Origin of the sequence: Paenibacillus sp. FSL E2-8871 (assembly GCF_038000345.1) — a bacterium.
In the GTDB taxonomy this organism is placed as follows: domain Bacteria; phylum Bacillota; class Bacilli; order Paenibacillales; family Paenibacillaceae; genus Paenibacillus_AQ.
In genome coordinates this window covers 3,805,894-3,863,564 of record NZ_JBBOBV010000001.1, presented here as the reverse complement: position 1 = coordinate 3,863,564, position 57,671 = coordinate 3,805,894, and the positions used below count along the sequence as shown (strand labels likewise).

Here is a 57,671-nt window from a genome sequence, read left to right as displayed (position 1 = left end):
TACTACAGAGGTCCTATCGATTATTAAAAAGGTTGCTGACCAAACGAATTTACTCGGGCTGAATGCAGCAATAGAAGCAGCTCATGCAGGTGAGAAGGGAAGAGGGTTTGAAGTCGTAGCTAAGGAAATTCGGAAATTTTCACGGGAAACCGTTTCTTCAACTCAAAACATAAATGAAACCATGCTACAAATTAAGGGGATTACGAACCAAATGGCTAATTCGATAGAGAAGATAGCGGCGATCGGACAAGAACAGGCTGCATCTGTTCAGCATACTTCTGCATTTATTGAGGAAATAAAAATAATGTCCCAAAAGCTTAACGAGTTTGCGAATAAATTGTAGTAAGAGAATCAGTTCTTTTTTTGTTGAAACAAAAGAATATTTTAAACGTATATTTAAATTCATGGATGGTATAGTAAGATAGTAGTTGAGTAACAAACTTAGGAGGAATAAATTATGTCAACGCCGCACAATGCAGCACAAAATGGTGAAATCGCCAAAACAGTACTAATGCCAGGAGATCCGTTAAGAGCGAAGTATATCGCAGAAACCTATTTGGAGAACCCAACCCAATTTAATACGGTACGGAATATGTTTGGATATACAGGCACTTACAAAGGTAAAGAAGTGTCAGTAATGGGTTCGGGAATGGGAATGCCAAGTATCGGTATTTATTCTTATGAACTATACAAAAATTATGGTGTGGAAAACATCATTCGCATCGGTAGTGCAGGTGCCTACACAGATAAATTGAATTTATTTGATGTGGTACTGGCGGATAGTGCGTGGAGTGAATCTACATACGCCTATGTGCAAAGTGGTGTAGAAGGAGACGTACAGCTGCCAAGTAAAGAATTGAACGAAGTCATTGAAGAAGCGGCTAAACGTATTAACAAGCCACTTTTGACGGCAAGAATTCATTCAAGCGATGTATTCTATCATGAAGATAACGTGCCAGGCCACAATGAATTTTACAATGAACATGGCTGTGTATGTGTAGAAATGGAGAGCTATGCATTGTTCCATAATGCGAAAGTATTAGGTAAACAAGCAGCATGTATTCTTACTATTTCAGATTCATTAGTTACTCATGCAGTAACCACGGCAGAAGAAAGACAAAATTCTTTCAACAGCATGATGGAAGTTGCATTAGAAGCAGCAATTTCTCTTTAAGATTAAGAAGTGAAAGATAAACTAAAACATCTTTATACAGAAATTGTATAGAGGTGTTTTTTTGTGTTTTCATGACTAAAGAGGATATACCCTTAGGTTCGTTATTGACAAGAAGAAAAATCCAGATCATAATAACATATGAGCACTTGTTCATATGTTATTGTGATCTGGAGCTTTTGAATACCACTGCGCGCGCATACAAATACTATCTTGCTGAAGGTAAATAGGAGGTAAATCATGAAGGACAAGAAGAATAATCACAATCATCAGATGGAGCACGTAGACGGGCAACACTCCGATCACGATCACAGCGATCACAATCACTCCCATGCAGGACATGATCATTCCCATGGGCCTCACGGTCATCATCATTTTGATCCTAGCGGAAACAAAAAAGGACTAATGATTGCATTAATAATTACAGTAGGAATTATGTTTTTGGAGTTTTTTGGCGGACTGATCACTAACAGCTTAGCGCTGCTATCGGACAGTGGGCATATGCTAAACGATGCAAGCTCCTTAGCATTAAGTCTAGTGGCGGTCTGGTTTGCAACTAAACCTGCATCTCCCAATAAAACATATGGATTTCATCGGTTTGAAATTCTAGCGGCACTATTGAATGGGGTCACCTTATTTGTAGTTGCTGGTTTTATCATCGTGGAGGCTTATGGCCGATTCTTCGAGCCGCCTACGGTTGCAAGTGGTTCTATGATGCTGATCGCATGTATAGGTCTTTTAGCCAATGTTGCTAGTGCTTGGTCTCTTATGAGAAAAGGAGATGTAAAGAATAACATTAACCTTCGCAGCGCTTATCTTCATGTGCTTGGCGATGCTTTAGGCTCGGTGGGGGCTATTATTGCAGGTTTAGTTATGATGATTTTTGGCTGGTATATTGCTGATCCGATTATAAGCGTAATAGTTGCTCTATTAATTCTTAGAGGCGCTTGGGGAATCATCAAACATACCGTTCATGTTCTTATGGAAGGTACACCGATTACAGTGAATCCTTCTGAGGTGAAGGCAGTTCTTGAGAATATCGAGGGCGTTATAAATGTTCATGATCTTCATATTTGGACAATTACCTCGGGTCTTGATTCACTAAGCTGCCATCTCTTAATCAAAGATCAGGAAGATGATCAACGTATTTTGCAGCAAGCCATTCAGTTAATAGCGGAACGCTTCAAAATCCAGCATACTACTATTCAAATTGAGACATCTGTGATATCCCATGAAGTGATGAAAGTCTAATTATATTTTATATTTTGAATAGATTAGGGGGGCTATAGTATAATAAAACTATATGGAAAGGAGTGATTGGTGCATGGAAGATCATACGCACGAGCACGAATCATGTAGCACGGGTGAACGAAAAAGTCATCACTCTGAGAAGACTAAAAAGAACCTGGTTAGCCGACTCAATAGAATTGAAGGACAAGTAAGAGGGCTAAAGGGATTAATTGAGAAGGACACCTATTGTGATGATGTGCTGCATCAAATCTCTTCGGTCCAATCTGCTTTGAACGGCGTAGGAAAGCTTTTGTTAGAACATCATATGAAGAGCTGTGTCGTAGAACGAATTCAAGATGGTGAAAATGAAGTGTTAGATGAGTTATTAATTACCATCAATAAATTAATTAAATAATTGATAATAGAAAGGATTCGTTGGAATCCTTTTTTATTTAGATTCATATATAGTATAGGGGGGTATACTAATTTTGTTAGAAAATATACTGAAGGAGGACGACCCATATGAACGTAGAGGTATTTACAACACCGACTTGTGAGGATTGCAGAAATTTTAAAAAGTTCTTAAGTGAGCATCATATTCCATTTACTGAATTTAATATTGCAGATCATCCTGACCATGCAGATACGTTATTTAATCGAACTGGAAAAAGATTGGTTCCTACCATTTTCATTAACAATCAGGTATTCTTCGGATTTGTGTTCAATCGTCAAGAAATTGAGAAACAGCTGCTTGTCTAATGTTCAGTTCGGACAATTTCTCTGAGCATGATAAGTTAGCTCACGATTGGGTATATATAGAGTAGGGGACTATACTAAATTACATCTTGAGAGGAGCTATTATGATGTCACATCAAAACTACAAAGCGTGTATTGAAGAATGTTTAAAATGTATGGTGGCTTGTAATCACTGTTACTCATCTTGCTTGGAGGAAGATCATGTTGGAATGATGAAGGAGTGCATTCGCCTGGATCGTGAATGTGCGGAAATATGCGAATTCACTGCACATGCCCTGTCGATGAACAGTAAATATGCCAAGGCCTTATGTTTAGCTTGTGCAGAGGCTTGTGAAGCCTGCGGCAACGAATGTAAAAAGCATGACCATGATCATTGCCAGCAATGTGCAGAAGCATGTTTTGCCTGTGCGAAAATCTGCCGTGAAATGGCCGCTTAACTCAGTAGGACTCTCTTCAGAGAGGACGGATTCATGAAGGAGTTTTCTCAGAAACAGGATTTCTGTTACTGAGAAAACTCCTTTTTAAGTATTTAGAGTATAGCTTGTCGCTTGACATAATATAGGGTAGGGGGGTATACTAATGTCGAGAAGAGGATGATGCAACAATGGAAATCATCACAAAAGTGGAAGAGGTGTTTATATAATGACTACTGCTGCGGCGGGACAATCACAAACTTCATTACAAATCACAGGGATGACTTGTGCTGCTTGTGCAAACCGCATAGAAAAAGGCTTGAACAAGTTAGAAGGTGTAACAGAAGCCAACGTAAACTTTGCAATGGAAAGGGCTACAGTGACTTATGATCCGAACATAGTGGACGTAAGTAAGATGGAAGCAAGTATTCAGAAGCTAGGGTATAGCACGGCTAAAGAAGCTGTAGATTTACAGCTTGTAGGTATGACATGCGCTGCTTGTGCATTGAAAATTGAAAAGACTCTGAATAAACTGCCTGGCGTAAGCACCGCTAGTGTGAACTTTGCGATGGAAACAGCACATGTCGAATATAATCCCGTTGAAGTTTCTGTATCTGACATGCAGAAGCGGGTGGAGAAGCTTGGATACAAGGCTGTTCCCAAACAAGAGCAAGGTGACCCAGCGGAACAGCGACAACAAGATTTATCCAAGCAAAAACGTAAGCTGCTGATCTCCGCGATTCTATCGTTTCCACTGCTGTGGGCGATGGTGAGCCACTTTTCCTTCACTTCGTGGATATGGCTGCCTGATCTTTTTATGAATCCATGGTTCCAATTGATTTTGGCAACACCGGTTCAATTTTATATCGGAAAACAATTTTACATCGGTGCTTATAAAGCGCTACGTAACGGCAGTGCGAACATGGATGTTCTAGTTTCACTTGGGACCTCAGCGGCCTTTTTTTACAGCCTTTACTTAACCATTGTTTGGGCTGTCGATGGTGGGAGCGCGCATCATGGACCAGAAATGTATTATGAAACGAGTGCAGTATTGATTACTCTGGTTCTAATGGGAAAATTGTTCGAATCCTTGGCAAAAGGACGGACATCGGAAGCTATTAAATCCTTGATGGGACTGCAAGCCAAGACAGCTTTAGTTGTCCGCGACGGTGAAGAATTAAGCATTCCGGTAGAGGAAGTTATTACTGGTGATATAGTACTTGTTCGTCCAGGGAATAAAGTACCTGTGGATGGTGAAGTTCTGGAAGGGATCTCTTCGGTAGATGAATCCATGCTGACCGGAGAAAGCCTCCCTGTTGAAAAGAAAGCCGGAGATTCTGTCATTGGAGCGACGATTAATAAAAACGGTATGCTTCGAATTAAGGCAACAAAAGTAGGTAAGGAAACTGCTCTTGCGCAGATTATCAAAGTGGTAGAAGAAGCGCAAGGTTCGAAAGCTCCTATTCAACGGGTTGCTGACGTCATCTCCGGTATCTTTGTTCCTATCGTTGTTGGGATTGCCGTTATTGCATTTTTAGTGTGGTACTTCATCGTAACACCGGGTGATTTTGCAGGAGCTTTGGAAAAAGCAATCGCCATTCTGGTTATCGCTTGCCCTTGTGCTTTGGGTCTGGCTACGCCAACCTCCATTATGGCTGGTTCCGGACGTGCAGCTGAACTGGGAATCCTGTTCAAAGGCGGAGAGCATTTAGAGCAAACACATAAAATTGATACGATTATCTTGGATAAAACAGGTACAGTAACAAAGGGCAAACCTGAGCTTACCGATATTTTGGTCGAAGGCAACGAGACAGAATTTCTTAGACTGGTGGGTGCAGCCGAGAAGAATTCAGAACATCCACTTGCAGAAGCTATTGTCGCAGGCATCTTGGAAAGAAATATTGAATTGCCAGGGACAGAATCTTTTGAAGCTATACCGGGTTTTGGGATCAAGGCTGTCGTGGAAGGCAAAGAGCTGTTAATTGGTACTCGGCGTCTCATGGACAAATACGGTGTAGAGGCAAGTCATGCTTATAACATCATGTCTACTTTAGAAGAATCCGGTAAAACAGCAATGCTTGTTGCTATAAATAAAGGGTACGTAGGTATGGTAGCTGTTGCGGACACCATTAAAGAAACCTCTCAGGCTGCTGTCAGTCGGTTGAAAGGAATGGGAATCCAGGTCATCATGATTACCGGAGATAACGAACGTACGGCAAAGGCGATCGCTGCCCAAGTTGGCATTGATCATGTACGCGCTGAAGTGCTTCCAGAAGGAAAAGCGGAGGAAGTGAAAAAATTACAAGCGCAAGGAAAGATAGTAGCTATGGTTGGCGATGGTATTAATGATGCTCCAGCTCTAGCTACTGCAGATATTGGGATGGCAATCGGTACCGGTACGGATGTGGCTATGGAAGCTGCGGATGTTACTTTAATGCGAGGCGATCTATCCAGTATTCCTGATGCCATCTACATGAGCCGTAAAACGATGACTAATATTAAACAAAATCTATTTTGGGCACTTGGATACAACTCCCTTGGGATTCCAATCGCAGCACTTGGTTTCTTGGCTCCATGGGTAGCGGGTGCAGCAATGGCGCTCAGTTCGGTTTCCGTTGTACTTAACGCGCTTCGTCTACAACGTGTGAAGATCCGTAACTAAATCGCTTGAGGAATGGAGACGGAGATTAGGATATGGGAGAGATAACGAAAATCGCAGTTGCGCCTCCAATTCAAGTGGGAGGAAGCCTGTTCACACCAGAGCAGCTTGCTACAATTGGAGCTATTGTAGGGACAAATGCAAGAATTGAAATGACATCTTTTAAACAGCTATATTTGGAGGTACCTCTGGAACATCGTGAAGAGATTGTGGAACAACTTGAGCGTACGGGCTTGGAAGTATATCCAGCGGGTTTTGTCACGAAAAGCCTGATTGCTTGTAATTTTTGTAAAGGGGCTGAGGAAGCAGGTCTGGCAGTTGCACAGAAATTAAATCAGTCCATCGCAGGGATTGAAACACCTATGCCACTGAAAATTGGTTATGCGGGCTGTGCACTCGGAACAAGCGAGCCTTTGTTGAAAGACATTAGTGTAGTCAAAATGCGTAATACCTATGAGGTTTTTATTGGAGGAGAACCTAAAGGACTTAAGACTTCAATCGCACAATCTCTTAGATCAGGGCTAAGTGAAGATCAACTCATTCCAGTGATTTTGTCATTGATTAACTACTATAAAGCCAACGCCAAAGGCAAAGAGAAATTCAGAAAATTCATTGACCGGACAACGATAGAATTGCTGCAACAAGTTGTTACAGTGTAGGGTAAGGTTATAATTTTAAGAGGGGCTTCCTTTACAGGAGCTCCTCTTTTTTGTGTGATCTAAGAATAATGTACAAAATGCAAAGTTTGTAAAATTAATAAACTATTTAAGTAAATAAAGTGTTAAAATTTATAAAAATAATACCTTTATTATCAAGATAAATAGATGCCATAGGGGATGGCATGGAAGATGCGATGATCATTATATAAATAGAATGAGAGGGAAGTTGACCAAATTATGATCAATCTTAGTTCAGAACGAAAACAGCAAGTTAGCTATATTGGGATTACTGAGGCTGATTTAAATGTATTAAAAAGTAAGGAGAAAGAATTCAAGCAAATCGTAAGCTCCCTTGTAGATGAATTGTATAAGCAGATGATAGAGGAACCTGAGCTACTCCACATCATTGAACAGCACAGTACGCTTGATCGATTGAAGGAAACGCAGCAGTGGTATTTTTTATCCATGGCTTTGGGTGTGATTGATGAAGCATTTATTGAAAGACGACTGCTTATAGGCAAAATTCACTCGCGTATTGGTCTGACAACGAATTGGTATTTGGGCACTTACATATTATATTTGGATCTCGCTACAGCTTATTTTGAACGGATATTACCGACTGATTGGAAACCCGTCATACATGCATTAACTAAGATGTTTAATCTGGATTCACAGTTGGTTCTTGAAGCTTACGAAGTCGATGAAAAAGCAAAAATAGAAAATTTATTGGAAAAGCAAAACCACTTGCTTACAGGTGTTAGTTCTGCGGTTCAAGAATTAGTATCCTTAATGGTTCAACTGAAAGATAGCAGTGAATCCATCGAGGAATTAGCTAGTAAGAATGCTGATTATCAAGAGAAAACACATCAAACTGTGTTATATCTCGACAAAGAGGTAGAGTCTATTCATCAAGTGGGTACAATGATTAGGGAAGTAGCTGATCATACGCACCTTTTGGGCTTAAACGCAGCCATTGAAGCGGCAAGAGCAGGGGAGTACGGTAGAGGCTTTGAAGTCGTCGCGAATGAAGTACGCAAGTTAGCTCGTCGCTCAAAAGATTCAATAGGGACGATTGATGAGAAGCTGAATAATATCAACTCCACACTGTCCAAGGTGAAAAAAGAATCGGAACACAATTCCATGTATTCCAGAGATCAGGTGAAGGGCTCTCAAGAACTGGCTTCCTTCGTGAATCTGATTGAAAAAGTGACCGTTGAGTTAGAAAATTTGAAATAAACAAGAATGTCTTATATTGCGGATCGAGTGTTAAGTATTCATATCTGGTACAAGGAGCGATGAGTGTGCCTGTAGATCATCATGAACAAGATGCAGAAAATTCATCTAGAAAGATTGTGGCAGGTTTATTCATATCGCTGGATGGAGTGGTAGACTCACTTGAAGCCTCACCTAAGAAGTGGGGGAGCAATGAAATGAATGAGACGATTGCTGCCGGTGTTGCACAGGCGGATACGGTACTGCTTGGACCACGTACTTACAAGATGTTAGCCCAGTTCTGGCAGCATCAGAGTGACAATCTACCCATGGCAAGATTCCTGAACCATTCTGACAAATATCTGGTCTCCAGTACGATTACGGAGGACATGCTCGAATGGCAACCTGCAAGCCTGATCAAGGGCAAGCTCTTTGAGGAAATAATGAAGCTAAAGCAACAGCCTGGAAAGAACATTCAGATCCCTGGTAGTCCGAAATTAGTCAGATCCCTATTACAAAATGGATTGTTAGATGAGCTTAGGCTTAATATCTGTCCCGTAGTCGTTGGCTCTGGCATGCGTCTTTTTGACGAGATTACGAATCAAGTCCCACTTCATCTTGTGGACTCAAAAGCTTACAGTAATGGTGTAGTAGGCTTAACGTATCGCATATAATCTTTGAAATGAAACACTCCTTCAGAATATTCTGAGGAGTGTTTTTTTGTTTAACAGTGCGGTTTAGACGTCGGTTTTGGAAACACCGTTTAAGCTGGGAACATAATCGGCAGCTTTATCGATGTTTACCATCTGAGCCGCTTCATTAAAGTTATTGTTATTCTGTGCATTGTTTTTCTTACTTGGTTGATGTTTGCCTGGTTCACCTTTGGGACTGGCGTTATTTTTTGGCATGACATTCACCTCCATATTCTCCCCATAGTATGAGAAGGTAGTTTGAATTTTATGCCAGACGTGGAGGTGATGGGGTGCACGCGTTGTTTATAGATGAAGGAATATCATGCATAAAAGTATATTATTCCCTATTGAAATCATTTAAAATGGTAGAGAATACATGGCTCGAATTACAAATATGTATAATTTTGTTCTTCCGGGAGATTCAAATGAGAGTGAAACCCGTTATTTTTTCATATCAGGGCTACTTTGCAGTTTTTGCTTTCTTATCATTCATTTTGTGGGGATCATCATATCAGCATATGGGCTTGTCTGGCATCAAAGAACGTGTAGCGAGTTTAGAAGGAAAATGTACGTTTAACTCGGAGAAGGGTAAAGGGTTGGAGGTTATTATTTATTTACCGACAACGACTTTTGTGAAGAAGAAAAATAGAGGAGGCGATGACGATGATACGTATCTTGTTGGTTGATGATCATCCTTCAGTTGGAGAAGGAACCAAGAATATGATTGAGCAGGATGCTGATATGGAGGTAACCTTTGTTTTGTCAGCGATGGAAGCTTTCGATATGCTGGAGCAGCAAGGATTTGATGTGATATTATGCGATCTTAATATGCCTACAATTAGCGGACTCGAATTCACCAAAAGAGCCGTTCAGCGTGATCCCAAATCTAAAGTGGTGATTTATACCGGGTATGAAATCAGTGCGCATTATAACCTGTTGATGGAGTCAGGGGTTACAGGATTTATCTCTAAGACAGCTTCCAGAGAACAGCTGTTAAATACCATTCGTTGCGCACTAAGAAATGAGGCTGTCATTCCAGTTTCTTTGCTAAAGCAGCTGCGCAGAAGTGATATCAAGATATCCAATAACCGGGATAATCAGTTCATTCAAGAAGTATCTATTAATCAAAAAGAACAAGAAATACTCCAAGAAGTTGCCAGTGGAAAAAGCAACAAAGACATAGCCAGCAAGCTCTTAATGTCACAAAGGACAGTGGAGTATAATCTGACGAGAATCTTCGAGAAGCTGAGTGTGCATTCGAGATCAGAAGCTATCGTAGAGGGAAAACGGCTGGGACTTGTTAGAACGGAGCAATTTTGAGCTGGACAAATACATAGTCTTGTAAATTTACAAATTCGTAGATATGAAGGAGAGATCTCATAATGATCGACATGGACAAAATATATTTGATTACAGATATCCCCGGTTATTCACCACAAATTAGTCGTCTTTTATCCATGATGAACTACGCCAGACACACAACACTACAAGCCGTTGCAGGTCTAACAGTGGAACAACTAGACTATTTATTGGATTCAGAGAGTAACTCTATTGGATCATTATTATTACATTACGCTGCGGTAGAATATGCGTATCAAGTGGCAACGTTTGAGGGAAGAGATTTGTCTGAGGAAGAATTAACAATATGGGGGCCAGCGTTAAGCTTAGGAGACGAAGGGCGAGCGATGATTAAAGGGAATGATCTTAACTATTATTTAGACCGTTTAAATGAAGTAAGAGAAAGAACGTATGCATTGTTCGCAACCGTTGATGATGACTGGTTATATACAGAAGAGGAATTCTGGCATCACAAACAGGCGAACTACTATTTCATGTGGTTTCATGTATTCGAAGATGAAATTAATCACAGAGGCCAAATTAGATTGATACGAAAAAGAGCGCTAGCTTAAAGAAAGGGGAACATAAATGGAGTTCATAGAGAAGAGTATTAAGCCTTTATTTAACAAGTATCCGTTGCTCTCGAAATTTATCTTAGCAGTGCTAATCTTTGATATCGTCTATTACACAGGTAAAGAAGTTGGGCGAATTGCCTATTATATGACTCACTAAATCTTTATAAAATGTGCCTAACAGAAAAAGGCGAATTCGACTCCATGCTGAGTGAGAATTCGCCTTTTTCTATGACTTGACCTAAAAATAAACGGAGGAGAGTTACGAAGGGGCAATTTGGAACTGTAGGAGCGGTAGCGACCGCCTTTGTCTCCGAATTTCATCCGCTAACAGCGGTACAATTCAGGAAATTTGGAGACAACAGCGGCCGGAAGTCCAAAAGTTCCCCGTAGTTACCACTTCCTCCTTAAATGTATTGTCTCAAGATGTGGAGGTATTCCAGTTCATTATCAGTTCACATAAATTTGTTAGGATAGGCAACATCAAAGGAAGAGATAAAGATCGTGACCCAGGAGAGGAAGAGATCGGAATGAACATATTAGAGGTTAAGAATGTTAAAAAATCGTATACTTTATATGGTAAGGAAAAGGTTCCAGTACTCCATGATGTGAATTTAAGCTTTGAGACAGGTGAATTTGTCTCTATCCTCGGTGAATCCGGTTGCGGCAAGTCCACACTAATGAATATTATTGGTGGAATGGACTCTGATTATGAGGGCGATGTCCTTGTTCGCGGGAAGAACCTAAGCAAGATGACCGAAAAGGAAATGGATGACTATCGTAAGAATAACATCGGCTTCGTATTTCAAAACTTTAATCTGATTCCACACTTATCAGTCTTGGAAAATGTTACGGTTGCGATGCAGATGACGAATACAAGCGAGAAAGAACGTAATAAGCGTGCTATAGAAATTTTGACTGAGGTAGGATTAAAGGATCATCTGAAAAAACGTCCAAATCAACTGTCCGGTGGACAGAAGCAACGGGTATCCATTGCACGCGCATTGTCAAACAATCCAGATATTATACTGGCAGATGAACCTACGGGTGCGCTGGATAAGGATACAGGTGATCAAATCTTAGTTTTGTTGGACAGCATAGCGAAAAGAGGAATCTTGGTCATTACCGTGACCCACTCGCAGAAAGTAGCTGATTACGGTAGCCGTATCGTTAAGCTTGAAGAGGGATTGGTGAAAGACGATATTCATTTGAAGGAACGTTCCATAGCTACCTACGATGGGGGAGATGGTTCGGCCCGAAATCTCAGCTTAATGGCTTCTTTCAAAATGGCCCTTCAAAATATGAAGCTTAACGCCAAACGTAATGTATTGGTAGCATTGGGGGGGGCGATAGGTATTTTAAGTGTACTCTTGATGCTTTCCTTAGGAAATGGGATCACGAGCTATATTAATAATGAAATAAATTCAAGTATGGACCCTTTACTGGTGGATATTACTAAGCCAAATCCAGAAGCCAAGGACATGAAGGGCCCAGAAGCGATGATGTTACCCGGCGTTACGTTTACAAAGGCCGATGTTGAAACGATTCGTAACCTTCCAAATGTAGATCATGTAGAGACCATAACAACCATTACAGGCAAATCTACCACGGTTTTTGGGGAACAAACGAGTAGTCTTACACAATTAACCACCTTAAACGATACGTTTGATAAAGCGACGATTAAAGCAGGGGCTTTACCGAAAGAAAATGAAGTATTATTACCAACGAAAATAGCGAGTCAATTAAGTGGAAATGACCAACCGAATGCTATGGTAGGGAAGTCTATTCATCTGTATATTAATGAAATGGATGCTCAACATAAACCGATAACGTTGGAAAAAGAAATCACGGTCTCTGGTGTTTATGAAGCCACTGATCCAAGAGCGCAAATGTCACCAACAGGATATATTCCAACACAGACACTGGAGCAAATGTATACTGATAAAGGGATTACCATTGGCCCGATTCAGGTTAATGCTTTTGCAACGGATATGAAATATGTAAATGATATTAATAAAGCGGCTGTTGATGCGGGCTTCTCGGGCTCCCAAACGGCAAAAATCATGGAGCGTATCACGACTTATGTGGATATGGCTACGATCGTTCTATCTGGTATTGCAGGGATTTCGCTCATCGTATCAGGGATTATGATATTGGTTGTACTTTACATTAGTGTAGTGGAACGGACGAAAGAAATTGGGATCCTTCGTGCGATTGGAGCAAGAAAGAAAGATATCAAGCGAATATTCTTTTCCGAATCCGCATTATTGGGTATATTTAGTGGTGTCTTCGCAATAATCTTTGCAGCTATCATTAGCTTTGGTTTAAATATACTTCTGGAAAATGCTTTTGGCGTAAAGCTTATTAACTTATCTGGATCTTATATCGTATTCGGATTAGTTGTAAGTACAGGGATTAGTATTGTCGCTGGTTTGATGCCTTCATCGAAGGCTGCCAAGCTCGATCCAATGGAATCTCTGCGATACGAATAAATACAATGTTGGAAAGGAAATTGATGTATGAGCACAATTCTAGTGGTTGATGATGATTCCCATATCCGCAAATTAATACGATTATATCTTGAAAAAGATCAGTTTTCCGTAGTGGAAGCGGAAGATGGTCAAATAGCATTAGACATTCTAGCTCATACAAAAATTGATTTAGCGATTGTGGATGTGATGATGCCTCATATTGATGGTATAGAACTGACAGAAGATATTCGATCTTATATTGATATGCCGATCCTAATGGTTACAGCCAAAGGAGAGTCTAAGGATAAAGTCAGAGGATTTAATGCGGGGTCAGACGATTATTTAGTAAAGCCGTTTGATCCCATTGAATTGGTACTGCGTGTGAAATCTTTATTAAAGAGATATCATGTAACCCCTTCGAATGTTATTCAATTAGGGGGAGTAACGATTGATCTAGGGAATTTAACAGTCGCTAATGCCGATCAAATGGTTGAATTGAAAAAGAAGGAATGTGAACTGTTATTTGCTTTGGCGGGTTCGCCAAGGCAAATATTCACCCGCACTCAGCTAATAGAGAATATATGGGGAATGGATTATGAAGGCGATGAGCGGACGGTTGATGTGCATATCAAACGCTTGAGAGAACGTCTTGAACCCATCCCTCAGTTCATCATTTCTACAGTAAGAGGACTTGGTTATCGTCTGGAGCTAGCCTAGATGGTGAGAAAAAGCCTGCGTCTTCGAATCGTCGTTACGTTCATTGGTATTGTTTTAGTCAGTTTAATTATTTCCTTTTTTCTTTTTATGCAGTTTTCAGAAAAAAATAATACCCCAAACCATATGTTTATTAATATTGCTAAAGATATAGCAAAGGTGACAAATCTGATAGATGATCCGGAAAAAGTAAACGCATTTGCAGATCTGCTTAATCGATTTGGTATAGATATAGCGGTTGTTAATGAGCCAAGTGAGTCTATTTTTTCTTTAGACAAGGAGAAAGTTGCTATCTTATTCAATTCCAACACAACCGATGCGGTCTTTCTATCGGGTAGGGGTGGACTTGCTATCGTAGGGGTTCCTAAGATAGATGATGGAAAAGGTGCTTTCATTATTAAGATTGATTTTTCATCGATTGTAAGAGGCTTGAGAATTACGCTTCTGTTTACACTTTTAGCTGTACTAGTCATCGGAAGCTTGCTTATCTTGTTCATGTCCAGGTATATTGTGAAGCCTATTAAGAAGCTAACTGTTGCAGCAAAGGAAATGGCGTCAGGCAATTTATCTGTCCGATTGACTTATCGTAATAAAGATGAATTTGGTGAACTGATGGAGAGCTTTAATCGTATGGCAAGTGAGCTGCAGAAAATGGACTCAGTTCGTGATGATTTTGTCAGCAATGTTTCTCATGAAATGCAGTCACCGCTTACATCGATTAGAGGATTTACAAGAGCGCTGCAAGACGGTGTCATTCCATTAGAAGAGCAAAAAGAGCATCTGGATATTATCTATGAGGAAACCTTACGCCTATCTAGGCTTAGTGATAATCTGCTCCGATTAGCCTCACTCGATTCGGAACACCATCCGGTTAATCCCACCACATTCCAATTAGACGAACAATTAAGAAGAACGATCGTATTAGCGGAACCACAGTGGGCACGGAAAGATATTATGATTGAATTGGATTTATTGCCTTGCGAGATCACGGTGGATAAAGATTTATTTGATCAGGTCTGGCAGAACTTAATAAATAATGCTATAAAATATACGGGGCAAGACGGTACCATTCATGTTGAAATTGAGATGAACGCGCAATTTGTGAAGGTTTATATTAAAGACTCTGGAAAAGGCATTCCTGAGGAAGCACTTCCGCTTATCTTTGATCGATTCTATATGGTGGAGAAGGCGCGTAGCAGCGCTCTTAAAGGGAATGGACTTGGACTTTCCATTGTGATGAAGATTCTGAAAATACATGATTGTAATATTGATGTGGAGAGTAAAGTTGGAGAAGGAACCCAGTTTGTTGTAACGATTCCTAGAACCTAAACCATATATTAAATAAGTTCATAGAAATAGATAAGGCTGATAGTTCTCGCGAGAGAGCTGACGGTCTTTTTTCATAAATATGATCTGACAGATTTACACGTAATATTAAGTCATATGAATAGTTAACGGACTGAATCAAAATATAAACTCTGAGAACAATTAAAAGAAGCGAGTACATAAAAGTCTTGCATCTAAATGTCTAGTTCATTACAATATAAGTATTCGCTTATATAAGTGTTGGAAGGAGGAGAAGTAGGGATGCAGTCACTGACGGATATTGCAGATGATTTGAAGCTCTTAGGAGATAAGACGCGACTGGCCATGCTTTCACTTTTGAAAGAAAGGGAATGGTGCGTGTGTGAATTCCTTGATATTTTTGATATATCCCAGCCGGCGATCAGTCAGCATCTACGGAAATTGAAGAATCGAGGGATCGTGAAAGAAAGCAAACGAGGGCAGTGGGTGCATTATTCATTAAATGTCGAGGATAAACCGCATCTTAGGGCTGTTCTTCAACAAATGCCCAGCTCAGCCGCGATATTGGCTAGTTTGAATAAAGAAGTTAAAGCACCGTGCTGCGACTAAAATATAGTTGTAGTTTTTTAGACTGTATATAACTATATAGTTATATGGTGATATAGGATTTATTCGTAGATTATAGGAGTGTTGAGAAAGTGGTCATTCTAGCCATACTTATTTTTATGGTAACTTTAATTTTTGTAATCTGGCAGCCTCGAAATTTATCGATTGGATGGTCAGCCTGCGGCGGAGCGATCATTGCTTTACTAGCTGGGGTAGTTAGCTTTAATGATGTCCTGGATGTAACACAGATGGTGTGGAATGCTACTTTGGCGTTTGTTGCAATTATCTTAATTTCCTTAATTTTAGACAGTATTGGATTTTTTGAATGGGCAGCGTTACATATGGCGCGAGCAGCACGGGGGAACGGAACACGAATGTTTGTCTATGTCATCGTTCTTGGTGCGTTGGTTTCTGCCTTTTTTGCAAATGATGGAGCGGCGCTAATACTTACCCCTATTGTACTTGCTATGGTAAGAGCGCTGAATTTTGATGAGAAAAAAGTATTTCCATTCATTATTGCTAGCGGCTTTATTGCGGACACCACCTCATTGCCGCTTGTGGTTAGCAATCTTGTGAATATCGTATCGGCTGACTTTTTTGGAATTACCTTTATGGAGTATGCGGGGAAAATGATTGTACCTACGCTATTCTCATTGATAGCGAGTATCGTGGTGCTTTATTTCTTTTTTCGCAAAAGTATTCCGAAGCGATTTAATGATTCCGAACTAAAAGATCCGCAAGAGGCTATTAAAGATAAGAAGATGTTCCGATTATCATGGATTGTACTGGCTATTCTTTTAATAGGGTATTTCGTTAGTGGATTCTTGAAGATACCGGTATCAGTGGTTGTGGGAATCATTGCAATTTTGTTCATGCTCCTCGCGAGAAGAAGTCCTTCCGTCAAGGTGAAAGAAGTGCTTACAGGAGCACCTTGGGCGATTGTGTTCTTCTCCATTGGAATGTATGTCGTGGTATATGGACTTCGGAATGCGGGTCTAACTGATCTACTCGCTAAGGCGATAGGAATGATTGCTGATCAGGGTCTATTCGCTGCAACTATGGGTATGGGGTTCATTGCTGCATTGATCTCATCATTGATGAATAATCTGCCTACTGTAATGATTGACGCACTCGCAATTGATGCAACGCATACAACCGGAGTTATTAAAGAGGCATTAATATATGCGAATGTTATAGGTTCAGACTTAGGCCCTAAAATCACCCCGATTGGCTCACTAGCAACGCTGTTGTGGCTCCATGTGCTTTCGGCCAAAGGTGTGAAGATATCCTGGGGAACGTATTTTAAGACAGGCATTATATTAACTATCCCAACGTTGTTTATTACACTTTTAGGTCTTTATCTGTGGTTGTTGATTACTTAATTTGAAAAGGGGAAGATCAGGATGAACAAGAAAACGATTTATTTTTTATGTACAGGAAACTCTTGCCGGAGTCAGATGGCTGAGGGCTGGGCGAAGCAATATTTAGGGGGAGAATGGAACGTGTACAGCGCTGGAATTGAAGCCCATGGTCTAAATCCAAAAGCTGTACAAGTTATGAGCGAAGTAGGCATAGATATCACTGGACAGACCTCGGATATGATTGATTCTAATCTGCTGAATAATGCTGATTTAGTCATTACGTTATGTGGGGACGCTGCGGATAAATGTCCAATGACGCCTCCGAAGGTCAAACGGGAACACTGGGGCTTCGATGATCCGGCAAAAGCGCAAGGGACCGATGAAGAGAAGTGGGCAGTGTTCCAGCGTGTGCGTGACCAGATTGAGGAAAGAATCAAACGATTTGCGGAGACCGGCGAATAGTTACCAGGTGAAGCATCCTATTCTTTTAAAAATATAAGAAAGTATAAGTTTCACACTACACCTTATCCTTATATTTCTAGCAAAAACGCTTACCGTCCTTTAGGGACGTCGGAGGCGTTTTTGCTTGTCTTAGGATATTTCACAACGGGCCATTTCACTTTCCTTAAGGCGTTCATTACCTCTGGTCCAACGTTCAGGTTACTTTGAACCAATTCATGGGGAGTGAGAGCCATCCATTGATTCAGAGAAACGTCGGCAAAACGATCGCTTTTGAACATTTCAAGGAACCATAAGGAGTCGTCGCCTGTATTCTGAATATAATGTCCAAACGCAAAAGGAACATATCCTACATCGCCCGCTCTGTAGTTGAAGGTACGTGCTACACCATTTCCAGCGAATACGGTCATGCGTCCTTTTCCGGTAAGATAATACTGCCATTCATCGTTATTTGGATGCCAGTGCAGCTCTCTCATCCCTCCGGGTTCAATTTCTACCAATGCGGCAGCTACGGTTTTGGAGATGGGAAAGTTACTGGAATCGACTATTCTGACGCTCCCGCCGGGAGTTTTCAGCGGAGGTTGAGCCAATAAGGAATGTTTAAAGGTTTGTGGGATCTCTCCGTATGGAGATTCTACCTTTTGACTTTGCAATGAACCCGGAACCTGATCCTGATAAATATAGACCTGTTCGGTGGGAATAGAGTCAAATGCAGCGGCAGGCACCCCAAAGTTAGCCGAAAGAACTTCTTTAGGAGTATGGGCAAACCAATCGGAAATGGACAAGGTGTTTAGATCAGAGAAACTTCCATCGTCGAATACAAGCAGAAACTCACAGCCTTCTTCAAGACCTTGTATAGAGTGGGGAATACCTGGCGGAAAATACCATAGATCACCTGGCCCCACATCTGCTATGAAGTTTCGACCATTTTGATCTACGGCAGTAATTCGAGCTCGACCTAGCAGCATATAAGACCATTCCGCTTGCTGATGCCAGTGGAGTTCACGAACTCCACCGGGGGTTAGGCTCATGTTGACGCCAGCTAGTGTAGTGGCGATGGGGAGGTCTCTGACCGTCACCTCTCTCGACCAGCCACCATGATTAAGCTGCATATGTGCATCGGAGAAAGAGAATTTTAAATTGGGGACGAGACCGGCATCGGTCACGGGAGGGACAAACATGTCGGGATTCTCCAAATCCCGCATTATATCACGTGGTCCTTTATCTAATCCCCCTGCGCCATCGCTTCGAATGGGCTGAGGGATATTTGTCTTTCTTGGCGAATCCTGTCCATCTGCAGTCATCCATCGCACTCCTTTCATGATTCTAAATAACTCAATGAAAATATATGCGGAATCCTGTCTTATATGATGAATAACAAAAGTGGAACAAGTTGACATGAGCAAGGGGATCATTGATTATTACTAATAGAGGCTTTGTTTTAGACGGAGTAGAGAGGGAGAGGGGTTTGAGATGAATCACATTAAGGAGTCCTTACAACGATTAGGGAGAATAAGAGCTTATGTCATAGGTCTGTTGGTAATTATGTTCGCCGCGGGTTCCGCGGTTACACCTACATCGGTGTCGGCGGCTGTTCAGTTAGGGACTCAGGTAATGCCACTGTCATATGGGGGGTATTACGTCCTTTTTCCAGGTAAACTCGCTCCTTATTTTAAATCAGGTAAATTAATGGTGCCGATTCGGGCTTTCTCGAGTGCGATTGGTGCAGATTTGCTCTATGACGCATTAACGAACAGCGTTACGGTTTCACTACTGGATCGCTCTGTAGGGAAGATTAAAGCAGGGCAGCTAGAGGCAGAATTTAATGGGGAGACAGAAGATTCGTTAGGGATCGCCCCAGAGATCAAGGACGGAATCCTGTTTGTTCCAGCATCCCCTATTCTAGAGGGGTTAAAGACATTTCGCTGGGAAACTCAGTTCAATAACGTGAATAAATTGACCCTTGGCATTGGCGCTAGAAAAGGGGAGGAATGGGCAAAGCCTGAGGCGGATCGAGCGCTTGCCCCTTACCCAGTGGAAACAACAGCACATCCATATCCGTTATATCCGTTTAAGCTAACACAGACTCAATCTGGGAAAGAATACAGACTAACCTTAGGCGTGCAAAATACCTCTGGTTTTGTTATCCCTAAAGGGAATGCGGAACTGGAGCTGGTGAGTGTGGACAGTAAAGGGAACTCTTACTACCAAACTTTAAAAGGACCTGACTCTTTAACCTCCAAGGCGGCATTATTATCATTTTCCGTTTCCATTCCTACAGAGGCTGAATACGTCATTTTCAGATCACGTACATTGAGAGCGGAATAAGTATCATAGGTGTTCTAACAAGATATACAGAGAGCAGGTTAAGAAATAGATGACAGGTAACGAAGGGCAGCACTATCGATTCAGTGAAGCACCCATTTGGGAGTTGCAGCGGGCTTATTATGAAGAACAGGGATTAAAGGCTTGGAATAATGATCAGGTTCCGCAGTATATTACGAGTAATCCTATGATTGCGACAGCATATGCGGAAATGATCTTCGGATTCCTGCAAGATCGGGCTGGACAAGGACATCTCTCTGAGACAGTCACTATACTGGAATTGGGAGCGGGAGCGGGTCGGTTAGCGTTCCATATCCTTAAGAAGCTATGCGAAATCATAGATTATGCGGGGACTCCACTTCCTCCTTTTCGTTATGTGATGAGTGATTTACCCGTTAAAAATATAACCAGCTGGCAGAAGCACCCAAGCTTACTTCCATTCGTAGAGCAGGGTATACTGGATTTCGCACGATTTGATGCTGTACAGGATACTGAACTGTATTTAGTACAGGCTAAGCTCAGCATCAAACCTGGTGATTTACAGCAGCCGCTGCTGCTTGTGGCGAATTATTTTTTTGACAGTATCCCGCAGGAATTAATTTATGTGGATGAAGGTAAAATATTTGAATGTGAGGTGTCGATTCAGTATTCAGAGTCTGCAGGATCGGACAACCCCTCTGATGTACTCGGTACAATCATCCCACAGTATCATTATGTTCGAGCGGCTAATTACGAAGTAGAAACCTACCCCTATCACGATGTTATAAAGCTCTATCAGCAGAAGCTGGAGGATTCCCATATTCTGTTTCCTGTTGTGGGGCTTACTTGTTTGGAGCGGCTAGCTAAGTTGTCTATAGAAGGGTTCGTACTCCTTACAGCGGATAAGGGAGATCACCGAATAGAGAATTGGGAATTTGCGGAACCCCCTTTGCTGATTCATCACGGTAGCTTCTCCTTAACGGCGAATTATCATGCAATTCAGTATATGTTGGAGCAAAAAGGAGCACACTCCTTATTTACCACTCATCATTACAAAAACTTGAATATCGGATGCATTCTTATGCTGGACGCGCCGATGAGCTATACGAACACTCGGTTAGGTTACAAGCGGTTTATAGAGCGTTTTGGCCCGGATGATTTCTTCAGTATGAAGGAATGGATGGATCAGCAATTAGATACAATGGGTCTCCAGCAGATTTTGGCTTTTTGGCGCTTAGGTGGGTATGATGCAGAATGGTTTATCCATAGTGCAGAAAAGATTTCGGAGCTGCTGCCGGATGCCAGTGATGAAGAAATGCTGGATCTTCAGCAGGGAATACGATTAATGTGGACAGGTTACTATCCGATGGAACAGAGCTATGACCTATCACTGGATGCTGGGTTACTGCTGTATGAAATGGATAAGTTCGAGGAGGCGTTAGCCTACTTAGAACGGTCTATGCATGCCAATTCGGAAGAACCATTAGCCTCGGTGCTTTATAGTATGGCGATTTGTAATTATGAGCTTGGAGCTGAAGGGGCTGCACTGGATTACGCGCGTAGAGCTTTGGCTGTAGAGCCTGATAATGAAGTAGTGTTGGAACTGATAACGGCTCTGAGCGAGGATTAAATTGTAAGAAGACAGAAGTACAGCACCATTTACACAGGACCATCAATTTGGTATCCTATACAAAATAATTAAACGCGATGACGAGAAGAGTAAATAAAATCATTCCTTCACAGAGAGCCCTGAATGATGAGAACAGGGTAAGGGAGATTTTATCGAAACAAGCCTCTGAGCGGCATATCGGAACCGATCGACGGGGATGGTATGACGGGAGCTCCTGTTATAGAGCTAGAGTATAAGCGCTGCGAAAGCTGCATTGCCGTACTTGATGAGATTAATATGGCGACATATTAATGAACCTGGGGTGGTACCGCGAGAATTTCGTCCCCAAGACCATAAGTCTTGGAGGTGAGGTTCTTTTTATTTTACAGAGGCGGATATCACTTATAAACAGGAGGTAATACCAATGAACAAGGAACCGGAAGTATTAGCAGAGAGTTACATCGACAGATTGATTCAAGAAGAGCTGGAAGCTGGGACTTACAGTAGAGATATTTGCACGAGATTCCCACCGGAGCCTAATGGGTATTTGCATATTGGCAGTGCGTATGCTATTCACACGAACTATACGACGGCGAAAAAGTATGGCGGGAAGTTCCATTTGCGGTTCGATGACACCAATCCTTTAAAAGAGGATCTGGAGTATGTAAATGCTATTTGCGAAGATATGCTATGGATGGGCTACCCGCCAGACCATACTTTCTACGGATCAGACTATTCGGAAAAAATATATAATAGCGCGGTAAAGTTAATTCAAAAAGGAAAAGCCTACGTCTGCGATTTATCACCTGAAGAGGTGTCAGCTTATAGAGGAACGCTTACGGAGCCGGGAAAGAACAGCCCTTATCGGGAGCGTTCTGTGGAAGAGAATTTGAAGTTATTCACGGAGATGAGGAATGGAGCCTATCCGACGGGAGCCAGAGTATTACGGGCTAAAATAGATATGAGCTCACCTAATATCAACTTACGTGATCCAGTGATTTACAGAATCATTCATGCGGAGCATTATAGAACCGGCAAGGATTGGTGCATCTATCCGATGTATGATTTTGCCCATCCTATACAAGATGCGATCGAAGGGATTACGCATTCCCTATGTTCTATTGAGTTTAAGGATCATCGACCACTGTATGAGTGGGTACTGAATGAACTGGATACCCCTGAGGCTCCAAAGCAAAGGGAGTTCGGACGCGTAAATATCACCGGCGTCGTTACTAGTAAACGGTATATTAGACAACTGGTTACAGGACATTATGTGGATGGCTGGGATGATCCAAGACTTCCAACGCTTCGCGGATTGCGGAGAAGAGGTTTTACGCCGGAGAGTATTCGGAATTTTGTGAAGGAAATTGGTTTTGTTAGAAATAGCACCATTGTAGATATTGCCATGTTAGAACATTCGCTTAGACAAGATTTGAAGGCGAAGGCAACTAGCATGATGGCTGTTCTAAAGCCTCTAAAGGTGGTTATTACTAACTACCCTGAGAATCAAAGCGAATGGCTGAAGATTGAGAATAACAGTGAGGATAAGACGCTCGGGGAAAGGGAAGTTCCTTTTTCACGGACGCTTTATATTGAACAAGAGGATTTCATGGAGGAGCCACCCAAAGGTTATCACAGGCTGACTATAGGGAATGAGGTTAGGTTAAAGGGCGCCTACTTCATTAAATGCAATGAGGTGCTCAAGGACGAAGCAACTGGAGAAGTTATAGAGCTTCGCTGCACCTATGATCCGAGAACGAAGAGTGGAAGTGGATTTAATGAACGGAAGGTTAAAGCGACTATCCACTGGGTATCGGCAGAGCACGCGATCAAGGCGGAAGTTCATCTATATGAGCGGTTGCTAAAAGATAACGACGGTCCTAAAGAAGAGGATGAGCGCTGGGACGCGTATCTTAATCCAGATTCCCTAACCATTCTGAAGGATTGTTTGTTGGAGCCTTCCATGGCGAGTGTACTTCCAGAAGATAAATTTCAATTCATCCGGCATGGATTCTTCTGTGTGGATAAGAAATATACCACAGCAGATAAGCTGGTACTGAACCGAATTGTGCCGCTGAAGGATACATGGAAGAAAAATTCGTAATTCACAGCACATCCTTTCTCCACAACTTTTCTTTATGATATAGAGGTCATAATGAAATTGTAGGAGGTAATGTTATGAATTGGTCTTGGTTAATCACATTGATCTGTCCTTTGATGATGTTATTTATGATGTTCGGACTGGGTGGGAAACATGGACACGGGCATGGGTCGAGAAAGCAAGCATCGCCTGATTATCAGGAGCTTCAGAATTAAATGAGCTGAAAATGCAGAATGAACAAATGAGAAGAGATATTCAAAGTCTCACACCATAAGCTTTCGGAGTAATTGGCTTAAACCGGGCGAAGATCGGGTAATTCCTGATGTCGTCCGGTTTTTTTGTTCTTGGTCGTAGGTGGACAAGCATATGAAAATTTCTTATGAAACATATTTACATTTTTCAGAAATGAGCATATACTTTAAATATAAGTTGCACAGAGGAAACTTTCGTGTATATAGACAACTTTTTTTTGGGCAAGAGGAGGAATTGACATGTTGGAACAAACTTTAATAGAAAAACCACATATAGAACAACCGCATATGAGACAACATAAAAACTCCATTTCGGCGCAAGCCGTACTTAATGGGGAGACCAAAGGAATTAAAAGATTACTTCCTTTCTTAGGTCCAGCGTTTATCGCTGCGGTTGCTTATCTGGATCCAGGTAATTTTGCCACCAACATTACGGCAGGTTCAAAATACGGCTATCTTTTATTATGGGTGATTGTAGCCTCGAATTTAATGGCCGTTCTTATTCAGGCGTTATCTGCCAAGCTTGGTATTGCTACAGGAAAGAATCTGCCGGAGATCGCTCATGATCGTTTTCCGAAGAGTGTATCGATCTTCTTATGGATTCAAAGTGAATTGGTGATTATAGCTACGGATCTGGCGGAGTTTATCGGGGCAGCATTGGGGCTTTATCTATTATTTGATATTCCCATGCTGCCGGCAGCACTCATTACTGCGGTCGGTTCATTTGCTATCCTAGAGCTTCAGCGCCGGGGTTACCGTTCCCTTGAGGCCGGAATTGCTGCAATGATTCTTATAGTTGTATTAGCCTTTGCTTTTCAAGTTATTGTAGCTAAACCGGATATGGGTGCTGTTGCTGTAGGCATGTTTACACCTAAGTTTGAAGGGGTGGACAGCATCCTTTTGGCCGCAGGAATTCTAGGCGCAACCGTGATGCCACATGCCATTTATCTACATTCATCACTTACACAGAACCGAATTGTCGGAGTAAATGAAGCGGAAAAGAAACAGATTTTTAAACTGGAATTCATAGATATTATTATTGCGATGATTATTGCAGGTGCAGTGAATCTGGCAATGGTTATTGTCTCGGCCGCATTATTTTTCAAAAATGGTATCGTGGTTGAGGATTTGGATGTTGCGTTTCAGCAATTTAGTCACTTAGCTGGACCCGTAACGGCGATCTCGTTTGGTTTAGGACTACTCATCGCTGGACTATCGAGCTCTTCTGTAGGAACTATGGCTGGTGATGTAGTGATGCAAGGCTTCATCAACAAAAGAATTAACCTGTACTTACGCCGTGCGATTACGATAATTCCACCTTTGGCTATCATTGGCTTTGGTGTAAATCCAACGAAGGCGCTCGTTATCAGTCAGGTGATCTTATCCTTTGGGATTGCCTTTGCTCTGGTACCACTGGTTATGTTTACAAGCAATCGTCAGATTATGGGCGGGTTAGTGAATCGTAAGATGACAGCTGCTCTCGGCTGGCTTATCTCTGGTCTGGTTGTATCGTTAAATTTATTTTTGGTATATCAAATATTTGGATAAGGCAGGACATCTTTATTTGGTGAGTGAAAAAAGGTATACTTGAGCATGTTTATAATTCACGCCAGAGTAAGGAGATCGACAATGTCCATGCAAGAAATATCCGGTTATAAGTCTATAGCCCTTGATATTGCACAAAGAATTGTAAGCGGGGAATTTCCCGTACAGAGTAAGCTATCCGGGCGTTCTCTATTGGCAGGGCAATATCATGTTTCTCCAGAAACGATTCGTAAGGCTATGGGATTATTGAAGGATGAGAATATAGTGTTTGTTTCGCAGGGGAAAGAGATTATTGTCATCTCTGATCAAAAGGCGTATGAGTATATTACCAGGAATAATTATCTGAAATCAGCTTATTCGTTGAAACAGGATCTACAGCAATTATTGCTTGAAAAGAAGAAGCTCGACGGTAAATTTGAGAAGCTACTAACTGGAATTATCGAGGCATCAGACCGGATGAAGAATTTAAAACCGTACCACCCGGAAGAAATTACAATCCATGAAGAATCACATGTGGTTGGTAAAACCATTGGAGCATTACAATTTTGGCAGAATACAGGGGCTACGATTATAGCGCTTCGCCGAGGTGCTGATATAACCATCTCTCCAGGTCCGCATGTCATACTCAGAGAACATGATGTACTTGTAGCAGTTGGTGATGAGAAAATGTACCAAAGAACGGAACAATTTATCAATAAAAATTCAGAAAATCATTTATAATAATAGCTTAAAAAAGGCTATCCAGCGGGGGTTATCACTGGATAGCCTTTTTTTATAATTAACATATTACAATTATTAACAAACAACCTATTGAATGCATATAGGTTGTCAGTTTGGGGATTGTTTGTTATAGTTTAACTTACAGAGTAATTGGAGAGATGATCTGACGATAGATATTAGAAGGAGGAACCTCATGCTGAAATTTGAAAAAGTAGGTAAGAAATACCCGAATGGTTATGAAGCAGTTAAGAATATTAGCTTTGAAATTGAAGCTGGAGAAATACTAGTATTGATCGGTCCGAGCGGTTGCGGAAAGACAACAACGATGAAAATGATAAATCGTCTTGTTCCGCATACTTCAGGCCATATTTATATCCACGGCAAAGATATCACCAAGGAGAACCCCGTAACCCTCCGCAAGAACATCGGTTATGTTATTCAACAAGCTGGTCTATTCCCGCACTACACCATAGAAGATAATGTAGGCTTGATTCCCGACCTAAAGGGCTGGGAAGTGAAGAAGAAAAAAGAACGGGTGCTCGAAATGCTCCGCCTAGTCGGACTTGATCCGGTAATATTTGCCAAACGTTATCCGAAACAATTATCAGGTGGGCAGCAGCAGCGTGTAGGTGTAGCTCGTGCATTGGCAGCTGATCCCGAGATCATATTGATGGATGAACCGTTTGGCGCTTTGGACCCCATTACCCGTGAACAGCTGCAAGATGAGCTGCTACGCATGCAACAAGAAGTGAAGAAGACAATTGTATTTGTAACACATGATATGGATGAAGCACTGAAGCTTGGAGATAAAATCGCTATTCTTAAAGATGGTGAAATCGTTCAACTAGATACACCGTATGAGCTGCTCAGCCGGCCTGCTAATGATTTCGTAGAGTCATTTATCGGCAAAAACCGTATTTACCAAAACCCTGAGTATATCCCCGTAACAGAAGTCATGCGTGACAATCCATCCACATCTCTTCCAAGCCGCACGCTGGGTAAAGCTCTTACCTTTATGCGTCAACGCAAAATGGATACACTACTGGTTGGAAACGAGAAAGGTAAGCTGCTTGGCATAGTCTCCGCTTATGATGTTACCGCTAAAATGGAACAAAGCCTTACTATCGAAGAAATTATGACACTACCTGGGGTGGTGCTGCAGGATACAGCAACAGCAAGAGACGCATTATCATTGATTACGGAAGCTCCTTACGGCATTATTCCGATTGTAACCGCTGAGGGGAACATTGCCGGGATTGTTACAAGAGGTAGTCTTCTGACGGCGTTTGCAGCACAATGGGGAGGCACGAAAGAGGAGGAAGTGTCTGTATGAGAGATCAATCGTTATGGCAACAACTTATATATCAATTAGATATACGTAGGGAAGATTTGATTCATTCTATGGGAGTGCATATGCAACTTGTGCTCTTGTCCATGTTATTTGCAATTATTGTTGGCATTGCGCTTGGAATCATGATTACACGGGTTAAACCTCTGAAAGGGATTACGCTTGGTGCGGCTGGGATTTTTCAGACAATACCTAGTCTGGCGATGCTCGGATTTATGATTCCTTTATTTGGCATAGGGATGAAGACGGCAGTTGTAGCTTTGTTTCTGTATTCACTGCTGCCAATTATCCGCAACACCTACACGGGAATTACTGATGTGGATCCGTCTATAGTGGAAGCGGCCCGGGGAATGGGTATGAAGAGCTGGCAAATTCTATTCAGGGTTCAACTCCCTTTAGCTTTAAGTGTAATTATGGCGGGGATCCGTACTGCTGCAGTTATTAATGTCGGGACAGCAACACTGGCAGCCTTTATCGGTGCTGGCGGATTGGGTGAATTTATTTTCCTAGGTATTCAACGGAACATCGAAGCACTAACCTTACTTGGCGCTATTCCGGCTGCGATTCTTGCACTCGTGCTGGATTATCTGCTTGGTTTGCTTGAACGGTTAACGACTCCAAAGGGATTGAAAGTATAACTAAAACTCTGGTCTCGAAAGAATATAAAAGGGGAGATTATATATGAAAATTCCAAAATTGATGACAGGCGTTTTAACTACAGTATTAATGGGGGCGCTACTTGCCGGGTGTGGTGGCGGGAATAATAACGCTGCTGCGGGTAACAGTGGAGAAATCACAATTGGCTCTAAAAACTTCACGGAGAATGTTTTACTCGCTCATATGATGGCAGATTTGATAGAAGATAAAACAGATATTAAAGTGAAGCGCCAGATGAACTTGGGAGGCTCTAATGTAGCTTGGAGTGCACTTGAGAATAATAACATCCAGCTATATCCGGATTACACCGGTACCATTGTAGCTAATTACTATCAGGAGAAGACAGGAAACTCCGAGGAATCGTTGGCCAAAACCAGAGAACTGCTTGAAAAAGATGGACTGGCCTTTCTGGATCCATTCGGCATAAATAATACCTATACTTTAGCTGTTAGTCGCAAAACGGCTGAGAAGTACAATCTAAAGACTTTCAGCGATTTGGCGAAAGTATCTGGAGAAATGGTTCTTGGCGTAGAGTTCGAGTTCTTGGATCGTGAGGACGGGTACCCAGGTATCCAGAAACTTTACGGTATGGATTTCAAGCAGAGCAAAGGAATGGACCATGGTATCATGTACCGTTCGATCGACGATGGGGAAACAGATGTAACCAATGCATATGCGACGGATGCGCAAATTAAAGTACATGATCTGGTGATTCTGCAGGATGATAAAGAATTCTTCCCACCTTATGATGCAGGACCGATTATTCGTCAGGAAACGCTAGATAAATACCCTGAATTGGAAGGCATCTTAAATCAATTGAACGGACAGATCAGTGACGAAGAAATGCAGCAATTGAACGCAGAGGTTGATGTGGATGCGCTCAAGGAAGAGGATGTAGCTCGTAATTTTCTGATTAAGAAGGGATTAATAGAAGGCTAAATATGAAATACAAACTAAAGCAGGCTAGGGAATTTCCTAGCCTGCTTCTTTGCTGATTATTTATAGGTCTGTCTAGTTTTTGAAATAGTCTGCCAATCCTTCCGCGATAGCCTTGGCTGCTTTTTTCTGATAGGAGGATTTGCGGACAATTGACTCATCTGTAGGGTTGGTAAGAAATCCGAGTTCAACTAAGGTAGCTGGAATTCGATTCTCCCTTAGGATGTGATAATCGCCAAAGGACAACCCGTTGCTCTTAAGACCGATACCTTGTCCCAGCCGGGTTTCAATCGCTCGTGCCAGCTTCAGATCATCGGATTCGGAGTAAAAGAAGGTCAGTGTCCCGGACACTTTTTTCGGAGAAGAATTATAATGAATGCTTACAAATGCATCTGCACGCAGAGCCTCACTCATCTGAACACGCCGAGCGAGTGTAGGCTTCTGGTCTTCCCGGGTACGTGTCATTTCTACCCGTGCACCTTTAGCTACAAGGGCATCGCGAACATAAATTGCAGTTTGCAGATTCAAATCCTTTTCCATGGTGTTATATGTAGTGCCGAGCATTCCCGGATCACTGCCGCCATGACCGGGATCTACGACAATTAATTTTCCTCGTAAATTTCCTGTGCGCGAAATGTTGCTTGTAGTGCTTGTGCTTCTTGGCGTGGTTCCAGATCGGATATATTGCGCTGCGACCCAACCGATGTCACCGCTAGCTGTTCGAATTCGTGCCCAATCGTTCTGACGAAGGAGGAGGGTAGCTGTATCCTTAGCTTTTAAAGAACCGAGTACCTTATATTGTGTGCCTGGACCGCTTCGAACGCGTAGTGAATCTGCCGTAACTGTAACCTTTGTGGTACTACTCAAGGCGCTGGTTGAGGTGGAAGAAGTAGTGCTGGGTTTGGAAGCTACCGATGATCCAGAAGCGCCAGATTGCTTGGAGCTATTGTTCACCTTTTTAAGGTAATAGCCGGCTACCCAGCCAGAGGTGTTCCCCGTCTTAACCTTCAACCACCCGTGTTGTTCATCGGTCACAGTTACCTTTGCTCCGTTCTTAATAGATCCTACAACAGTTGCATTCTTTGCCGGCTCACTGCGTACATTTAAAGAGTTCGCGTATACCTGAGCGGTATAACTAACTGCTGCCGTTTTAGCTTCAGCAGGCTGTGACGCTGTTATACCCACAAGGCTTGCTGCAAGCAATGTGACACCTATCATTTTTTTCATAGTATCCTCGCTTTTTCAAAGTAGTCGTAATTTTTTACCCACTTTACGAGGTTTAGAATAATATTTTTTGAGATATTTATGAGAACTTGGCCTCTTTTCCGGTGGTCTAAAGACTTGTATAATTATTACATATCGGGAAGGATGAAGGAGCACTGCCGTGACTAAACCAAAGCTATTCATTGGATCTTCCAGGGAATCCATACGTTATGCAAGAGCGATTCATGAGCAGCTGAAGAGGGATGCTGAAGTACATCCTTGGTATGCCAATGCCTTTCGAGCGAATGAATACACGATGGAGGCTCTGGAGAGAAATTTGGATGAGAGCGATTTTGCCGTATTTGTGTTCTCGCCAGATGATGTCGCCAAAATACGCGGTAAATTTTATTATGTGACTCGTGATAATACGGGGTTTGAAATGGGATTGTTTTGGGCCAGATTACGGCGTAATCGCGTTTTTTGCTTAGTGCCGGATCAGGTGACTGCCCGCGACGATTTAATCCCTGGACAGAATGTTGAAGAATATCATCTGTTGTCCGATTTGTCGGGAATTACGGCTTTAGAGTATGAGATGCACCATGATAATCCTACGGCTGCTGTGGATGTGAGCTGTGGTAAGATTATTGATAGTGTCCAGGGGTTTGGAAAATTCCGTGACCCGGTGAAAGATTTAGAGCAGCTAAAGATGGAATTAAGGCGCAAAGAAAGTATCCTTCATTTTTTTTGGCAATATAATAGTAATGTGACCATCTCTGAGGATGGAGAGAAGTATCACGCACTCAGTGAGGCGATTCGCAATTCTTTCTTACCTCCGAAGCATTGTCGTGTGATCGGTGCTGCGATCTGGCAGGCTCAAGAGAAGGAACAGCTTGTTCAGGTGGGAGGGAATGTCGGACGTGGGCACTCCTATTCCTTGACTGTTACGAAAGGGAATGAGAAGCAGCCTAGTGTGGTAGATGCATTTTTATCGAGCAAATGGACTTTTTTTCAACGCACGGAAGTTGCGGAGGTATATATCCTATGCTATCCTCTAGGTAAGAAGTATGTTCTTTCCGTACACTTTTCAGGGAGTGATGGATTATCTGCGGATGATCTTAAGGCGGTAGTTGCGAATAATCAGGATTTATTCCGTACCATCAATCATTTAGTAGGGGAGGATTAAGCATGAAGCGAATAAAGGGTATTAACAACTTATCGGGTGCTGTTCTCCGCTCTGCAAGTGGTGGAAGCAGGAGTGCAGAAGATAATAAGAATACCACAAGCAAAACAGGGTCGAGCCATTCCGCTCAGCAACCAGCTTCAGCTCAAATTTATACTGCGCCTTCTTTAGATGGTGGAGACGATGAATATAAGAAGCTTATTAGCGGGAAGGTAGACAACAATAAACCATCCTTTGCGTGATGAGCATAAGTGCTGTCTCAAAAGTAGTGATCTACTTATGGGCAGCTTCTTTTTTTTGAGAGTAATTAGGGAAAAGCTCCCTGAAAATAGCTGATAATTACTCTAAATGAGTGAAATCAGGGAATTCCTCCCTAAAAATCGGGGAAATATCTATATTTACCGCCGAATCAGGTTAATTATAGGGAGGTATTCCCTAATTGTTAGTCTATTGAGTAGAAATCTCCGATTTTCAGGGAGATATTCCCTAATTCTTGAGCAGAGCTTCCGGTTCACTTCTTACAGCAAGGCACAATGTTGCAACAGCACAAAAAGCACTTCTCCACGAGCGGGAGAAGTGCTTTTTTATTAACTGGTACAGCCCCTCAGTTCTATCGGCTATTCTTCTTGGCAATCTCGCGTCGTACGACAGGGGCGACCTCAGTTGCCAATAGTTCAATAGCTTTGGCTACCTTGGCGTAAGGAAGGCCGCCGATGTCGAGCTGAGTCATAAAGCGGCTATGGCCGAACAGCTCATGCTGATAGAGGATTTTTTCAATAATTTGCTGCGGGCTACCTACAGCCATCGTGTTATCAGCAGATACATATTGCCCAAAGTCGTCACGAGACACGCTGTAATCTTGACCAGGTTTTGGGCTGATGGAATTACGATAACTATAGTAGTATGGGTAATATTCATCGAGCGCTTGCTGTGAAGTTTCGGCAATGTAGCCGTGGCTAGTAATCGCAATCTTTAAAGATTCAGGGGCATGACCCGCCTGAATTCCAGCGCGTCGATAAGTTGCAGCAAGCTCTTGGAAAGGTTCTGGACTACCGCTAAGAATGGCGATGGCCATTCCAGTTCCGAGTACGCCAGCTTTTTCCGCGCTTTCAGGAGAACCACCTACACCAATCCATACAGGAAGGCTTTGCTGAAGAGGGCGTGGTGCAATCTCAGAATCCTTCAAGGATGAGCGGAAGGAACCCTCCCAGTTCATAATTTCATGCTTATTAAGCTCGAGAAGCAGATTAATATTCTCGGCGAATAGTCGATGATAGTCTTCAAGTTCGTACCCAAAGAGCGGAAAAGATTCCACAAAAGCACCACGTCCAGCAATAATCTCTGCACGGCCATCTGATAGTAAATCAAGTGTGGCGAAATCCTCGAATACGCGCACGGGATCAATGGTGCTTAATACAGTAGTGGCGCTCGTCAACTTGATTCTGCGGGTAACCTGGGAGATGGCTGCCAGCACGACTGGAACCGAAGAAATCGCAAAATCAAGACGATGATGCTCACCTACACCGAATACATCAAGCCCCGCCTCATCCGCCAGCTTGGCCGCAGCTACAACTTCGTCGAGTCGTTGTTTCGGGCTGATCTTATTCCCGGTATGACAATCAGCTACAATGTCTCCTAAGGTGTAGATACCGAATTCAAAATCGGATGCTGGTGCTGTGGTTACCTCGTTACTCATGATTACAAACCCCTTGTTATTCATATATTTGATAAAGCTTGTTCGTTTATAGAAGAATGTGATTATTATAACACAATAACTTACAAATTGTAAGTTTATGAGTAAATGTTTTGATTTCTGCTCTTTGGAATGTCAAAATGAGGAAGAATAATCCATGTTCTTACATCCTGCTCGTCATTAGTATTATATTTTATTTTGAGAATCTATCCAATTGAAGCATTTATATGAGGAGGCGTGTGGTGGTGAGAGGAACATTATTGAAGTCGTATCTTCGTACTGTGATTATTGGTTTAGGGTTATTGCTTATGGTAAACCCGGTACAAGCTGCTGCGGTTGATTCGCACACTTCCTTTATAGGTTCGAATTTAGATGATTATTATGTAAATTTGTCTGCTGCGAAGGTTGAGTGGTCCACTACGATGGATTTGCCAACGCTAGGAGATATACCGACGGACTACATTATGGGCAAGGGCGTTGTTGCAGTCGGTGCGGGTAAAGCTTTTATCCTACAAAAGGGTCAGCTTTTAGCCATTAACGCTCAGACGGGAAAAGTAATGTGGAAATATGGCTCCAAATTAAAGACACCGTTACTTTACCAAGATGGTGTGGCCTATGTGACTTCAGAAGCAGGCACAATCTATGCAGTCAACGCGGCTACTGGAAAAAATAAATGGAGTTCATCGGCAAACAGTAAAGGCATCAGCCAATTAGTTATTGATAAAGATCAGCTTTTTGCTGCCAATGGTGATATTCAAGCCTACAATCTGAAGGATGGGAAACTGCAGTGGCGTGATAATTTCGGTGAAAAGCTGTATGAACCGTTCATGGTTGAGGGAAACCTGATATTAGCTCAAAACTCAGAATCCGGAACGTATACGTATGACATTCTACATGCCTTTGATCGAACAACGGGTAAAGAGCTTTGGAATAACAGAGATCATTATTTTCCGATTACTGAGATTAATGGAACGCTTATAACACAACGGAAGGCTACCTTATTCGACGCTCTTCCTCTTACTACACTCGACAGTTTGGATGTTAAGACAGGTAAAGTAGTGAAGACGGTAGTTTATAACCCTGCTAATATTGACCCGAATGATCCCGAAGCACCAAAGGGGGGCATTGCTTGGAGTGACGGTGACAGAATTTTCATAACAGGACAAAAAGGTGTCTACAGCTATCCAGTCAATGTTGATCCTGCTACCGTAACACGCGATAATTATTCTTACGAATCCATCGGAGCTAAGTTATCCTACGCCGCTGGTCCTTATGATGGAAGAATTCTTTTTAGTAACGAACAGAGCATTTATGGTGTTAAAATGGCGAATAAATCAGCGGTTCAGTACAGTGGAATCAGCAATCCGATTGCCCGCTTCGATCTGCTTGGACATGGCATGTATGTAGCCCAGACTGACGGCAAATTAATCGCGATAGATTTGATTTCCGCAAAACCGGTTGTGCAGCTCAAAACATCAGGTAGAGTGTTCGGCCCAACCTTGCTGGAAAGCGGTATGATTATTGTGCAGAGCAAAGGTATTTTGACCGCTTTTAAGGAGCCTCAGGTTTTGAAAATGAAATAATCGACTCCATAACGGCTCTCCGATAAATACTCGACAGAGTCGTTTTTTATGGAGTAATCCACAATTCCAGTGCGAAAAATACAAATCTATTTTATGATAAATAGGTTATATAATGAGTAGGTTGTACAATTAATGAAATTAGATAGAAGGACCGGGGGATATCATGGAACAGCAAGCAATTTGGGCAATAGGTATTTTTCTACTGATTTATGGACTGATTATTTCTGAGAAAATTCACCGTACGATCTTAGCGATGTTAGGCGCAATTGTTATGGTAGCGATGGGCATTGTGGATCAGGAGACGGCACTACATCACATTGATTTTAATACCATCGGATTACTTGTAGGCATGATGATGATTGTAGGGATTACTGCAGAGACAGGACTTTTTAAATATGCGGCAGTGAAATCAGCAAAGCTGGCGAAAGGGAAGCCGAGAAGAATCCTGATTGCTTTGTTTGTTGTTACTGCTGTGGCTTCTGCTTTCTTGGATAATGTTACAACAGTGCTACTTATGGTGCCTGTTACCTTCAGTATTACAAGGCAACTGCGCATAAATCCGCTGCCTTTTTTGATGTCACAAATTATTGCATCTAATGTCGGTGGGACGGCAACATTGATCGGAGATCCACCGAATATTATGATCGGAAGTGCTGTGAAAGAGCTGACTTTTATGTCCTTTATCAGCAATCTAACACCTGTGATTATCATCATTATGTTAGCGTATATCCCGCTTTTACTACTGATGTTTGGTAAGCAGATTAAATCCACTCCGGAATTGCAGCAAAGTATCATGAACATGGATGAGAAGGCAATGATTACAGATCATAAGCTGTTGCGAAAATGTTTGATCGTACTTGGAATTACGATTATGGGCTTCTTTTTACATCAGGCGTTACATTTGGAGTCAGCGACGGTTGCCTTAGCGGGGGCTTTTTTACTGCTCTTATTAACCGGAGGAGAACACATGCTGGAAAAAGCTTTTCACAGCGTGGAATGGATTACGATCTTCTTTTTTATCGGACTGTTTGTTTTGGTATCAGGACTCGTCGAGACAGGTGTCATCGCGGAGCTGGCTGCCAAAGCGATTGATTTAACGGGTGGGGATGTGCTCATGAGCTCGATGATGATCTTATGGGTCAGTGCAATTGCTTCTGCGTTTCTTGATAATATTCCTTTTGTAGCAACGATGATTCCTTTGATACAGGAGATGGGGCAGATGGGGATCACCAATCTGGAGCCCCTCTGGTGGAGTCTAGCCTTGGGTGCCTGCTTGGGTGGCAATGGTACATTGATCGGTGCCAGTGCTAATCTGATCGTTGCTGGTCTAGCTGGAAAAGAGGGCTATCCGATTACATTCATGAAGTATTTGAAGGTGGGTTTCCCTTTAATGCTGCTGTCCATTGTGATCTCAAGCATATATTTATATTTAAGGTATCTGATGTAAACAAGTGTGTCTGAAAAAAGTTTTATTGTTGACAGCTTTTCAAATGGATGATATTTTAAATATTATAATTCCAATTGATTTACTTTGAATAAAAATTACCGACTGTTCCTACAGAGGTATTGCGAATGTAAAAGCGCAATACCTCTGTTTTTTTGTATACAGAATTTAAGGAGGGGTCACGATGGGAGAAGCGTTGCTGTCGATTTCAAATCTAAATAAACGTTTTGAGTCTACCGGAGGTCATGTTCAGGCACTGTATAATGTTGATCTCCATGTGCAAGAGGGTGAATTCATTACGGTCATCGGGCCCAGTGGCTGTGGCAAAAGCACGCTGCTGCGCATCGTGGCCGGTTTGGACAGTGGATATACGGGGAGCGTTACCTTAGGAGGGACGGAGATTGGGGGTCCCGGAATCGATAAGGGATTTATTTTTCAAGAGCATCGTCTCTTTCCTTGGCTCACCGTAGAGAAGAATATTGCTTCTGATTTGCCGCTAGGCAACAAAGAAATTAGACGCAAGGTCGATGAGTTAATTGATCTCGTCAAGTTAAATGGGTTTGAGAAATCCTATCCCCGGGAGTTATCGGGAGGGATGGCCCAGAGGGTGGCGATAGCCCGTGCGCTACTGCGAAATCCCAAAATCCTGCTGCTGGATGAACCGTTTGGTGCACTGGATGCGTTCACTAGAGCGCATATGCAGACGGTGTTACTGGACATTTGGCGGGCCAACAAAACAACCATGATTTTTGTAACGCATGATATTGATGAGGCTGTATTTCTAGGTAATCGGGTAGTGATTTTAGAACCTCGCCCCGGGAAAATACGTAAGATTGTCCCGGTTGATTTGCCGTATCCACGTAAAAAAACAACGTCTTCCTTTCAAGAGCTACGCCTGAAGGTGCTGAATTATTTTGAAAAAGTCGATGAGCTTGAGCTTATTGACGGGGCAGGAATATAAATATGTCGACCATACCAATGGAGACCTCCGAAAGTGTTCAATATTCGAGGGTCTCTTTTTGTTATTTAAAGAGATTGTAAAGCTAAAAAAGGTGGGTGCAGAGCATGACAAACCGGGCTATAGCCGTAAGAACTTCCGGACGCCCCGGAAAGGTAACAACATTTGGACTGGGCCTTCTGCTGCCGGGCACTGTGCTAATTCTGTGGCAGACCCTTGGACACTATGGAATGATCTCAGAGATGCTGTTCCCGACGCCGTATACCATTGCAGAATCATTTGTAACTTTGGCTGCTTCAGGGGATTTATGGCCGAACTTTAGGATCAGCTTGGTCAGAGCCCTTGCCGGATTCCTGCTCGGTGGTGGACTTGGTCTGCTATTAGGCATTCTCGTAGGTCTGTTCCGCAGATCAGAGAAATTGCTAGATCCATCCCTGCAAATGATTCGCATGATACCAAGCTTGGCGGTAGTGCCGCTATTCATTTTATGGTTCGGGATCGGTGAGGAGTCTAAAGTGCTGTTGATTGCTAAAGGAGCATTTTTTCCGCTTTATATTAATACGTTCATGGGTATTCGCGGCGTGGATAACAAGCTGTTCGAAGTATCTCGAGTGCTTGGATTCAGCCGGTTAAAGCAGGTTGTAAGACTAGTACTTCCAGCCGCATTGCCGAATATTATTCTCGGAGTGCGCCTTTCCTTGGGGCTCTCTTGGTTAGGTCTGGTAGTCGCAGAGCTGATTGCTTCCACTTCAGGCATTGGGTATATGATGTCGGACGCGCGTCAATTCGCGGATACACCTGTGGTGTTCGTGGGAATTATTATTTTTGCCATTGCTGGACTGGTGAGTGATTCTATTGTTCGCTACATTGAACGTCGGCTGCTGAGATGGCAGGACAGCTATCGCGGATAAACAGAAAACGCGCAAGAAACGAAAGGGGATGCGCCATGAGCGATGGAGCAGAAGCTATTTTGAATAACACTACAAGAGCAAGAGAATCGCTAGATAGCAGTGATATTGCCCCTTTATCGACTAAGACATTGGAGAAATCGGCGGTACCTATTGCATGGAAATCTCTACTGTCAGATTGGGGAACGGGCGCTATCATTCCGGTGGTGACAATAGTACTTTGGCAGCTGGCAGGAAGCACCGGACTGATCTCCGCGCAGTTTCTGCCGACTCCATTGTCGATCGCCAGAGCTTTTACAGGCCTATTGGTGACTGGAGAGTTAACTCATCACCTAGGTGTCAGTATGGGGAGGGCGGGAGTTGGATTTCTTATCGGAGGCGTTCTAGGCCTTTTATTCGGAGTACTGACTGGCTTGTTTCGCAGTGTGGAATATGTGCTCGATCCTAGTGTACAGGTTCTTAGGCTTGTTCCTCATCTAGCTATAGCACCGCTAATTATTTTGTGGTTCGGCTTTGGGGAGATGTCCAAAGTAGTGATCATTCTGACAGGGTCATTCTTTCCGCTCTATATTAATACGTTTATGGGCATCCGCAATGTGGACAATAAGCTGTTTGAGGTGTCCCGGGTGTTAGGATTTAGCCCTTATCAGAGGCTGCGCAGGCTGATATTACCGGCAGCACTACCCGGGATTTTGTTAGGATTGCGACTGTCATTGGCTGTAGCATGGATCGGTCTTGTTGTAGCTGAACTCATTGGATCACAATCCGGCATTGGATTCCTGATTAATGAGGCGAAGCAGAACTCTAATACAGAGGTTGTATTTGTAGGCATTATTATCTTTGCTATTGTCGGCAAGCTAATCGATTCTTTGTTCCGAATCATTGAACGCAAGTGCCTGTTCTGGCGCGATAGTTACGAAGGGTAAATCATTTGAGGAGGTGTTGAGCTATGAGTGGATCGATACAAAAAGGATCGTTGAATTTGGTGGCGGATGTGCTTGTTATAGGTGGAGGACCGGCAGGAACATGGGCAGCCCTTACGGCCTCAGCGAAGGGGGCGAAAGTTGTCCTCGCAGATAAAGGCTACTGCGGTTCGAGCGGTGCAACGGCCCCCTCAGGAACAGGAGTCTGGTATGTGAAGCCGGATGAGAAGCTCCGGGAGGAGGCCAAAGCAAGTCGTTATACATTGGGCGGTCAGTTGGCTGAATCCCGCTGGATGGACCGAGTGCTAGACCGTACCTATGCCAATATGAACAAACTTGGCGTTTCAGGATATCCATTCCCTGTAGATGAGCAGGGTAACCAGTATCGCAAGAGTCTTCAGGGACCGGAATATATGAAATTAATGCGTAAGCTAGTGAAAAAGGCGGGCGTTAAAATTTTAGATCATAGCCCAGCCATGGAGCTCCTTGCGGATGAGCATGGCGTAGCCGGAGCGGCTGGAGTCCATACCCAGAGTGGTGAGACCTGGACAGTTCAAGCAGGGGCAGTCGTTATTGCTACTGGGGGTTGTGCCTTCCTAAGTAAGGCGCTTGGTTGCAACGTACTTACTGGTGATGGCTATCTATTTGCAGCTGAGGCTGGGGCGAACTTGTCCGGCATGGAATTCTCCAATGCCTATGCTATCTGCCCTACGTTCTCCTCTGTAACCAAGACAGCATATTACAACTATGCCAGCTTTTATTATGAGGATGGAAGCATTGTGGAAGGGGCGGGTTCCAAGAAAGGGCGTTCAGTTATCGCTCGGAATCTGCTAGCAGGCAATCAGGTATATGCCAAGCTGGATGGAGCACCAGAAGATTTAAGACCTCTTCTGCGGGTGGCGCAGACGAACTTTTTTCTACCCTTTGATCGACAAGGGATCGATCCTTTCAAGGATGCATTTCCGGTTACGCTTCGTCTCGAAGGAACGGTTCGTGGGACGGGTGGTATTCATATCACAGACGAAAGCTGTGGTACAGGTGTTCCCGGACTTTATGCGGCAGGAGATGCAGCTACCCGTGAGCTAATTTGCGGGGGATTTACTGGTGGTGGCAGCCATAATGCGGCTTGGGCTATGTCATCCGGCAGTTTTGCAGGAGAAGGGGCTGCTGTCTATGCGCAGAGCCTTGGCTCGAATGCAGCGTACCGTAATCCAGTCGGCTTATCATCTTCTCCACTGGTTCATCAAGAAGTGAAGCCTGGAGTATCAGCTCATACGTCAGAGGTTGTGTCTGCTGTGCAGGCTGAAGTGAAGCCGTATGACATTAATTTATTCCGTACGGATAAAGGGCTGACCTCTTCATTAGGTCGTCTGGATGAATTGTGGAAAGATCAGCGTAGCCGTGAGATTCAGCGTACACCTGAAGGGGTTAAAGCGCGTGAAGCTGAAGCCATGACTGCAACCGCCCGCTGGATGTACAATTCCGCGCTTGCCCGTACGGAGACGAGGGGCATGCATAAGCGTGAAGATTTTAAGGGAACGGATCAAGAACAGCATCATCGCTTGATTAGCGGTGGATTGGATCAGTTATGGGTGAAGACAGAAGCCGTGGCCAAGGAGGGTGTTCTATCATGATTGAGGTGATCAGCGCTGCCAGATGTGTAGAGTGCAACCAATGTGTATCGGTCTGCCCGACCAATGTCTTCGAACGGGTAGAGGATGGCATTCCTGTTATTGCCCGGCAGAGCGATTGCCAGACTTGCTTTATGTGTGAGCTGTATTGTCCTGTGGATGCTCTCTACGTTGCGCCAGATTCAGAGAAAGTGATTGGGGTGACAGAGGCAGGGCTAGAGGAGCAGGGATTACTTGGTGGTTATCGTGAAAAGGTAGGCTGGGGCAAAGGCAGACAACCGGTAGCAAGTCATGACTTTATGTACAAATTGGCGTCGAGGGCAGGGTTCTGACCTTGATTAAGATTAAGATAAATAACATAAATCTAGGGGGAGAAAGAAATGAAACCAGCGTACAGAGAGATTCAAGGGAAACGTTCTAAAAGGATACGATTTGCACTTTTAACTACGATTATGATGGTTATGCTGGTTCTTCAGGCTTGCGGAAATAACGCTGGAGGAAATGGAGCATCTGCATCCGGCAGCTCTAGTACAGAGAAATCTGGAGGCAAAGCCGAAAGTAACGTTCCAGCGGTACTGAACTTTGGTTTTATAGGCTCAAATAAGCTGAATGTGCCAGGTGGCGCGGAGGGCTGGGGCTTTTATAAAGGGATCATTCAAGAAGAGTTGAAGAAATATGGCATTACTGAAGTGAAGCTTACGGGCTTTCCAAACGGTCCTGATCAGACAGAATCCTTAATTAGTGGTCGATTAGATATCGGCAGCCTTGGGGATACACCTGCTATTATTGCTTATGCTTCTGGCGCCAAGACACGTCTGATTTCACAATCCTCAGCCAACACTATCGGTTATCTAATCGGTAAGAAGGATGGACCAAAGACGGTGAAAGATCTGCAAGGGAAGACTATTGCCATTCAAAAAGGCTCTTTCATGCACCGCTATGTGGTTGGATTACTTCAGGAGGAAGGCGTAACTGACTATAAACTCGTGCATATGCTCATTCCGGATGCTACCGCAGCTTTGGCCCGTGGAGATGTAGATGCTACGACTAATTTGGGTGTACCTGCGCTGAAGTTAATTGACCAAGGTTATACTCACTTAGACGATGCCTCGAAGCATCCGAACTTGCTCGGCACTAGTGCAACTGTCGTGTCCGAGGACTATCTGGCGAAATTCCCTGACTTTCCGAAGGCGTGGAACGAAGCCCGTGAGAAAGCCTTGGCGGATTTGAAACAACACGAGGATGAATATTATCAATTTTTGGCCGAAATCGGAGATACAACGCCAGAGCTGGCGAAGCAAGTAAATCCAATCAGTGATATCAAAGATACCGCGTTCACTGACGAAGGAACCAAGCTACTGGAGGGTACCAAGAACTTCCTTGTCGAAGAAAAATTAGCGAAAAAAGACTTTAATATTAGCGATTGGCAGCTGAAATAACAATTGCTTGGAAAGCGCAAATGCTTGGGAGGAAAAGATATGTCGCAGCTTAAGAAGGAAATGACAGTGGATGTCCTCGTGCTTGGCGGAGGTCCCGCAGGAGCTTGGGCGGCATGGAGTGCAGCGTCACAGGGTGCAAAGGTAGTCCTGGCCGATAAGGGCTACTTGGGCACAAGCGGCGCCACTGCTCCGGGTGGTACAACGCTGCTCGTTATCCCTCCAATTGCCGAGCTGCGTGAGCAGGCGGTTCAATCCAGACTAAAATCTGGTGGATATTTGTCGGAGAATGCTTGGATTCACCGCGTGCTGGATCAGGTAGAGCAGAATCTGGCTCTAGTCGAGCAGTGGGGTTATCCTTTTCCGAAGGATGAGGTAGGAAACTCACTGCGCACACATCTGCACGGACCAGAGTACATGCGGATTATGCGAAGAGTTGTCCGCAAAGCGGGGGGCACGATCCTCGATCAGTCGCCAGCGCTAGAGCTTCTTCATGATGAACATGGGGTTGGCGGGGCGCGTGGGATCAACCGTCTGACAGGGGAGTCTTGGGAAGTGAAGGCAAATGCCGTTGTGATGGCAACCGGAGGCTGTGCTTTTCTCAGCAAAGGTCTTGGCTGCAACGTATTGACAGGCGAAGGGCTGTTGATGTCCGCTGAGGTGGGAGCCGATTTGTCAGGCATGGAATTCAGCAGTCAATACGCTCCGAGCTTTGCAGATGGAACGGTAACACGTGGTCGTATGCTAGCGTGGGCTACGCTTTATGATGCGGACGGTCATCCGCTGCATAAAGGGGATCGGACCTTTGGCAGCATCCCTGAAATGATGCTCAAGGGGCCGGTTTATGCTTCGCTCGATCTGGCAGATACAGCGGAGAAACAGGATTTTCTGCGAAAAGCGCATCCGATTTTCTTTATGCCGCTGGAGCGGGCGGGAATTGATGCGTTTAAGCAGAAATTCCCGCTCACCCTGCGCTATGAGGGCACGATGCGCGGCACTGGGGGTCTGCGCTTGAGCGGCACGGACTGCCGGACGACCGTGCCCGGACTCTATGCGGCCGGAGATGCCGCATCTCGCGAGAAAGTGACCGGCGCCATCTCCGGCGGCGGGGCTTATAACGCTTCCTGGGCCATATGCAGCGGAAGCTGGGCAGGCCAGGGAGCCGCGCAGCATGCGCGGTCCTGCCGAGGACAGGCGAACAGCCGCAACCTGACCGCAGCGGGACGCTACGGTCTGGCGGCTGGCACCGACACCTCGGAAACGCTGGAGGTGAAGCCGCTAGTCGCGGCGATCCAGCGTGAAATCTTACCGCTGCAGATTAATTATTTCCGCAGCGAACCGGGCATTTCTTCAGCCTTGAAGCGGCTGAATGCCTTGATGCCCTTGTTGAACGGGCGCGTTCCCGCCACCGTACAGGGCATCGTGCAAGCACGCGAAGCCGCGGCTATGCTCACGGTTGGCAGATGGATGTACACCGCCGCGCTGGCCCGGAAGGAGACGCGCGGCCTGCAAAAGCTCGCGGAATATCCGGAGCTTGATCCGCGTCAAACCCACCGGCTGATTGTATCCGGTATAGAGCAAATAAGCATCGGTACCGAGGCTGTGCCCCATGCTCATGAACTGAATCTACTAAAGGAGGGGCAGGCGATATGATCGAACTAATCAGCATGGAACGCTGCGTGGGTTGTAAACTGTGCACGAAAGTATGTCCGACAAACGTATTCGAAATGCAGGGGAAGATTCCGGTTATTGCGCGTCAGGAAGATTGCCAGACTTGTTTTATGTGTGAAGCTTATTGCCCTGTAGATGCACTCTATGTAGCACCGCAGGCAGATCAGCTGATCGGTGTAAATGAGGAGGTGCTAATCCACACAGGGTTGCTAGGGAGCTGGCGGGCTGAGATCGGCTGGGGACCAGGCGCTAATGGCTCAATGGCTGAAAGAGATACCACCCCTTATTTTGAAGTGTTTACCGAGCAGTACCGTACGTGAAAAAGCCGCCCAGAGTTGGAGTCTGGGCGGCTTATTGTTGTATAGAAATTCAATCTATATAGGCCTTTGTCCCGGGATTTCCACCGCGAAGAGCGGTTTCAATCAAGAAATCTGGGGACAACAGCGGCCGGAAGTCCAATTATTCACCGCAGTGACTACTGTGCTTTAAGTTAATATCATTAGTTCCGTACATATCTAAAAAAATCTATAACAGTGCTTCGATCGCTGGCTCAATATCCAGCGGATCCACAGTAGATTCAAATCTTGTAATTACATTGCCTTCGCGATCAATTAGAAATTTAGTAAAGTTCCATTTGATTTCGTCATCTTTCAGTGCTTCCGGATCTTTGCTCTCAAGCATGCTTTGAAGCAGCTTTCCTGAAGAATGGTTCATGTCGAAACCTTCAAATCCAGCCTGCTCAGTAAGGTGAGTGAAGAGGGGATGTTTATTTTCGCCCTTTACTTCAACCTTCTCAAAGAGAGGGAACGTAACGCCGTAATTGATTTGGCAAAAGACGTTCACTTCTTCATTGCTGCCAGGTTCCTGTTCCCCAAACTGATTGGAAGGGAAACCGAGGATTTGGAAGCCGCGATCTTCGTATCGCTCATAGAGCTTTTGCAGGTCGGAGTATTGGTGGGTAAATCCACACTTACTTGCTGTATTCACAATCAAAAGTACTTTACCTTTGTATTCCTCTAGTTCGATCTCTTTTCCTCGAATACTGCGTGCTGTATATGGATAAATGCTCATGCTGCTACATCCCTTCAGTTATGTATTGTCAACGCTAAAGCTGCCAGTGAATAAGAACAGGAAATATTTTCAATGATTTAATTGTAAACAATCAAAATATCGCTGTCAACTTCATACATAGAGAGGGATTGGAACCTTTAAATCAGTGGCAGAATAGTATGGGTATGGGTTATTTCATACTTCAAAGTCTATTCAAGCGAGTTGTTATAAGAATAATTATATCTCATATGATTTTATTGCGTTAAAGCTACTCAGCGTTCCATTATTATCTTGCATCGGAAACATTTTTTGATTAAGATAGCAGAAACCAGCGCAAAAGACGCGCTGACATAAATAAGACTATGACGAAGAGAGTAAGCATTATAGCGGATCTTAACAGGGAAGGTGTGCCGGAGACTGAGAGCACCCTCATGAGACGATTAATGCCGAAGTTCACTTCCGAGTCGGCCCCTGAAGTAGTTTGTCACAGGTCGTGACAGGTATGAGTAGGGAGGCCCGCGCCCCGCGTTACCGGGTTTAAGATAGAGTTAATCTTTAGTCGAGGGAATCCGATTTTCTATTCCTTCGTGCTAGTTTAAGGGTTAATTCTAAATAAGGGTGGTACCACGGCTCCTCGTCCCTTGCGACGGGGGGCCTTTTTGCGTTTCAAATTATAAATAAGAAGAGGGAGTGGAAGGGTAATGAGTAACGTAGAATTGGATGTTCTTAGAGGTCGTCTGGATGAAATTAATGGGCAATTGCTGGAGCTGATTTCCGAGCGGGCTAAAATTGTGCAGGAGATTGGAGTAGTTAAAGAAAAGCAAGGTGTGCCTAAATTCGATCCAGAACGTGAAAAGAAAATGCTGGATCAGCTCGTAGCGAGCAACAAAGGACCTTTCACTAACGGAACCATCCGCAGCCTCTTCAAACAAATTTTTTCAGCATCTCTGGACTTACAATCCGATGAACATAAAAAAACTTTACTAGTAGCGCGTAAGAGTCACAAAGAAGACACTGTGATTGTTCTGCCGGGAGATGTTACTGTTGGCGGTCCTTCTTCACTGATGGTAGCTGGTCCTTGCTCTGTGGAAAGTGAACTACAGACCCGCACCGTAGCTGCAGCCCTGCAAAAAGCTGGTGTACGTGTTATGCGTGGAGGTGCCTTCAAGCCGCGGACTTCTCCTTATGATTTCCAAGGTCTAGGTATGGACGGCCTAAGAATATTACGTGAAGCAGCAAATGATTATGGTCTGCTGACCATCAGTGAAATTGTAGATCCAAGACATATTGAAGAGTCCTTAGATTATGTAGATATCATCCAGATCGGTGCACGGAACATGCATAATTTCGAGCTGCTTAAAGCGGTCGGAGAAGTCAATAAGCCTGTGCTGCTGAAACGCGGATTAGCTGCTACGCTCGATGAATTCATACATGCAGCGGAATACATCATGTCTCGTGGTAATACACAAATCATGTTGATTGAACGCGGAATTCGTACGTATGAAAAAGCGACCCGCAACACGCTCGATATCTCAGCAGTGCCTATTCTTAAGCAGGAATGCCATCTGCCAGTATTGGTCGATGTTACTCACTCCACAGGACGTAAAGATATTCTTATCCCATGTGCAAAAGCCGCACTCGCAGCCGGAGCCGATGGTATTATGGTCGAGGTTCATCCTGATCCTGCAACTGCGTTGTCCGATGCTGCGCAGCAGCTGAATATTGATGAGTTCAACAACTTCTTTAATGAAGTGAAAGCTTCCGGACTATACCGGTAATCTAGAAATATAGAATTTGAATGATATTTCAAGGATTGGCTAGAAAATGAGGTGAATAAGCGCTTACAAGTCTATCTAATCTTTTTGTGAAGGTGAAGGCGGGTCGAGTACAATAAGGAACATTAGCGTTGCACCGGCCCCGGGTCTTTCTGAAAAGGCCTATATACCTTATTAGTCACAGGAGGAAATTAGATTTTGAAGCAGCTTACCTTAAATAATGGGTGGTTTTCTAACACTCGAACCGATATTTTATCGGGGATGACCGTAGCCGTTGCACTGATTCCTGAAGCGATCGCTTTTTCGATCTTGGCGGGAGTAAGTCCGATGGTTGGTTTATATGCCTCTTTTTGTATTGCAATTGTAACCGCACTTGCCGGAGGCAGACCCGGAATGATCTCGGCGGCTACAGGGGCTATGGCCCTATTAGTCGGAAGTCTCGTACTAGAGCACGGAATAGAGTATCTGTTCGCGGCAACTGTACTGGCTGGTGTGTTTCAGATATTGATGGGGATGCTAAAGCTGGGGCGGTTTATCACGTTTTTGCCACAGCCGGTCATGACGGGGTTTGTCAACGCGCTGGCGATACTGATTTTCATGGCGCAGCTTACCCATTTTAAGGGACAAGGCTGGGTGATGTATGGACTGGTAGCTCTGACATTGCTTATTATCTATACGGTTCCTCGGTTTACCAAAGCCGTACCCTCAGCGCTTGTAGCGATTGTTATCGTTTCTGTTCTTAGCATCGCTCTTCATCTGGACGTAAGAACCGTAGGCGATATGGGGAATATTACAGCAACTTTGCCACTATTCCATTTACCGCAGATTCCGTTCACGCTGGATACTCTGCTTATTATTTTGCCATATTCACTCTCGCTGGCCGTAGTTGGGTTATTGGAATCACTGATGACTGCCACCTTAATAGACGATATTACAGGCACAGGTAGTGATAAGAACAGAGAGGCGAAGGGACAGGGGCTGGCGAATGTAGTCACTGGTTTTTTCGGAGGGATGGCAGGCTGTGCGATGATTGGCCAGTCAATGGTTAACATGAAGTCAGGAGGACGCACGCGTCTGTCTACGTTTGTATCAGGGATCTTTTTATTGTTCCTAATTATCGTACTTGGCGATGTGGTTAAGCAGATTCCGATGAGCGCGCTCGTTGGCGTAATGATAATGGTCTGTATCAGCACCTTTGAATGGGGCTCGCTTAAATCTCTAACCCGTGTTCCGCTTAGCGATGCGCTGGTTATGATTGTGACGGTGGTCACCGTGGTGGCTACAGACAATCTTTCTATTGGCGTTTTGTTTGGGGTTCTGCTAAGTGCTTTAACGTTTGCTTGGAAAATAGCTTCGATCCGCCTAACAGTTCAGGAAGCTACCTCTTCCAAAACATATTCGGTTACCGGCCAGCTGTTCTTCGGCACGACAAGCCACTTCATTCATGAATTCGCCTACGATAGCGATCCCGATCATATTATTATCGATTTTTCACATTCCCATGTGTGGGACCAATCCGCAGTTCATGCCATAGCGAAGACGATGAGCAAATACGCCGAGCGTGGCAAAAAAGTCACCATTACCGGACTTAATGATCAGAGCTCACAGCTGGTTCAGCGGGTGGGACTATCCATATAAAAAAAGATTGCGCTATATGCGCGATCTTTTTTTTATAGCAGATATTAACTGTAAGAGAAGACTAGCAGGGTTTTACTTTTGGTGCAAACTGATATAAAGTATAAAGTGGATAATGTTTATCCGCTTTATACGCGGTTGGTATAGTCTACAGTTTATATTAAGCAATTTATGTAGATCGAGGTGCTGTACATGCATATGAAAACAGGGGTAGAACAGTCAGTGTATGCACTGGTTCTGCTTAACATGCTGCCGGACAAAGCGGTGTTGTCTGGAGAAGCGATTAGCCAGCAGCTCGGAGCATCGGTGACCTATTTTCAGAAACTGTTAAGAAAGCTGGTAACCGCAGACATCATCACGTCTGTTCCCGGCATTAAAGGTGGCTTTAAATTAAAGAAGAGACCTGAAGATATTCGTGTATATGACGTTTACCTTGCGGTGGAAGGACAGCAGTCGCTGTATTCATCCAATGGTATTCTGGTAGACATGTTGGATTTAGAGAAAGAAGATAGCTGCTGCCTGTTAACCAATCTGATGGAAGAAGCTGAATCCTCTTGGAAAGCTGTATTAAAGCGGGAGACTATTGCTTCGTTGTCGGAGGAAATGCGTGGTGAACGCTTTAAAGATAAGATTGCAGCCTTAGAGGAATGGATCAGCAATAAAATGGTCATCTAACCAAAGAAGGGATGTATTCGCATGAGATTAAGCGTATTGGATCAGGCACCCGTGACAAGTGGTAACACAGCGGAAGGTGCTCTGAATAAAGCAGAAGAACTAGCTATTTTAGCAGATGAGTTGGGATATAGCAGAATGTGGATGGCAGAGCACCATGGCGGAAATACATTTGCTAGCTCGGCTCCGGAAGTAACGGCAGCCCGTTTAGCCGCTAAGACCAACCGTATTCGAATCGGCACCGGCGGTGTTATGATGATGCATTATTCTCCACTTAAGCTGGCGGAAGTATTTAAAACGTTAAGTGCTTTTTCCCCGGGGAGAATTGATTTCGGTGTGGGACGAGCTCCTGGTGGCGATACAAGTGCTATGTACGCTCTGTCTGAAGGCCGCGAGTTAATGCTGCATAACATGTATGATAAGCTTGGCATTACTATGCAGCTGCTTAGTGATCAGATTCCGGAAAGTGAGTTGTATGCCAAAAATCTTGCCGCTCCAACGAAGGTGGCGCTCCCTGAGGTATGGTTGTTAGGCTCGAGCGGCAACAGTGCGCGAAAAGCAGCACAGATGGGAGTCGGATACTCCTTTGCGCAATTTTTTAATGGTGCCATGAGTAATGAGATTTTGGATCAATATCGGAATAACTACCAGCCTTCTATCTTCATGGACAAACCTGAGATTAGTGTATCCTATATGGTGACCACCGCAGAAACGAAGGAAGAAGCTGAGTATGAGGCATTACCGCAGGATATTTTTCGGTTGATGATGAGCAAGGGCAGAATTACTCAGGTGCTGACACCAGAAGAAGCTCAGAACATATCGTTATCGGAAATTGACCGGATGTCAATCAAGGAAAGCCGTAAGATTCATTTGGTTGGTGCGGTTAAAGACATCGCCGTACGCTTGCAAGAAGAACAAGCTCAATATGGTTTCCAGGAAGCGATGATATGCAGCATTCCGCATTCGCAAGAGAAACGTCTAGAGGTTTACCGACTACTGGCGCGTGAACTGCTAGGTTCTTGATACTTTCCACTCAAACCCGCATTTGATGCGGGTTTTTGTATGCCCATTTAGCCTGTTGATCGACGCATGCCCTCAAAAGACAATAAATTAACCCTCCCGCCCCCTAAAAGTAACAATTGAAATTCTAACTTCATCTATGATTAATGAAAGATTTAATTTTAAAAAGAGGATAGGAAGTGATCAAGGATGTTTCCTCTACATAAATCCGTTACGCTGACAGCCTTGCTTCTAATGAATCTGCTGGCAGGTTGCCAACACTTCCAAAGGACAATGCAGTCTAGGGGCGATAGGAACTTATAATTATCGTCAGCCGGAGGATATCAAGGTAGAAGTGGTGCGGATTTTTAGCGAAAAGGTGCTGAAAATCACCGGTGGACTAGGAGCAAATAACTCGCTCACTAACTATTATTTAATCGACGAGAGTGGTAACCCCTCGGGCTTGCTGCAGATAGATACCGGACATTCCAAAGAGCTGGATGTTGATGGGGATGGATCTATTGAGGGTCTAGCCGCGCATGGAAACCCGATGAGTGCCTACATTTACCGCTGGAATGTTGATCACGCTGAGGTAACTTACGTTAATGATGCTTTGAAGGCGGACTCCGTGGTGCTAACGGATGAAGGAATATATGAAGCTTTTAATATCGGGGATAAGCAGAGCAAAAGATTCCGATTGACCCTAGAAGGACTGATCCCAGAGCGGTAACGCCATGACAACTGCTGCTGAAATATTTCCTGCGACCAATTCCCTCAAACCTCCGTATAGACGATTAAGCTTAAATGATTATCCATAATCTAGGAGGGGTATTGGATGAATATGCAAATGAATCCGAAATTGAAACAGCTGCGACCGGGGAAAATAGTTAGCGGTGTTGCAGCGGTGCTCATTGTATTGTTGGTTGGCGCGAACTCTTTTGTATCTGTGGAATATGGGCATGTAGGTTTGTACAAAACCTTTGGTAAATTAAATGACAATACGTTGTCACCTGGTATTCATTTTAAAGTTCCGTTTATTCAGACGGTGATTCAAGTCAATACGCAGGTAACGAAAGCGGAGACCGATACTTCAGCCTCTTCAAAAGATCTTCAGCCCGTATCCACACATGTAGCGGTGAACTATTCCGTAAATAAGGCTTCCGCCTTTAATCTGATGAACAATATCGGAGGTAATTTTGATAATGTGATTATCAATCCGGCCATTCAAGAAATCGTTAAAGAAGTGACAGCCAAATATCCAGCAGAGGATTTGATTACACGCCGTGATGTAGTGTCGAGTGAGATCAGTGAGCACTTAACCGCTAGGCTCGCAAAATATGATCTGATCGTCAACGATATTAACATTGTTAACTTTAAGTTCTCTGAGGCGTTTAACCAGTCGATTGAAGCGAAGCAGGTCGCCCAGCAGCAGGCGCTGAAGGCCGAAAATGATCTCCGGCGGATTGAGATTGAAGCGAAGCAAAAGATCGCCCAGGCGCAAGCCGAAGCCGAATCTTTAAGACTTAAGAAGCAAGAGGTTACACCTGAGCTGGTGCAGCTGAAGCAAATAGAGGTCCAAGAAAAAGCGCTGGAAAAATGGAACGGCGTGCTGCCATCTGTAACAGGGGGAGCCACTCCATTTGTGGATGTTCAATCCCTGACTAAATAATTCATTATTGGATTTCTGATTTATATCACAAATTGCTAACATCTGCTCCTCTGATGGGAAAGCCCTACTTCTATAGAAGTAGGGCTTTTTATGCTATTAATATTGATAAAGCATTGTAGGAATTTGCCAACCAGCACCAACCGACCAGAAGAAGACATAATCGCCACGTTTGATTCGTCCGTCTTCGACTCCGCGTTGAAAGGCGATAAAAGGACTGCTTGTAGCCGTATACCCGAACTCGTCGCCTACATAGATGAATTTCTCATCAGTAAGTCCAAGACCCTCTTGGATGAGTTCGATATTTTTGAGAGAGAATTGTGAAAGGCAGAAGGCAGATATATCATCTGTAGTCAGGCCGTTTCTTGAGAGAAGCTCTTTCATGTCTGCAACCGCCGCATTTACACAAACAGTACCGTCAAAGGGTGTCCATCGTATCCGAATTTGCTCAGGTGTAATGTCCTCGTGATAAATATTCGATAAACCGCAAGCAGGGAACATAATATTCTCAGATCCCTCAGAATCAGTGTAATAAAGGGAGTCAATGAAGCCTGATTGCTCGCTACTTCGTTCCAGAATGACAGCTGCTGCGGCATCCCCGAAGTTAGGGTAAGTAATTTCATCATCCGTATTGCAGTGCACTGAGCTATAGTCGCTTCCCACGACGAGTGCGTACCGGATACTAGGATTAGCTTGCATATAACGACTTGTCTGCTCTACAGCAGACACCATTCCTGCACAGTTGGCATTGGAATCTTGCGTAATGGTCCGATGTTTACCTTGTAGCATGCGGTGCAGCAGGAGTGCGTTGGTAGGATAAGTATATTCCGGTGTCTGTGAAGCGAACATGATCATATCCATATCTTCACCTTGTAAATTGGCTTCTTGTAGCGCTTTTTGGGCGGCCTTGAGTCCCATCGTTAGGGCATTTTCATCCTTATCGTTTACGATGTATCTCCGGTCACGACCCATGACTTCTAGGAATCGCTTAATGTCCTTGCCCATACTCTGGAAATGCTCCAGATAATAATGATTAGATACGACATGTTCCGGATGGTAATAAGCGGCTTGGCGGATGGTTATATGTCCCAAATGAAACCTCCTATGCTTCAATAATTTCGTAATTTTCTAATTTCGTTGCCCGGGCTACTCGGCTTAGCTGCATTTTTAGGACAGGGCTTTTGGCAATAATGAAGGTTACTTTTTTAAATCCTGATTCTTTATACAGTATGTAGCATTGCTCAAGCATAGGAAGAGTGTCGGGCGAGGATACGTTTAATGTCTTGCAATCTAAAATGATCTCATATTGTGCTGGGTCAAATGTACTTACGATTTGGTTGTACTCCTGAATGAAGCGCCCGGCGTCCTCCGGAGACATAGAACCTTCTACTTGTACATTCAGTTTTTGGGCTGCAGCGTTTGAGGTGAAATTAAAGTTTCCCATTTTAAATCGATCTCCTCCTAAATATGATGAAAGAAAAATTTAAATAAATAGGCTAAAAAACCCATTTATATAGATATTATCGTATTTTTTAATGGGAAAGTTTAGGGGGATTATCCTTTATATTTTAAAAAATACAAGAAGGTATAAAATTAACTTGAAAAGATAATTTAGTAAATAATGACCTTCTCTAAGTGTATTTATATGAGTTAATCGAGGTTAGGGTGGGTCTGATCGTCCAGTCGACTTTGCAAAGCAGAGTTCTATTGGTATGATTACAGAGATGAAAAAAATTCACTATCCAAATCATGGAGGAATGACAAAAATGAGCGAAATTACACTATCGCGGATCATTGATCATACACTGCTTAAAGCAGATGCACGGAAAGAAGATATCGTTAAATTGGCAGAGGAAGCAAAAGCATATAAGTTTGCTTCAGTCTGCGTAAACCCTGCTTGGGTAGCTACTGCCCATGAAGTGTTGAAGGATACGCCTGAGGTTAAAGTCTGCACAGTTATCGGCTTCCCGCTCGGATCCTCGACAACAGAGACCAAAGCATTTGAGACTACCAATGCTATCGCTAATGGTGCAGGTGAAGTGGATATGGTCATCAACATCGGAGCGCTGAAAGATGGTAACAATGAGTTGGTTAAACGTGATATTGCAGCAGTTGTAGACGCAGCTCGCGGCAAAGCACTGACTAAGGTCATTATCGAGACCTGTTTATTAACGGAAGAAGAAAAGGTTCGTGCCTGCAAGCTTTCTGTTGAAGCTGGAGCAGACTTCGTAAAAACATCCACAGGATTCTCTACAGGTGGGGCAACGAAGGAAGATATCGCGCTGATGCGTGCAACGGTTGGACCTAATGTGGGTGTGAAGGCTTCCGGTGGTGTTCGTAGTGCAGAAGATGCACATGTAATGGTACAAGCTGGTGCAAGCCGTATTGGTACCAGCGGCGGTGTAGCTATTGCTAAGGGTGAAACAAGCCAAAGCAATTACTAAAAGAAGATAAGTAAAATGGTAGCGGTGAGATGAGGTGGATAAGCTTTATCCGCCGCTATTCTGTTTTTTATTGAAAGCGTTATCTGATGTTCATCGGACATGCTTTCCTTTGAATAAATTAAAATATAATAATTCGCACCGGAATAATAAGATTTTTTTCTTTTCAAATGATGTCGTTTATGAGAGAATGGGTACAATTATTATTTGTTAAAGATTTCTATTCTTATTTATAAAGGGAGGAAATACCTATGTCAGAAGACCGTAAGCTGTCATTTGAAACTTTGACTGTTCATGCAGGCCAGGAAATTGATCCAACTACTTTCGCACGTGCTGTACCGCTTTATCAGACCACGTCTTATGGATTCCGTGATGCTGATCATGCAGCGGATCTGTTTGCGCTCAAAGAATTCGGTAATATTTACACTCGGCTGATGAATCCGACTACAGATGTATTTGAACAGCGTTTGGCAGCACTAGAAGGTGGAGCAGGTGCACTTGCTACAGCTTCCGGGGCAGCGGCTATTTCTTTCTCCATTCTAAATATTGCGGGCGCTGGGGATGAAATTGTATCTGCGGCAAGCCTATACGGTGGAACTTATAATCTTTTTTCTACAACGCTGCCTAAGCTTGGCATTAAGGTGCATTTTGTGGATTCGGATAATCCAGAGAACTTCCGTGCTGCGATTAATGATAAAACCAAAGCTTTGTATGCAGAAACCATTGGTAACCCACAGGGGAATGTACTAGATATTGAAGCCGTTGCAGCGATCGCACACGAACATGGAATTCCTCTTATTGTAGATAATACGTTCCCAAGTCCATATTTACTGCGTCCGATTGAGCATGGAGCTGACATCGTTGTTCATTCGGCAACTAAATTCATCGGCGGGCATGGTACATCTATCGGTGGAATTATTGTGGACGGTGGTAAGTTCGATTGGAAGGCAAGCGGTAAGTTCCCAGGACTTACAGAGCCTGATCCAAGTTATCATGGCGTTGTTTATACGGAAGCTGTTGGACCGATAGCTTATATTATCAAAGCCCGCGTTCAATTACTTCGCGATTTAGGTGCTTCTATTTCACCATTTAACTCTTGGATGCTGTTGCAAGGGCTCGAAACACTCCATTTGCGGATGGAACGTCACAGCCAGAATGCACTAAAGGTTGCGCAATATTTGGAGGCACACGCAGATGTAGAATGGGTAAGTTATTCTGGACTTCCTACTCATCCATCTCATGAATTAGCGCAAAAGTATTTATCTAAAGGCCAAGGAGCGATCCTTACCTTCGGTATTAAAGGTGGGAGTGCTGCAGGACGCAAGCTGATTGAAAATGTGAAGCTGTTCTCGCATTTGGCGAATGTCGGTGACTCCAAGTCATTGATTATCCATCCTGCGAGCACAACACATGCACAGCTGTCGGATGAAGAGCAAACCACAGCGGGAGTAACTCCGGAATTGCTCCGCTTATCGATTGGTACGGAATCTATTGATGATATTATTTATGATCTGGAACAGGCCATTGCCGCCAGTCAACAATAGAACAATGAAGTTCAAGGAAGGCATCTGCTGCTATGCGGCGATGCCTTTTTTTTGTGATTTAATAAGGCTAATTGTTCATATGATTTGGCAACGCTTGCATATTTCATGGGAGGTTCCCGTATTTATAAGTGTGGTAATAAGATGTCGGTGGCATGATGTTTATTTACTAGGCGTACCGGCAGCAATCCAAAGATAAAGGGTGGGTGCGAAGATGAAGGGTGAACGTCAGCAGGATGGTTTTCGGAGTAGTGAAGAGCGCCCGTTCAAGTTCATGTATAAGGCCGGTGATCGGGCTGTTGGGATGGAAATGAGTCAAGCCGGATCCGTTGCCTCCGCTGCCGCAGAATTTATCACCGGAGTAGAGCAGAAGGATGTCGTAGAACCTTTGAACCGTTCTTATTTTAAGCGCCCTGGAGAACAGTCGGCTTTCTTAGTGCTGCGTGAAGGACGAGAAGAACGTGAAAAGCGCCCTACTGCAAGAGAAGGAACAAGATCCGTTCAAGCTGGACCTTGTCTGATACGAAGTGAGGAATGGCTGCTTGAACCTGAATTGTTCTGTCTTTATGAGAACTGGTTATCCAGTGAAGATGAGCTGCAGGCTAATCGAATGCTGCAGCGGATTTATTATCGATTGCAGGCAGCGACCACAGCGCTGCTGGAATCGCCGGATGGTGAATGGGCAGCACTCACCCTGCTGCATCCAGAGGAGCTTGCGGCGCAGCCCGCAAAGCTCACCGCGCTTCAGGACGCGCAGCTCGAAGCGCTTTTTACTGCGGTGGCGGAGAGCCAGCGGCAAGGCGGCGATTGCCGCCTTGACCTGCTGGTCGCCTACACCGCAAGCGGAGCCGAATTCGCCGCAAAGCGCGAATTCATCGAGGTCGTGGCCGATCAGACACTTGGCCACGCTTATGCGGCGGCGTGCCGCATCGGGGCGCTGATCGCGCCCGATGTGGAGCCCTCCGCCGCCGCGGAAATCGCGCGCATCGCCGATTTCCTAGTGCTCGACGGCGCGGCGAGCGAGCTCGCGCCGGAAGGGGCCGCCGCAGAGGGCTTCACCCTGGCGGCGGGGGAGATCCTTGCCGCCGTGCGGAGCGTGAAGCCGGCAGCGGTAGTTCTCGCCGCGGGGACTCCGGCGGCGTCGGCTTTGGCCGATCTGTATCAGATCGGCCTCAGCGGGATCTTTTGCAGCGCAGGTCAGCGGACCGAAGCGCTGCTTAGAGCAGCCTGTCTGATCTGGATCGCCAGGCAGCAGGAAACACTGGATACTGCCGCCGGTGGAAGGCAGTAGGACAACAATGAAGCGGCTGTCACTTAAGCCGCTTTCTCTTCTAAATAAGACGATACGTTTCATTTAGAATCGATAAAAAGAGGATCACTGCTCTTTATTATTAGAGGATCATTGCTCTTCGTTATTGAATGATCACTGTAATTTATTGTTGGGAGATCTTTTTCATTTTGAGTGTTTTGACTACTTGCTTCAAAAGTAAAATCATCATCCCATGAGGCTTACGGACTCCAGAGACATTATTCAATAGAAAGAGACTCATATTTGGTGTTTTTCAGGCCAATAGCTGCAATGGGGTCCGTTAGCAATCCAAATCTGGGAAAAAGCTGCGTTTAAGGTCCACTCAGTCCGTAACGAAACGTTCGCAAACTTCCCGTTTCAACAGTGTATATGTATCCGAAGGCGGCTTCGCGTAGATCTTACTGCTCAAATGAAGTTAAGTGCATTACAAGTACGGCTGCACTGCGACTTCTACTTCATTCATAATGCTGCCTGTCGTCAGGGTCATATCGTCTTGCCCCAGTCGATTTGCTTTCAGGTCCTCATTGATTTTACATAAAAAGGATAATTAAAGAGGCGGCTCGAATCTATTAGCATCCTACTGAAAAGAGGCGCTGCACATGTCCGCAAATTTTAGAGTTGCCCTGAAGAAGGTTGTTGATCATTCTTACGACATTGAGATCGGTGAAACTTTATTTAACTCATTAATAGAAGACTTAAAACGAGGAATCGTAGAGAATGTGAGCAAATTTGCGATTATTACGGATTTCAAAGTTGAAGCGCTGTATGGACAAGCCTTGCTGGAACAGCTGATTCAGAATGGTTTCCATGTGGAGCTTTTTTCTTTTCCAGCTGGAGAAAAGTCCAAAACCCGTGAAACGAAGG

General features: G+C 43.9%; 58 protein-coding genes and 1 other annotated feature (2 of these 59 only partly in view). Of the genes, 51 read left to right on the top strand and 7 right to left on the bottom strand.

Annotated features, from left to right (window positions below; translation table 11 throughout):
- The 10 genes from NYE25_RS17570 to NYE25_RS17525 form a co-directional block, all read left to right on the top strand.
- On the top strand, positions 1-343 hold the end of the coding sequence (locus tag NYE25_RS17570; RefSeq protein WP_341146486.1) for a methyl-accepting chemotaxis protein. Its footprint begins 479 nt before the window's first position; 343 of the gene's 822 nt are visible here — the last part of the coding sequence; the start codon falls outside the window, past its left edge; it ends in the stop codon at positions 341-343.
- 114 nt (positions 344-457) lie between these two features.
- Positions 458-1,174, top strand: coding sequence for a purine-nucleoside phosphorylase (gene deoD / locus NYE25_RS17565; protein ID WP_149644832.1), 717 nt, complete (start codon positions 458-460; stop codon positions 1,172-1,174).
- A 270-nt stretch (positions 1,175-1,444) separates the two neighbouring features.
- Positions 1,445-2,422 carry a cation diffusion facilitator family transporter gene (locus tag NYE25_RS17560; RefSeq protein WP_341147743.1) on the top strand — a complete coding sequence of 326 codons (978 nt, stop codon included), beginning with the start codon at positions 1,445-1,447 and terminating at the stop codon, positions 2,420-2,422.
- Between the two features lie 73 nt (positions 2,423-2,495).
- Positions 2,496-2,816: a metal-sensitive transcriptional regulator gene (locus NYE25_RS17555; protein WP_042131123.1), complete on the top strand. Its 321-nt coding sequence runs from the start codon at positions 2,496-2,498 to the stop codon at positions 2,814-2,816.
- Positions 2,817-2,923: 107 nt separating this feature from the next.
- Complete coding sequence (locus NYE25_RS17550) at positions 2,924-3,160, top strand: glutaredoxin family protein (RefSeq protein WP_060625785.1); 237 nt, start codon at positions 2,924-2,926, stop codon at positions 3,158-3,160.
- Positions 3,161-3,264: 104 nt separating this feature from the next.
- Positions 3,265-3,594 carry a four-helix bundle copper-binding protein gene (locus NYE25_RS17545; RefSeq protein ID WP_341147742.1) on the top strand — a complete coding sequence of 110 codons (330 nt, stop codon included), beginning with the start codon at positions 3,265-3,267 and terminating at the stop codon, positions 3,592-3,594.
- A gap of 205 nt (positions 3,595-3,799) precedes the next feature.
- Positions 3,800-6,232 carry a heavy metal translocating P-type ATPase gene (locus NYE25_RS17540; protein WP_341051584.1) on the top strand — a complete coding sequence of 811 codons (2,433 nt, stop codon included), beginning with the start codon at positions 3,800-3,802 and terminating at the stop codon, positions 6,230-6,232.
- Positions 6,233-6,264: 32 nt separating this feature from the next.
- Positions 6,265-6,888 (top strand): nitrite reductase, encoded by a 624-nt coding sequence (locus tag NYE25_RS17535; RefSeq protein ID WP_341051585.1) that lies wholly within the window; start codon positions 6,265-6,267, stop codon positions 6,886-6,888.
- A gap of 237 nt (positions 6,889-7,125) precedes the next feature.
- Positions 7,126-8,124, top strand: coding sequence for a globin-coupled sensor protein (locus tag NYE25_RS17530; protein ID WP_341146485.1), 999 nt, complete (start codon positions 7,126-7,128; stop codon positions 8,122-8,124).
- Between the two features lie 65 nt (positions 8,125-8,189).
- Positions 8,190-8,774: a dihydrofolate reductase family protein gene (locus NYE25_RS17525; protein ID WP_341051587.1), complete on the top strand. Its 585-nt coding sequence runs from the start codon at positions 8,190-8,192 to the stop codon at positions 8,772-8,774.
- A 63-nt stretch (positions 8,775-8,837) separates the two neighbouring features.
- On the opposite strand, the gene NYE25_RS17520 is transcribed toward NYE25_RS17525, so the two are convergent.
- Complete coding sequence (locus tag NYE25_RS17520) at positions 8,838-9,008, bottom strand: hypothetical protein (protein WP_156113190.1); 171 nt, start codon at positions 9,006-9,008, stop codon at positions 8,838-8,840.
- 209 nt (positions 9,009-9,217) lie between these two features.
- On the opposite strand from NYE25_RS17520, the gene NYE25_RS17515 reads away from it, so the two are divergent.
- The 10 genes from NYE25_RS17515 (at position 9,218) to arsC (ending at position 17,621) form a co-directional block, all read left to right on the top strand.
- Positions 9,218-9,478, top strand: a complete 261-nt coding sequence (locus NYE25_RS17515; RefSeq protein ID WP_341146484.1) for a hypothetical protein — start codon at positions 9,218-9,220, stop codon at positions 9,476-9,478.
- Positions 9,456-10,112 (top strand): response regulator transcription factor, encoded by a 657-nt coding sequence (locus NYE25_RS17510; protein WP_341146483.1) that lies wholly within the window; start codon positions 9,456-9,458, stop codon positions 10,110-10,112. Before NYE25_RS17515 ends, NYE25_RS17510 begins: the two co-directional genes overlap by 23 nt.
- A 62-nt stretch (positions 10,113-10,174) precedes the next feature.
- The gene (locus NYE25_RS17505; RefSeq protein WP_341146482.1) at positions 10,175-10,702 is read left to right on the top strand and encodes a DinB family protein; all 528 of its coding nucleotides are present in this window, start codon (positions 10,175-10,177) and stop codon (positions 10,700-10,702) included.
- A gap of 16 nt (positions 10,703-10,718) precedes the next feature.
- Complete coding sequence (locus tag NYE25_RS17500; protein WP_179085821.1) at positions 10,719-10,862, top strand: hypothetical protein; 144 nt, start codon at positions 10,719-10,721, stop codon at positions 10,860-10,862.
- Between the two features lie 370 nt (positions 10,863-11,232).
- The gene (locus tag NYE25_RS17495) at positions 11,233-13,194 is read left to right on the top strand and encodes an ABC transporter ATP-binding protein/permease (RefSeq protein WP_341146481.1); all 1,962 of its coding nucleotides are present in this window, start codon (positions 11,233-11,235) and stop codon (positions 13,192-13,194) included.
- A gap of 27 nt (positions 13,195-13,221) precedes the next feature.
- Positions 13,222-13,890 carry a response regulator transcription factor gene (locus NYE25_RS17490; RefSeq protein ID WP_042191977.1) on the top strand — a complete coding sequence of 223 codons (669 nt, stop codon included), beginning with the start codon at positions 13,222-13,224 and terminating at the stop codon, positions 13,888-13,890.
- The gene (locus NYE25_RS17485) at positions 13,891-15,216 is read left to right on the top strand and encodes a sensor histidine kinase (RefSeq protein ID WP_341146480.1); all 1,326 of its coding nucleotides are present in this window, start codon (positions 13,891-13,893) and stop codon (positions 15,214-15,216) included. It abuts the gene before it with no gap.
- A 258-nt stretch (positions 15,217-15,474) separates the two neighbouring features.
- Positions 15,475-15,801, top strand: a complete 327-nt coding sequence (locus NYE25_RS17480) for an ArsR/SmtB family transcription factor (RefSeq protein ID WP_341051596.1) — start codon at positions 15,475-15,477, stop codon at positions 15,799-15,801.
- Between the two features lie 89 nt (positions 15,802-15,890).
- Positions 15,891-17,180, top strand: a complete 1,290-nt coding sequence (locus NYE25_RS17475; RefSeq protein ID WP_339243534.1) for an arsenic transporter — start codon at positions 15,891-15,893, stop codon at positions 17,178-17,180.
- A gap of 21 nt (positions 17,181-17,201) precedes the next feature.
- Positions 17,202-17,621 (top strand): arsenate reductase (thioredoxin), encoded by a 420-nt coding sequence (gene arsC, locus NYE25_RS17470; RefSeq protein ID WP_341146479.1) that lies wholly within the window; start codon positions 17,202-17,204, stop codon positions 17,619-17,621.
- 89 nt (positions 17,622-17,710) lie between these two features.
- Here the strand turns inward: arsC and NYE25_RS17465 are convergent, their stop codons facing one another.
- Entirely contained in the window at positions 17,711-18,922 is a 1,212-nt protein-coding gene (locus NYE25_RS17465) for an oxalate decarboxylase family bicupin (RefSeq protein WP_341146478.1), read from the bottom strand.
- Between the two features lie 169 nt (positions 18,923-19,091).
- Between NYE25_RS17465 and NYE25_RS17460 the strand changes: the two genes are divergently transcribed.
- The 9 genes from NYE25_RS17460 to NYE25_RS17420 all read left to right on the top strand — a co-directional run bounded on the left by NYE25_RS17460 (position 19,092) and on the right by NYE25_RS17420 (position 29,092).
- Complete coding sequence (locus NYE25_RS17460) at positions 19,092-19,946, top strand: copper amine oxidase N-terminal domain-containing protein (protein ID WP_339798715.1); 855 nt, start codon at positions 19,092-19,094, stop codon at positions 19,944-19,946.
- 49 nt (positions 19,947-19,995) lie between these two features.
- Positions 19,996-21,552 (top strand): tetratricopeptide repeat protein, encoded by a 1,557-nt coding sequence (locus NYE25_RS17455; RefSeq protein WP_341146477.1) that lies wholly within the window; start codon positions 19,996-19,998, stop codon positions 21,550-21,552.
- A gap of 68 nt (positions 21,553-21,620) precedes the next feature.
- Positions 21,621-21,881, top strand: a binding site (T-box leader).
- 74 nt (positions 21,882-21,955) lie between these two features.
- The gene (locus tag NYE25_RS17450; RefSeq protein WP_341146476.1) at positions 21,956-23,635 is read left to right on the top strand and encodes a glutamine--tRNA ligase/YqeY domain fusion protein; all 1,680 of its coding nucleotides are present in this window, start codon (positions 21,956-21,958) and stop codon (positions 23,633-23,635) included.
- 74 nt (positions 23,636-23,709) lie between these two features.
- Complete coding sequence (locus tag NYE25_RS17445; protein ID WP_341146475.1) at positions 23,710-23,847, top strand: DUF2933 domain-containing protein; 138 nt, start codon at positions 23,710-23,712, stop codon at positions 23,845-23,847.
- 324 nt (positions 23,848-24,171) lie between these two features.
- A complete protein-coding gene (locus NYE25_RS17440) occupies positions 24,172-25,431 on the top strand; it encodes an Nramp family divalent metal transporter (protein ID WP_042194556.1) in 1,260 nt (419 codons plus the stop codon).
- Between the two features lie 81 nt (positions 25,432-25,512).
- The gene (locus NYE25_RS17435) at positions 25,513-26,148 is read left to right on the top strand and encodes a TrkA C-terminal domain-containing protein (protein WP_283909137.1); all 636 of its coding nucleotides are present in this window, start codon (positions 25,513-25,515) and stop codon (positions 26,146-26,148) included.
- Between the two features lie 193 nt (positions 26,149-26,341).
- Positions 26,342-27,481, top strand: a complete 1,140-nt coding sequence (locus NYE25_RS17430; protein WP_341146474.1) for an ABC transporter ATP-binding protein — start codon at positions 26,342-26,344, stop codon at positions 27,479-27,481.
- A complete protein-coding gene (locus NYE25_RS17425; protein ID WP_076285515.1) occupies positions 27,478-28,134 on the top strand; it encodes an ABC transporter permease in 657 nt (218 codons plus the stop codon). The genes NYE25_RS17430 and NYE25_RS17425 overlap by 4 nt, the downstream gene beginning before the upstream one ends.
- A gap of 43 nt (positions 28,135-28,177) precedes the next feature.
- A complete protein-coding gene (locus tag NYE25_RS17420; RefSeq protein ID WP_341146473.1) occupies positions 28,178-29,092 on the top strand; it encodes a glycine betaine ABC transporter substrate-binding protein in 915 nt (304 codons plus the stop codon).
- A gap of 72 nt (positions 29,093-29,164) precedes the next feature.
- Here NYE25_RS17420 and NYE25_RS17415 read toward each other — a convergent pair whose 3' ends face one another.
- Positions 29,165-30,316 carry an N-acetylmuramoyl-L-alanine amidase gene (locus NYE25_RS17415; RefSeq protein ID WP_341146472.1) on the bottom strand — a complete coding sequence of 384 codons (1,152 nt, stop codon included), beginning with the start codon at positions 30,314-30,316 and terminating at the stop codon, positions 29,165-29,167.
- 157 nt (positions 30,317-30,473) lie between these two features.
- Here NYE25_RS17415 and NYE25_RS17410 point away from each other — a divergent pair, with 157 nt between their 5' ends.
- Together NYE25_RS17410 and NYE25_RS17405 are read left to right on the top strand one after the other, a co-directional pair.
- Positions 30,474-31,475, top strand: a complete 1,002-nt coding sequence (locus NYE25_RS17410; protein WP_341146471.1) for a TIR domain-containing protein — start codon at positions 30,474-30,476, stop codon at positions 31,473-31,475.
- A 2-nt stretch (positions 31,476-31,477) separates the two neighbouring features.
- On the top strand, positions 31,478-31,714 hold the full coding sequence (locus NYE25_RS17405; RefSeq protein ID WP_076285512.1) for a hypothetical protein: 237 nt from the start codon (positions 31,478-31,480) through the stop codon (positions 31,712-31,714).
- Positions 31,715-32,082: 368 nt separating this feature from the next.
- Here the strand turns inward: NYE25_RS17405 and NYE25_RS17400 are convergent, their stop codons facing one another.
- A complete protein-coding gene (locus NYE25_RS17400) occupies positions 32,083-33,168 on the bottom strand; it encodes an LLM class flavin-dependent oxidoreductase (protein ID WP_076285511.1) in 1,086 nt (361 codons plus the stop codon).
- Positions 33,169-33,410: 242 nt separating this feature from the next.
- Between NYE25_RS17400 and NYE25_RS17395 the strand changes: the two genes are divergently transcribed.
- From NYE25_RS17395 to NYE25_RS17350, 10 genes are all read left to right on the top strand, one after another.
- Positions 33,411-34,748 carry a PQQ-binding-like beta-propeller repeat protein gene (locus tag NYE25_RS17395; protein WP_341146470.1) on the top strand — a complete coding sequence of 446 codons (1,338 nt, stop codon included), beginning with the start codon at positions 33,411-33,413 and terminating at the stop codon, positions 34,746-34,748.
- A 163-nt stretch (positions 34,749-34,911) separates the two neighbouring features.
- Entirely contained in the window at positions 34,912-36,195 is a 1,284-nt protein-coding gene (locus NYE25_RS17390) for an ArsB/NhaD family transporter (protein ID WP_076300682.1), read from the top strand.
- A gap of 181 nt (positions 36,196-36,376) precedes the next feature.
- Complete coding sequence (locus NYE25_RS17385) at positions 36,377-37,153, top strand: ABC transporter ATP-binding protein (RefSeq protein ID WP_076300681.1); 777 nt, start codon at positions 36,377-36,379, stop codon at positions 37,151-37,153.
- Between the two features lie 104 nt (positions 37,154-37,257).
- Positions 37,258-38,061: an ABC transporter permease gene (locus NYE25_RS17380; protein WP_076300680.1), complete on the top strand. Its 804-nt coding sequence runs from the start codon at positions 37,258-37,260 to the stop codon at positions 38,059-38,061.
- A gap of 35 nt (positions 38,062-38,096) precedes the next feature.
- A complete protein-coding gene (locus NYE25_RS17375) occupies positions 38,097-38,984 on the top strand; it encodes an ABC transporter permease (protein WP_052404425.1) in 888 nt (295 codons plus the stop codon).
- 23 nt (positions 38,985-39,007) lie between these two features.
- Positions 39,008-40,615 (top strand): FAD-binding protein, encoded by a 1,608-nt coding sequence (locus NYE25_RS17370; protein ID WP_341146469.1) that lies wholly within the window; start codon positions 39,008-39,010, stop codon positions 40,613-40,615.
- Entirely contained in the window at positions 40,612-40,944 is a 333-nt protein-coding gene (locus NYE25_RS17365; protein WP_076285505.1) for a 4Fe-4S dicluster domain-containing protein, read from the top strand. Before NYE25_RS17370 ends, NYE25_RS17365 begins: the two co-directional genes overlap by 4 nt.
- A gap of 48 nt (positions 40,945-40,992) precedes the next feature.
- The gene (locus tag NYE25_RS17360; protein ID WP_076285504.1) at positions 40,993-42,051 is read left to right on the top strand and encodes an ABC transporter substrate-binding protein; all 1,059 of its coding nucleotides are present in this window, start codon (positions 40,993-40,995) and stop codon (positions 42,049-42,051) included.
- Between the two features lie 39 nt (positions 42,052-42,090).
- Positions 42,091-43,701 (top strand): FAD-binding protein, encoded by a 1,611-nt coding sequence (locus NYE25_RS17355; protein WP_341146468.1) that lies wholly within the window; start codon positions 42,091-42,093, stop codon positions 43,699-43,701.
- Complete coding sequence (locus NYE25_RS17350) at positions 43,698-44,039, top strand: 4Fe-4S binding protein (RefSeq protein ID WP_341146467.1); 342 nt, start codon at positions 43,698-43,700, stop codon at positions 44,037-44,039. Before NYE25_RS17355 ends, NYE25_RS17350 begins: the two co-directional genes overlap by 4 nt.
- Before the next feature lie 205 nt (positions 44,040-44,244).
- On the opposite strand, the gene NYE25_RS17345 is transcribed toward NYE25_RS17350, so the two are convergent.
- A complete protein-coding gene (locus tag NYE25_RS17345) occupies positions 44,245-44,790 on the bottom strand; it encodes a glutathione peroxidase (RefSeq protein WP_341051621.1) in 546 nt (181 codons plus the stop codon).
- Positions 44,791-45,470: 680 nt separating this feature from the next.
- Here NYE25_RS17345 and NYE25_RS17340 point away from each other — a divergent pair.
- The 6 genes from NYE25_RS17340 (at position 45,471) to NYE25_RS17315 (ending at position 51,519) form a co-directional block, all read left to right on the top strand.
- A complete protein-coding gene (locus NYE25_RS17340) occupies positions 45,471-46,547 on the top strand; it encodes a bifunctional 3-deoxy-7-phosphoheptulonate synthase/chorismate mutase (RefSeq protein WP_076285501.1) in 1,077 nt (358 codons plus the stop codon).
- Between the two features lie 192 nt (positions 46,548-46,739).
- Positions 46,740-48,182 carry a SulP family inorganic anion transporter gene (locus tag NYE25_RS17335; RefSeq protein WP_445667179.1) on the top strand — a complete coding sequence of 481 codons (1,443 nt, stop codon included), beginning with the start codon at positions 46,740-46,742 and terminating at the stop codon, positions 48,180-48,182.
- 189 nt (positions 48,183-48,371) lie between these two features.
- Positions 48,372-48,854 (top strand): Rrf2 family transcriptional regulator, encoded by a 483-nt coding sequence (locus NYE25_RS17330; protein WP_149644874.1) that lies wholly within the window; start codon positions 48,372-48,374, stop codon positions 48,852-48,854.
- A 21-nt stretch (positions 48,855-48,875) separates the two neighbouring features.
- On the top strand, positions 48,876-49,874 hold the full coding sequence (locus tag NYE25_RS17325; protein WP_149644875.1) for an LLM class flavin-dependent oxidoreductase: 999 nt from the start codon (positions 48,876-48,878) through the stop codon (positions 49,872-49,874).
- 334 nt (positions 49,875-50,208) lie between these two features.
- Positions 50,209-50,580 (top strand): hypothetical protein, encoded by a 372-nt coding sequence (locus NYE25_RS17320; protein WP_341146466.1) that lies wholly within the window; start codon positions 50,209-50,211, stop codon positions 50,578-50,580.
- 105 nt (positions 50,581-50,685) lie between these two features.
- On the top strand, positions 50,686-51,519 hold the full coding sequence (locus NYE25_RS17315) for a prohibitin family protein (protein ID WP_076285497.1): 834 nt from the start codon (positions 50,686-50,688) through the stop codon (positions 51,517-51,519).
- A gap of 96 nt (positions 51,520-51,615) precedes the next feature.
- Here NYE25_RS17315 and NYE25_RS17310 read toward each other — a convergent pair whose 3' ends face one another.
- Both NYE25_RS17310 and NYE25_RS17305 read right to left on the bottom strand, forming a co-directional pair.
- Complete coding sequence (locus tag NYE25_RS17310) at positions 51,616-52,608, bottom strand: ketoacyl-ACP synthase III (RefSeq protein WP_341059472.1); 993 nt, start codon at positions 52,606-52,608, stop codon at positions 51,616-51,618.
- A 10-nt stretch (positions 52,609-52,618) separates the two neighbouring features.
- On the bottom strand, positions 52,619-52,960 hold the full coding sequence (locus NYE25_RS17305) for a hypothetical protein (RefSeq protein WP_042191906.1): 342 nt from the start codon (positions 52,958-52,960) through the stop codon (positions 52,619-52,621).
- A gap of 322 nt (positions 52,961-53,282) precedes the next feature.
- Between NYE25_RS17305 and deoC the strand changes: the two genes are divergently transcribed.
- From deoC to aroB, 4 genes are all read left to right on the top strand, one after another.
- Positions 53,283-53,960: a deoxyribose-phosphate aldolase gene (deoC, locus tag NYE25_RS17300; RefSeq protein ID WP_143759565.1), complete on the top strand. Its 678-nt coding sequence runs from the start codon at positions 53,283-53,285 to the stop codon at positions 53,958-53,960.
- A 248-nt stretch (positions 53,961-54,208) separates the two neighbouring features.
- Complete coding sequence (locus tag NYE25_RS17295) at positions 54,209-55,501, top strand: homocysteine synthase (RefSeq protein ID WP_076285495.1); 1,293 nt, start codon at positions 54,209-54,211, stop codon at positions 55,499-55,501.
- 211 nt (positions 55,502-55,712) lie between these two features.
- Positions 55,713-56,789 carry a hypothetical protein gene (locus NYE25_RS17290; protein WP_341146465.1) on the top strand — a complete coding sequence of 359 codons (1,077 nt, stop codon included), beginning with the start codon at positions 55,713-55,715 and terminating at the stop codon, positions 56,787-56,789.
- 617 nt (positions 56,790-57,406) lie between these two features.
- Positions 57,407-57,671, top strand: the beginning of a protein-coding gene (gene aroB / locus NYE25_RS17285; protein ID WP_341146464.1) for a 3-dehydroquinate synthase. It continues 875 nt past the right edge of the window; 265 of the gene's 1,140 nt are visible here — the first part of the coding sequence; the start codon lies at positions 57,407-57,409; its stop codon lies beyond the right edge, outside the window.

Coding starts and splice junctions, on each gene's coding strand:
- deoD (WP_149644832.1), top strand. CDS start 458: ATGTCAACGCCGCACAATGCAGCACAAAATGGTGAAATCGCCAAAACA.
- NYE25_RS17560 (WP_341147743.1), top strand. CDS start 1,445: ATGGAGCACGTAGACGGGCAACACTCCGATCACGATCACAGCGATCAC.
- NYE25_RS17555 (WP_042131123.1), top strand. CDS start 2,496: ATGGAAGATCATACGCACGAGCACGAATCATGTAGCACGGGTGAACGA.
- NYE25_RS17550 (WP_060625785.1), top strand. CDS start 2,924: ATGAACGTAGAGGTATTTACAACACCGACTTGTGAGGATTGCAGAAAT.
- NYE25_RS17545 (WP_341147742.1), top strand. CDS start 3,265: ATGTCACATCAAAACTACAAAGCGTGTATTGAAGAATGTTTAAAATGT.
- NYE25_RS17540 (WP_341051584.1), top strand. CDS start 3,800: ATGACTACTGCTGCGGCGGGACAATCACAAACTTCATTACAAATCACA.
- NYE25_RS17535 (WP_341051585.1), top strand. CDS start 6,265: ATGGGAGAGATAACGAAAATCGCAGTTGCGCCTCCAATTCAAGTGGGA.
- NYE25_RS17530 (WP_341146485.1), top strand. CDS start 7,126: ATGATCAATCTTAGTTCAGAACGAAAACAGCAAGTTAGCTATATTGGG.
- NYE25_RS17520 (WP_156113190.1), bottom strand. CDS start 9,008: ATGCCAAAAAATAACGCCAGTCCCAAAGGTGAACCAGGCAAACATCAA.
- NYE25_RS17515 (WP_341146484.1), top strand. CDS start 9,218: ATGAGAGTGAAACCCGTTATTTTTTCATATCAGGGCTACTTTGCAGTT.
- NYE25_RS17510 (WP_341146483.1), top strand. CDS start 9,456: ATGATACGTATCTTGTTGGTTGATGATCATCCTTCAGTTGGAGAAGGA.
- NYE25_RS17505 (WP_341146482.1), top strand. CDS start 10,175: ATGATCGACATGGACAAAATATATTTGATTACAGATATCCCCGGTTAT.
- NYE25_RS17500 (WP_179085821.1), top strand. CDS start 10,719: ATGGAGTTCATAGAGAAGAGTATTAAGCCTTTATTTAACAAGTATCCG.
- NYE25_RS17495 (WP_341146481.1), top strand. CDS start 11,233: ATGAACATATTAGAGGTTAAGAATGTTAAAAAATCGTATACTTTATAT.
- NYE25_RS17490 (WP_042191977.1), top strand. CDS start 13,222: ATGAGCACAATTCTAGTGGTTGATGATGATTCCCATATCCGCAAATTA.
- NYE25_RS17485 (WP_341146480.1), top strand. CDS start 13,891: ATGGTGAGAAAAAGCCTGCGTCTTCGAATCGTCGTTACGTTCATTGGT.
- NYE25_RS17480 (WP_341051596.1), top strand. CDS start 15,475: ATGCAGTCACTGACGGATATTGCAGATGATTTGAAGCTCTTAGGAGAT.
- arsC (WP_341146479.1), top strand. CDS start 17,202: ATGAACAAGAAAACGATTTATTTTTTATGTACAGGAAACTCTTGCCGG.
- NYE25_RS17465 (WP_341146478.1), bottom strand. CDS start 18,922: ATGACTGCAGATGGACAGGATTCGCCAAGAAAGACAAATATCCCTCAG.
- NYE25_RS17460 (WP_339798715.1), top strand. CDS start 19,092: ATGAATCACATTAAGGAGTCCTTACAACGATTAGGGAGAATAAGAGCT.
- NYE25_RS17455 (WP_341146477.1), top strand. CDS start 19,996: ATGACAGGTAACGAAGGGCAGCACTATCGATTCAGTGAAGCACCCATT.
- NYE25_RS17450 (WP_341146476.1), top strand. CDS start 21,956: ATGAACAAGGAACCGGAAGTATTAGCAGAGAGTTACATCGACAGATTG.
- NYE25_RS17445 (WP_341146475.1), top strand. CDS start 23,710: ATGAATTGGTCTTGGTTAATCACATTGATCTGTCCTTTGATGATGTTA.
- NYE25_RS17440 (WP_042194556.1), top strand. CDS start 24,172: ATGAGACAACATAAAAACTCCATTTCGGCGCAAGCCGTACTTAATGGG.
- NYE25_RS17435 (WP_283909137.1), top strand. CDS start 25,513: ATGTCCATGCAAGAAATATCCGGTTATAAGTCTATAGCCCTTGATATT.
- NYE25_RS17430 (WP_341146474.1), top strand. CDS start 26,342: ATGCTGAAATTTGAAAAAGTAGGTAAGAAATACCCGAATGGTTATGAA.
- NYE25_RS17425 (WP_076285515.1), top strand. CDS start 27,478: ATGAGAGATCAATCGTTATGGCAACAACTTATATATCAATTAGATATA.
- NYE25_RS17420 (WP_341146473.1), top strand. CDS start 28,178: ATGAAAATTCCAAAATTGATGACAGGCGTTTTAACTACAGTATTAATG.
- NYE25_RS17415 (WP_341146472.1), bottom strand. CDS start 30,316: ATGAAAAAAATGATAGGTGTCACATTGCTTGCAGCAAGCCTTGTGGGT.
- NYE25_RS17405 (WP_076285512.1), top strand. CDS start 31,478: ATGAAGCGAATAAAGGGTATTAACAACTTATCGGGTGCTGTTCTCCGC.
- NYE25_RS17400 (WP_076285511.1), bottom strand. CDS start 33,168: ATGAGTAACGAGGTAACCACAGCACCAGCATCCGATTTTGAATTCGGT.
- NYE25_RS17390 (WP_076300682.1), top strand. CDS start 34,912: ATGGAACAGCAAGCAATTTGGGCAATAGGTATTTTTCTACTGATTTAT.
- NYE25_RS17385 (WP_076300681.1), top strand. CDS start 36,377: ATGGGAGAAGCGTTGCTGTCGATTTCAAATCTAAATAAACGTTTTGAG.
- NYE25_RS17380 (WP_076300680.1), top strand. CDS start 37,258: ATGACAAACCGGGCTATAGCCGTAAGAACTTCCGGACGCCCCGGAAAG.
- NYE25_RS17375 (WP_052404425.1), top strand. CDS start 38,097: ATGAGCGATGGAGCAGAAGCTATTTTGAATAACACTACAAGAGCAAGA.
- NYE25_RS17370 (WP_341146469.1), top strand. CDS start 39,008: ATGAGTGGATCGATACAAAAAGGATCGTTGAATTTGGTGGCGGATGTG.
- NYE25_RS17365 (WP_076285505.1), top strand. CDS start 40,612: ATGATTGAGGTGATCAGCGCTGCCAGATGTGTAGAGTGCAACCAATGT.
- NYE25_RS17360 (WP_076285504.1), top strand. CDS start 40,993: ATGAAACCAGCGTACAGAGAGATTCAAGGGAAACGTTCTAAAAGGATA.
- NYE25_RS17355 (WP_341146468.1), top strand. CDS start 42,091: ATGTCGCAGCTTAAGAAGGAAATGACAGTGGATGTCCTCGTGCTTGGC.
- NYE25_RS17350 (WP_341146467.1), top strand. CDS start 43,698: ATGATCGAACTAATCAGCATGGAACGCTGCGTGGGTTGTAAACTGTGC.
- NYE25_RS17345 (WP_341051621.1), bottom strand. CDS start 44,790: ATGAGCATTTATCCATATACAGCACGCAGTATTCGAGGAAAAGAGATC.
- NYE25_RS17340 (WP_076285501.1), top strand. CDS start 45,471: ATGAGTAACGTAGAATTGGATGTTCTTAGAGGTCGTCTGGATGAAATT.
- NYE25_RS17330 (WP_149644874.1), top strand. CDS start 48,372: ATGCATATGAAAACAGGGGTAGAACAGTCAGTGTATGCACTGGTTCTG.
- NYE25_RS17325 (WP_149644875.1), top strand. CDS start 48,876: ATGAGATTAAGCGTATTGGATCAGGCACCCGTGACAAGTGGTAACACA.
- NYE25_RS17315 (WP_076285497.1), top strand. CDS start 50,686: ATGAATATGCAAATGAATCCGAAATTGAAACAGCTGCGACCGGGGAAA.
- NYE25_RS17305 (WP_042191906.1), bottom strand. CDS start 52,960: ATGGGAAACTTTAATTTCACCTCAAACGCTGCAGCCCAAAAACTGAAT.
- deoC (WP_143759565.1), top strand. CDS start 53,283: ATGAGCGAAATTACACTATCGCGGATCATTGATCATACACTGCTTAAA.
- NYE25_RS17295 (WP_076285495.1), top strand. CDS start 54,209: ATGTCAGAAGACCGTAAGCTGTCATTTGAAACTTTGACTGTTCATGCA.
- NYE25_RS17290 (WP_341146465.1), top strand. CDS start 55,713: ATGAAGGGTGAACGTCAGCAGGATGGTTTTCGGAGTAGTGAAGAGCGC.